At 51.6% G+C, this 56,818-nt stretch carries 55 protein-coding genes and 5 pseudogenes (1 of these 60 cut by a window edge); 38 read left to right on the forward strand and 22 right to left on the reverse strand.

Features of this window, described 5'->3' with window-relative positions; translation table 11 throughout:
- Nucleotides 1-75: 75 nt before the first annotated feature.
- Nucleotides 76-395 (forward strand): annotated as a pseudogene (locus LQK91_RS12995) (cupin domain-containing protein); the annotation flags it as partial.
- 20 nt (nt 396-415) lie between these two features.
- Here LQK91_RS12995 and LQK91_RS13000 read toward each other — a convergent pair.
- Together LQK91_RS13000 and LQK91_RS13005 are read right to left on the reverse strand one after the other, a co-directional pair.
- Nucleotides 416-859, reverse strand: a complete 444-nt coding sequence (locus LQK91_RS13000; RefSeq protein ID WP_008924519.1) for an acetyltransferase — start codon at nt 857-859, stop codon at nt 416-418.
- A gap of 286 nt (nt 860-1,145) precedes the next feature.
- A complete protein-coding gene (locus LQK91_RS13005) occupies nt 1,146-1,586 on the reverse strand; it encodes a GNAT family N-acetyltransferase (protein WP_105099822.1) in 441 nt (146 codons plus the stop codon).
- Nucleotides 1,587-2,412: 826 nt separating this feature from the next.
- Between LQK91_RS13005 and LQK91_RS13010 the strand changes: the two genes are divergently transcribed.
- Complete coding sequence (locus tag LQK91_RS13010) at nt 2,413-3,198, forward strand: transporter substrate-binding domain-containing protein (protein WP_039661687.1); 786 nt, start codon at nt 2,413-2,415, stop codon at nt 3,196-3,198.
- 135 nt (nt 3,199-3,333) lie between these two features.
- On the opposite strand, the pseudogene LQK91_RS13015 reads toward LQK91_RS13010, so the two are convergent.
- Nucleotides 3,334-3,594: pseudogene (locus LQK91_RS13015) on the reverse strand (tyrosine-type recombinase/integrase); the annotation flags it as partial.
- A gap of 355 nt (nt 3,595-3,949) precedes the next feature.
- Here LQK91_RS13015 and LQK91_RS13020 point away from each other — a divergent pair.
- The 4 genes from LQK91_RS13020 (at nt 3,950) to LQK91_RS13035 (ending at nt 5,454) form a co-directional block, all read left to right on the forward strand.
- A complete protein-coding gene (locus LQK91_RS13020; protein ID WP_255694418.1) occupies nt 3,950-4,393 on the forward strand; it encodes an AzlC family ABC transporter permease in 444 nt (147 codons plus the stop codon).
- 29 nt (nt 4,394-4,422) lie between these two features.
- On the forward strand, nt 4,423-4,686 hold the full coding sequence (locus LQK91_RS13025; RefSeq protein ID WP_223296434.1) for an AzlD family protein: 264 nt from the start codon (nt 4,423-4,425) through the stop codon (nt 4,684-4,686).
- 65 nt (nt 4,687-4,751) lie between these two features.
- Nucleotides 4,752-4,931, forward strand: coding sequence for a hypothetical protein (locus LQK91_RS13030; protein ID WP_050540825.1), 180 nt, complete (start codon nt 4,752-4,754; stop codon nt 4,929-4,931).
- 43 nt (nt 4,932-4,974) lie between these two features.
- A complete protein-coding gene (locus LQK91_RS13035) occupies nt 4,975-5,454 on the forward strand; it encodes a LysR substrate-binding domain-containing protein (protein ID WP_231001643.1) in 480 nt (159 codons plus the stop codon).
- Between the two features lie 12 nt (nt 5,455-5,466).
- Here the strand turns inward: LQK91_RS13035 and LQK91_RS13040 are convergent, their stop codons facing one another.
- Entirely contained in the window at nt 5,467-6,156 is a 690-nt protein-coding gene (locus LQK91_RS13040; protein WP_370640815.1) for an alpha/beta fold hydrolase, read from the reverse strand.
- Between the two features lie 176 nt (nt 6,157-6,332).
- Here LQK91_RS13040 and LQK91_RS22005 point away from each other — a divergent pair, with 176 nt between their 5' ends.
- Together LQK91_RS22005 and LQK91_RS22100 are read left to right on the forward strand one after the other, a co-directional pair.
- Nucleotides 6,333-6,464 carry a hypothetical protein gene (locus tag LQK91_RS22005; RefSeq protein ID WP_255694313.1) on the forward strand — a complete coding sequence of 44 codons (132 nt, stop codon included), beginning with the start codon at nt 6,333-6,335 and terminating at the stop codon, nt 6,462-6,464.
- Complete coding sequence (locus LQK91_RS22100) at nt 6,461-7,039, forward strand: hypothetical protein (RefSeq protein ID WP_105099818.1); 579 nt, start codon at nt 6,461-6,463, stop codon at nt 7,037-7,039. The genes LQK91_RS22005 and LQK91_RS22100 overlap by 4 nt, the downstream gene beginning before the upstream one ends.
- Nucleotides 7,040-7,314: 275 nt before the next feature.
- On the opposite strand, the pseudogene LQK91_RS22155 reads toward LQK91_RS22100, so the two are convergent.
- Nucleotides 7,315-7,425 (reverse strand): annotated as a pseudogene (locus tag LQK91_RS22155) (IS110 family transposase); the annotation flags it as partial.
- A gap of 144 nt (nt 7,426-7,569) precedes the next feature.
- Here LQK91_RS22155 and LQK91_RS13045 point away from each other — a divergent pair.
- The gene (locus LQK91_RS13045; protein WP_105099817.1) at nt 7,570-7,809 is read left to right on the forward strand and encodes a type II toxin-antitoxin system Phd/YefM family antitoxin; all 240 of its coding nucleotides are present in this window, start codon (nt 7,570-7,572) and stop codon (nt 7,807-7,809) included.
- Between the two features lie 113 nt (nt 7,810-7,922).
- Here the strand turns inward: LQK91_RS13045 and LQK91_RS13050 are convergent, their stop codons facing one another.
- The 3 genes from LQK91_RS13050 to LQK91_RS22110 form a co-directional block, all read right to left on the reverse strand.
- Nucleotides 7,923-8,555 carry a LysE family translocator gene (locus LQK91_RS13050; protein ID WP_039661632.1) on the reverse strand — a complete coding sequence of 211 codons (633 nt, stop codon included), beginning with the start codon at nt 8,553-8,555 and terminating at the stop codon, nt 7,923-7,925.
- A gap of 656 nt (nt 8,556-9,211) precedes the next feature.
- Entirely contained in the window at nt 9,212-9,496 is a 285-nt protein-coding gene (locus LQK91_RS22105; RefSeq protein WP_105099816.1) for an integrase core domain-containing protein, read from the reverse strand.
- A 219-nt stretch (nt 9,497-9,715) separates the two neighbouring features.
- Nucleotides 9,716-10,009, reverse strand: coding sequence for an IS3 family transposase (locus LQK91_RS22110; protein ID WP_105099815.1), 294 nt, complete (start codon nt 10,007-10,009; stop codon nt 9,716-9,718).
- On the opposite strand from LQK91_RS22110, the gene LQK91_RS13055 reads away from it, so the two are divergent.
- Nucleotides 10,004-10,351, forward strand: a complete 348-nt coding sequence (locus LQK91_RS13055) for a hypothetical protein (RefSeq protein WP_052250691.1) — start codon at nt 10,004-10,006, stop codon at nt 10,349-10,351. The genes LQK91_RS22110 and LQK91_RS13055 overlap by 6 nt on opposite strands.
- A 282-nt stretch (nt 10,352-10,633) precedes the next feature.
- On the opposite strand, the gene dapC is transcribed toward LQK91_RS13055, so the two are convergent.
- Nucleotides 10,634-11,836 carry a succinyldiaminopimelate transaminase gene (gene dapC / locus LQK91_RS13060; protein WP_105099814.1) on the reverse strand — a complete coding sequence of 401 codons (1,203 nt, stop codon included), beginning with the start codon at nt 11,834-11,836 and terminating at the stop codon, nt 10,634-10,636.
- Nucleotides 11,837-12,340: 504 nt separating this feature from the next.
- Here dapC and LQK91_RS13065 point away from each other — a divergent pair.
- A pseudogene (locus tag LQK91_RS13065) lies at nt 12,341-12,966 on the forward strand (transposase); the annotation flags it as partial.
- Between the two features lie 62 nt (nt 12,967-13,028).
- Here the strand turns inward: LQK91_RS13065 and LQK91_RS13070 are convergent.
- Nucleotides 13,029-14,486 carry a YncE family protein gene (locus LQK91_RS13070; RefSeq protein ID WP_105099813.1) on the reverse strand — a complete coding sequence of 486 codons (1,458 nt, stop codon included), beginning with the start codon at nt 14,484-14,486 and terminating at the stop codon, nt 13,029-13,031.
- Nucleotides 14,487-14,535: 49 nt separating this feature from the next.
- The gene (locus tag LQK91_RS13075) at nt 14,536-14,964 is read right to left on the reverse strand and encodes a DUF305 domain-containing protein (RefSeq protein ID WP_105099812.1); all 429 of its coding nucleotides are present in this window, start codon (nt 14,962-14,964) and stop codon (nt 14,536-14,538) included.
- Nucleotides 14,965-15,240: 276 nt separating this feature from the next.
- On the opposite strand from LQK91_RS13075, the gene LQK91_RS13080 reads away from it, so the two are divergent.
- The 11 genes from LQK91_RS13080 to LQK91_RS13130 all read left to right on the forward strand — a co-directional run bounded on the left by LQK91_RS13080 (nt 15,241) and on the right by LQK91_RS13130 (nt 27,767).
- Nucleotides 15,241-15,981 carry a response regulator gene (locus tag LQK91_RS13080; protein WP_105099811.1) on the forward strand — a complete coding sequence of 247 codons (741 nt, stop codon included), beginning with the start codon at nt 15,241-15,243 and terminating at the stop codon, nt 15,979-15,981.
- Nucleotides 15,978-17,294, forward strand: coding sequence for an ATP-binding protein (locus LQK91_RS13085; protein WP_003848117.1), 1,317 nt, complete (start codon nt 15,978-15,980; stop codon nt 17,292-17,294). The genes LQK91_RS13080 and LQK91_RS13085 overlap by 4 nt, the downstream gene beginning before the upstream one ends.
- 162 nt (nt 17,295-17,456) lie before the next feature.
- On the forward strand, nt 17,457-17,714 hold the full coding sequence (bhsA, locus tag LQK91_RS13090; protein ID WP_003848120.1) for a multiple stress resistance protein BhsA: 258 nt from the start codon (nt 17,457-17,459) through the stop codon (nt 17,712-17,714).
- Nucleotides 17,715-18,129: 415 nt separating this feature from the next.
- On the forward strand, nt 18,130-19,380 hold the full coding sequence (locus tag LQK91_RS13095) for an MFS transporter (RefSeq protein WP_003848124.1): 1,251 nt from the start codon (nt 18,130-18,132) through the stop codon (nt 19,378-19,380).
- Nucleotides 19,381-19,918: 538 nt separating this feature from the next.
- Nucleotides 19,919-20,857: an omptin family outer membrane protease gene (locus LQK91_RS13100; RefSeq protein ID WP_003848125.1), complete on the forward strand. Its 939-nt coding sequence runs from the start codon at nt 19,919-19,921 to the stop codon at nt 20,855-20,857.
- 248 nt (nt 20,858-21,105) lie between these two features.
- Nucleotides 21,106-21,669 carry a hypothetical protein gene (locus tag LQK91_RS13105; protein ID WP_105099810.1) on the forward strand — a complete coding sequence of 188 codons (564 nt, stop codon included), beginning with the start codon at nt 21,106-21,108 and terminating at the stop codon, nt 21,667-21,669.
- A gap of 673 nt (nt 21,670-22,342) precedes the next feature.
- The gene (locus LQK91_RS13110) at nt 22,343-22,831 is read left to right on the forward strand and encodes a (2Fe-2S)-binding protein (RefSeq protein ID WP_008924558.1); all 489 of its coding nucleotides are present in this window, start codon (nt 22,343-22,345) and stop codon (nt 22,829-22,831) included.
- On the forward strand, nt 22,828-23,820 hold the full coding sequence (locus LQK91_RS13115) for an FAD binding domain-containing protein (RefSeq protein WP_003848134.1): 993 nt from the start codon (nt 22,828-22,830) through the stop codon (nt 23,818-23,820). The genes LQK91_RS13110 and LQK91_RS13115 overlap by 4 nt, the downstream gene beginning before the upstream one ends.
- The gene (locus LQK91_RS13120) at nt 23,817-26,126 is read left to right on the forward strand and encodes a xanthine dehydrogenase family protein molybdopterin-binding subunit (protein WP_105099809.1); all 2,310 of its coding nucleotides are present in this window, start codon (nt 23,817-23,819) and stop codon (nt 26,124-26,126) included. The genes LQK91_RS13115 and LQK91_RS13120 overlap by 4 nt, the downstream gene beginning before the upstream one ends.
- Nucleotides 26,127-26,220: 94 nt before the next feature.
- Nucleotides 26,221-26,787, forward strand: coding sequence for a nucleotidyltransferase family protein (locus LQK91_RS13125; protein ID WP_105099808.1), 567 nt, complete (start codon nt 26,221-26,223; stop codon nt 26,785-26,787).
- Complete coding sequence (locus tag LQK91_RS13130) at nt 26,784-27,767, forward strand: XdhC family protein (protein WP_105099807.1); 984 nt, start codon at nt 26,784-26,786, stop codon at nt 27,765-27,767. The genes LQK91_RS13125 and LQK91_RS13130 overlap by 4 nt, the downstream gene beginning before the upstream one ends.
- On the opposite strand, the gene LQK91_RS13135 is transcribed toward LQK91_RS13130, so the two are convergent.
- The gene (locus tag LQK91_RS13135; protein ID WP_187513437.1) at nt 27,756-28,850 is read right to left on the reverse strand and encodes an ABC transporter substrate-binding protein; all 1,095 of its coding nucleotides are present in this window, start codon (nt 28,848-28,850) and stop codon (nt 27,756-27,758) included. The two genes, LQK91_RS13130 and LQK91_RS13135, sit on opposite strands and share 12 nt — an antisense overlap.
- Before the next feature lie 34 nt (nt 28,851-28,884).
- The gene (locus LQK91_RS13140) at nt 28,885-31,005 is read right to left on the reverse strand and encodes a TonB-dependent siderophore receptor (RefSeq protein WP_105099805.1); all 2,121 of its coding nucleotides are present in this window, start codon (nt 31,003-31,005) and stop codon (nt 28,885-28,887) included.
- Between the two features lie 471 nt (nt 31,006-31,476).
- Here LQK91_RS13140 and LQK91_RS13145 point away from each other — a divergent pair, with 471 nt between their 5' ends.
- The 4 genes from LQK91_RS13145 (at nt 31,477) to rluF (ending at nt 36,138) form a co-directional block, all read left to right on the forward strand.
- Complete coding sequence (locus tag LQK91_RS13145; RefSeq protein WP_003848148.1) at nt 31,477-32,367, forward strand: MurR/RpiR family transcriptional regulator; 891 nt, start codon at nt 31,477-31,479, stop codon at nt 32,365-32,367.
- 206 nt (nt 32,368-32,573) lie between these two features.
- Nucleotides 32,574-34,547 (forward strand): autotransporter domain-containing esterase, encoded by a 1,974-nt coding sequence (locus tag LQK91_RS13150; RefSeq protein WP_003848149.1) that lies wholly within the window; start codon nt 32,574-32,576, stop codon nt 34,545-34,547.
- 137 nt (nt 34,548-34,684) lie between these two features.
- Nucleotides 34,685-35,155 carry a GNAT family N-acetyltransferase gene (locus LQK91_RS13155; RefSeq protein ID WP_003848151.1) on the forward strand — a complete coding sequence of 157 codons (471 nt, stop codon included), beginning with the start codon at nt 34,685-34,687 and terminating at the stop codon, nt 35,153-35,155.
- A 104-nt stretch (nt 35,156-35,259) separates the two neighbouring features.
- Nucleotides 35,260-36,138, forward strand: coding sequence for a 23S rRNA pseudouridine(2604) synthase RluF (rluF, locus tag LQK91_RS13160; RefSeq protein WP_003848152.1), 879 nt, complete (start codon nt 35,260-35,262; stop codon nt 36,136-36,138).
- 53 nt (nt 36,139-36,191) lie between these two features.
- On the opposite strand, the gene LQK91_RS13165 is transcribed toward rluF, so the two are convergent.
- A complete protein-coding gene (locus LQK91_RS13165; protein ID WP_003848155.1) occupies nt 36,192-37,250 on the reverse strand; it encodes an SDR family oxidoreductase in 1,059 nt (352 codons plus the stop codon).
- Between the two features lie 97 nt (nt 37,251-37,347).
- Between LQK91_RS13165 and LQK91_RS13170 the strand changes: the two genes are divergently transcribed.
- Complete coding sequence (locus LQK91_RS13170) at nt 37,348-38,250, forward strand: LysR family transcriptional regulator (protein WP_008924567.1); 903 nt, start codon at nt 37,348-37,350, stop codon at nt 38,248-38,250.
- Between the two features lie 226 nt (nt 38,251-38,476).
- On the forward strand, nt 38,477-39,148 hold the full coding sequence (locus tag LQK91_RS13175) for a hypothetical protein (protein ID WP_105099804.1): 672 nt from the start codon (nt 38,477-38,479) through the stop codon (nt 39,146-39,148).
- A gap of 81 nt (nt 39,149-39,229) precedes the next feature.
- Here LQK91_RS13175 and LQK91_RS13180 read toward each other — a convergent pair whose 3' ends face one another.
- The gene (locus LQK91_RS13180) at nt 39,230-40,081 is read right to left on the reverse strand and encodes a Vmh family MBL fold metallo-hydrolase (RefSeq protein WP_105099803.1); all 852 of its coding nucleotides are present in this window, start codon (nt 40,079-40,081) and stop codon (nt 39,230-39,232) included.
- Nucleotides 40,082-40,227: 146 nt separating this feature from the next.
- Here LQK91_RS13180 and LQK91_RS13185 point away from each other — a divergent pair, with 146 nt between their 5' ends.
- Together LQK91_RS13185 and LQK91_RS13190 are read left to right on the forward strand one after the other, a co-directional pair.
- Nucleotides 40,228-41,124, forward strand: a complete 897-nt coding sequence (locus LQK91_RS13185) for a LysR family transcriptional regulator (protein ID WP_105099802.1) — start codon at nt 40,228-40,230, stop codon at nt 41,122-41,124.
- Nucleotides 41,125-41,145: 21 nt separating this feature from the next.
- Nucleotides 41,146-41,562 (forward strand): bleomycin resistance protein, encoded by a 417-nt coding sequence (locus LQK91_RS13190; RefSeq protein ID WP_105099801.1) that lies wholly within the window; start codon nt 41,146-41,148, stop codon nt 41,560-41,562.
- Nucleotides 41,563-41,653: 91 nt separating this feature from the next.
- Here LQK91_RS13190 and gabP read toward each other — a convergent pair whose 3' ends face one another.
- Both gabP and gabT read right to left on the reverse strand, forming a co-directional pair.
- Nucleotides 41,654-43,069, reverse strand: coding sequence for a GABA permease (gabP, locus tag LQK91_RS13195; protein ID WP_003848167.1), 1,416 nt, complete (start codon nt 43,067-43,069; stop codon nt 41,654-41,656).
- 76 nt (nt 43,070-43,145) lie between these two features.
- Nucleotides 43,146-44,432, reverse strand: coding sequence for a 4-aminobutyrate--2-oxoglutarate transaminase (gene gabT, locus LQK91_RS13200; protein WP_105099800.1), 1,287 nt, complete (start codon nt 44,430-44,432; stop codon nt 43,146-43,148).
- Between the two features lie 110 nt (nt 44,433-44,542).
- On the opposite strand from gabT, the gene LQK91_RS13205 reads away from it, so the two are divergent.
- On the forward strand, nt 44,543-46,033 hold the full coding sequence (locus LQK91_RS13205) for a PLP-dependent aminotransferase family protein (RefSeq protein ID WP_187513429.1): 1,491 nt from the start codon (nt 44,543-44,545) through the stop codon (nt 46,031-46,033).
- 94 nt (nt 46,034-46,127) lie between these two features.
- Nucleotides 46,128-47,504 (forward strand): glycoside hydrolase family 10 protein, encoded by a 1,377-nt coding sequence (locus LQK91_RS13210; RefSeq protein WP_008924572.1) that lies wholly within the window; start codon nt 46,128-46,130, stop codon nt 47,502-47,504.
- 1,024 nt (nt 47,505-48,528) lie between these two features.
- Here LQK91_RS13210 and LQK91_RS13215 read toward each other — a convergent pair.
- The 4 genes from LQK91_RS13215 to LQK91_RS13230 form a co-directional block, all read right to left on the reverse strand.
- Nucleotides 48,529-48,846, reverse strand: a complete 318-nt coding sequence (locus LQK91_RS13215) for a hypothetical protein (RefSeq protein ID WP_100228827.1) — start codon at nt 48,844-48,846, stop codon at nt 48,529-48,531.
- A 134-nt stretch (nt 48,847-48,980) separates the two neighbouring features.
- Nucleotides 48,981-49,361 (reverse strand): SecDF P1 head subdomain-containing protein, encoded by a 381-nt coding sequence (locus tag LQK91_RS13220; RefSeq protein ID WP_008924575.1) that lies wholly within the window; start codon nt 49,359-49,361, stop codon nt 48,981-48,983.
- Between the two features lie 442 nt (nt 49,362-49,803).
- Nucleotides 49,804-50,097 carry a hypothetical protein gene (locus LQK91_RS13225; RefSeq protein ID WP_110411916.1) on the reverse strand — a complete coding sequence of 98 codons (294 nt, stop codon included), beginning with the start codon at nt 50,095-50,097 and terminating at the stop codon, nt 49,804-49,806.
- 35 nt (nt 50,098-50,132) lie between these two features.
- On the reverse strand, nt 50,133-50,324 hold the full coding sequence (locus LQK91_RS13230; protein WP_105099798.1) for a hypothetical protein: 192 nt from the start codon (nt 50,322-50,324) through the stop codon (nt 50,133-50,135).
- Nucleotides 50,325-51,593: 1,269 nt separating this feature from the next.
- Here LQK91_RS13230 and LQK91_RS13235 point away from each other — a divergent pair.
- From LQK91_RS13235 to LQK91_RS13245, 3 genes are read left to right on the forward strand one after another with little or no spacing between them, the layout of a single operon-like run.
- Nucleotides 51,594-52,379 carry a hypothetical protein gene (locus tag LQK91_RS13235; protein WP_231001626.1) on the forward strand — a complete coding sequence of 262 codons (786 nt, stop codon included), beginning with the start codon at nt 51,594-51,596 and terminating at the stop codon, nt 52,377-52,379.
- A gap of 33 nt (nt 52,380-52,412) precedes the next feature.
- Nucleotides 52,413-53,255, forward strand: coding sequence for a hypothetical protein (locus tag LQK91_RS13240; protein WP_231001627.1), 843 nt, complete (start codon nt 52,413-52,415; stop codon nt 53,253-53,255).
- Nucleotides 53,256-53,284: 29 nt separating this feature from the next.
- Nucleotides 53,285-53,701: a hypothetical protein gene (locus LQK91_RS13245; RefSeq protein ID WP_008924579.1), complete on the forward strand. Its 417-nt coding sequence runs from the start codon at nt 53,285-53,287 to the stop codon at nt 53,699-53,701.
- Between the two features lie 47 nt (nt 53,702-53,748).
- On the opposite strand, the gene LQK91_RS13250 is transcribed toward LQK91_RS13245, so the two are convergent.
- On the reverse strand, nt 53,749-54,093 hold the full coding sequence (locus LQK91_RS13250) for a hypothetical protein (RefSeq protein WP_105099797.1): 345 nt from the start codon (nt 54,091-54,093) through the stop codon (nt 53,749-53,751).
- A 1,211-nt stretch (nt 54,094-55,304) separates the two neighbouring features.
- Here LQK91_RS13250 and LQK91_RS13255 point away from each other — a divergent pair.
- From LQK91_RS13255 to LQK91_RS13265, 3 genes and pseudogenes are all read left to right on the forward strand, one after another.
- Complete coding sequence (locus LQK91_RS13255; protein ID WP_003848181.1) at nt 55,305-55,502, forward strand: hypothetical protein; 198 nt, start codon at nt 55,305-55,307, stop codon at nt 55,500-55,502.
- Nucleotides 55,468-55,719, forward strand: a pseudogene (locus tag LQK91_RS13260) (DUF4113 domain-containing protein); the annotation flags it as partial. The gene LQK91_RS13255 and the pseudogene LQK91_RS13260, both read left to right, overlap by 35 nt.
- A 380-nt stretch (nt 55,720-56,099) precedes the next feature.
- Nucleotides 56,100-56,818: the 5' portion of a nitroreductase family protein gene (locus tag LQK91_RS13265; protein ID WP_008924582.1), read on the forward strand. 22 nt of this gene lie beyond the right edge of the window; only the first 719 of its 741 coding nucleotides appear in the window; it begins with the start codon at nt 56,100-56,102; its stop codon lies off the right edge, out of view.

Below are 56,818 nucleotides of genomic sequence, written 5' to 3' on the forward strand. Positions count from 1 at the left end.
AAAGCGGACGTTAAGGTTGCCAGCTCATACCTTAGCGCCACAGGTGCGTATATGGTTAGTTTCAATTATCAGCATCAGCATCAGCATTGGACGGATGAGCAGTCAGGCATCATCCGCTGGTCTTTGTCTCTTGCGGGGGCATGCCCGGAATTGATCAAAGTTGAAATTCCTGCGATGGGTGAGCTGACGATACCCGCTTCTGCAAATGAGCATCTTTCCGGGCAAACGTTTGGATGCTGAATGGCTACCTTGATTTTCATGTCAATCATCAGACACATCATCTACATGCCGGTGACTGTATAGCCCCTACCTTTGCAAGCGAGTACCGAATGAGCAATCCGGATAATGAGCAGAGCTGCTCTTACATCGTGGCTTTTAGCCAAAAAAATCAATAATAGTTTCTGTGTCACAATTGTTACATCTTATTAGCCATTCTTAAACGCAAAAGGGGGTATGGCCTTCCCTGATTATCCCGCTCGGAACGCCCTGAGACCTGAAACCCCATATGTTGATAAAATCCGACGGCCTGCTGGTTTTGTTCATTTACATCGATGCTTAACTCTGGATGCAGCGCCAGAGCATGTAAGATCAACCGTTTTCCGACGCCAAGTCCGCGAGCAGAGGCAGCTACAAAAAGTGCCTCCAAATGGCCCTCATGCAAAAACATAAATCCAAATAGTTGGTCATCATGATTTGTTGCAACCCATACAGGAGTTTCTGAGAAAAAACCGACAACTTCTTTTTCGATTTCTTGTCTGTCATGAGCTGTCAGAAAGTCGTGGGTAGCATCCACCGAACTCTTCCAGATTTGTATGATTTCTGACGCTTCAGATGGTCGTGACATTCTGATATCCAACATTTTTCAACCTTAACGTGAGCTTTATTTTGAGTAATAACGTACGAAAATAGCTCACTTAAATTTACTAAGGTGAAATAAAATTCACAATAGTAGTTTAATTTCTATGACTTATCATCGTGATGAGAAGTGCTAATACGCTGGTTAGTACGATTCCCTTTATCATCATCAACGACAATGCTCCTAAGCTTTTTCACATCGAACTTCCGCTTCTCGCTCTTAGCGGACCTCACTATGCTGACATATCTGCGCTATGCCTGATGAGGCACTTAAAGAGAGCCGTATAAGGTCAACTACCACGTTGTTTCTCTAATCGAATATAAGCGCCATCTAACGTTGTCATATTACCCCAGCCAAGGTGCAGGTAGAATTTAGCCGCACGGCTGTTTTTATCGGTTTCCAGCCAGGCAACTTCGTGATGTTTGAACAACGCCTGTTCCGCAATCTCTGTAAGTCTGCGACCAATGCCTCTGCCTTCATAATCAGGAAGGACAAAGAGACCAAAAAGAGAGCCTTTTTCCCTTAAAATCATCGAAAAGCCCACTGCTTTATCATTATCTGTCGCAACCCATGCGCAACGACTCTCTTCGATCATATTGCTCACGGTACTTTCGGCTATGCCCATCTCCTGCATCTCTTCACGGCTCAGGTGATTTTCGACAACAGACGTTCTGATAGTAAAAATACTTTCAACATCAGATAATTGAGCTGGTCTTATATTGATATTCATTAGTCTTATTCCACATATAAAATCGATAAATTTTGAGAGTGATATAATCCTGTCCTTTACAGAAGCATAGAACCTTGGGCGAGCTCAATACCGCACGTCATGTCCGCTTCTCGCTCATAGCGGACTTTACATCAAGTTAGTCCGCTTTATGCCAAAAGCGGACGTTGCCTGCATCATGGCATGTTAGTTTTCGGGGAGCAGGTCACTTTCTTTCTTCACTGCTTATGTGCAGTAACGTTTCTGCCGGTTGATTGAGTTCCGTATCGCTCGGGGAACTGTCATCTGCACGTAATAGGCGCATGCCATTTATGCACAAATTGACAGGCGATAAGGCGAGGCATCATTTGCCAGTAGAAGACATGTTACTGGAGAGGGGGATCAGGGTTGTTATGAAAAAGAATGTACAGGGTTCAGGGCCTGCAATAGCTGAGTGCATCCGCGATAGCAGCTCCCTTCGGACGCTCTTACGAATGCCACTTGATGAAACTGAGTTGGTGGTCCGTATTCTTGTGCGCATAACCAGCCTGTTTTCAACCGGGATACAGCCAGTCGTTACCCGGCATTTTTTCTTAGCAGCAATCCTGAATATTCTGCGTCTCGGGGTGCAGCCTGTCCTCCGCGGTGGTATGGGATAACGGCTTGTGTTTCCTGAATGGAGCTCATTTTACTGGTACAGCTGACCCGCCGGCCGGATATACGGCCTGATACTGGAGGTATAAGGCGCAACAGCAGGACTAATCTGCGCAGCATCAGTGCTACGCCGTTCACATGGTGTCTGCAGGATAAATCATTTTCCTGACACAAAAGAAAAGCGAGAGACATTACCATGCATAAGAAAACAGGCCTGCTGACGGCCATCATCATATTTGTGAGCTTTCCGGCAGCCTCCGCCGTCCGTGACGCTCTTCGCATCGGGGCCGACCTGACTAATCCCCCGTTTCAGTACAGGGACAAGAACGGGGAGCCGGGGGGGTTTGAAATTGACGTCACGAAGGCTGTATGTAAATCCGTTAACGTCAGATGCATCTATGTCGTCAATACTTTCGATGCACAAATTCCGGCGCTGCTGGCCAGAAAAGTGGATGTGATACTGCCACTCGGCGTCACCAGGAAAAGACAGGACGCTATCGACTTCAGCCGTTACGTATTTCATTTACCAACCCGTCTGGTAGCCAGAAAGGAAATTCATCTTCTGCCTGAGACGCAAAGCCTTAGGGGAAAAAATATTGCCGTACAGCAGGGCAGCATTCAGGAAGCGTATGCGGATAAATACTGGCGGCCTGCAGGTGTGTTTGTAAAAAACTATCCTGACCTTGAGGCTATATACGAGGACCTTTATGCCGGCCGGGTGGAGGGGGCCCTGGTACCTTCCGTTGCGCTGACATATGGCTTTCTTCGGACGCCCCAGGGCATTGATTTTGAACTGAAAGGGCCGGAAGTGACGGATGCGGATCTGTTCAGCAGGGGATCTGCTTACGGCATCCGTCAGGGTGACAGCAGCACGAAGCGGCTGCTCAATAAGGGTCTCGAAAACATTATCCGCAACGGCACCTATTCCGTCCTGCAGAAACGCTATTTCGACAATCAGGATTTGAGTGTAAAAAATCCATAGAAGCTGCTCCCTGAAAATATGCCGCTGCCGTAAAGCAAAAATAACCTGTGGCCGCGCAGGATAAGTACCTGATACTCCTGTGCGTACAAAGCCATAACTGCTTTGAACTGAACCCGCCCGGCTAATGACCACTTCTCAGATTGTTTTTATGAGCATTGCTACCGCCTCATTGCCCGGCATATGAAACTGCTCCCGGTGCCGGGCCACCAAGTCGAGCGCAAACACCTTTGTATAGACCTCGGTGGACTTCATGCTCTTATGAACCATCAGATTCTGCAGCGCTTTCAGCGGAATGCCCGCAAAGAGCATGTGCAAGGCGTAGCTGTGGCGGAAAGTATGCGGCGTCAGCGGCACGGAAAACGTGACTCCGTCACCAGCGGCTGCGCTGGCGGCCTGTACGGAGTCCTTTAACAGCGACATGAACGATAGCAGATCGCCCGGCCTGGTAACGGATCTGCCTGGCTTTCGCTTTCATGCTGGTCTCCGCGCCCGCCTTTCGCAGGACTATGCGTATATCAAGCGTCGCTGTATGACGACAAAGAACATCTCACCACGCCGGTCACAGTTTGCGTGCCAGCAGTCACACTGTAGGAAAATGCACAGCACATCAGATACCATATGAGCGCATAAAACGATACTCTTCTGAATAAAATGCAGGGATGTCAGGTTATCCTGAATGAGATTTACTTTTGACTAAAACGGAATTCGCTATGCCTAAACGTATCAAGAACAGCCGCTGGTCCGGTCAGCCCTGACGCCCTATATCAAGCATCTTCCCCGTCGTCAGATATTACCTGCCTTATTTTTTATGGCCGATGAGGGCTGGGCGGTCACCTATGCGAAAATGCTAAAAAACGCTGCCACTTTACCGCCTGAGCAGTCGTTTACCATGGCTTATTACCTGGGGGCCAGCTTTCCGTTTTATCCCGTCTGGGTTGGATTTTCAGTCACGGGTTTTCTTGCGGGCCCCGTGCTTGGAAACATTGAGCAGTACGGTTTTGCTATTGCTTTTCCTGCCACCTTTATCGTCCTCCTGCGTAGCATGTGGAAAGGCCTGGACGCAGCCATCCCCTGGCTTATCAGCCTTACGGTGGCCGCAGTCTGTTATCGTCTGGTACCTGGCCATACCTATGTGCTGGCAGGGACGTTCAGCGGCATATTTTCAGCATGGGTACGGGGAGTGAAAGTAAAATGACACTGGCTGCATGCATGACAATTCTGGGTATGGCAGTGGTCACCTATCTGACGCGCATCCTGGGTTATCTTATATTGAGGAACCGTAGCCTGAGTCCCGGCACGCGCAGCGTGCTGGAAAGTGCGCCGGGATGCGTGATGATTTCTGCTATTGCCCCTTATTTTGCTTCCGGAAATCCGGCACAAATCATTGCATTGATCGTTGCGGCAGGCTGTGCCATCAGGCTGTCGATGTTACCAACACTGATTATTTCCGTCGCGACGCTGGGCATTCTTCAGCTAATAATATCCTGAATTTCCTGGCCCTCTCTCTACCGGTTTCAAATGATGAATCTGCGGACTATTCTACGCCGCGGGCGGTGGAAATCAGCGTTGGCGTGACGAAGATCCTGAAGGAAGCGGAGCGACTGATGATGTCTGAAGTGACCTTCGTACAGGCAAAAAGTACGCAGTCATTCTCGGGCCGTATGGCAGATTTGCTGGGCCTGATGCTGCTACCTGATTTGTTGTCTATCGTGACAGGTCAGCCCCGGGTATAAAATTAATATTGAGCACACGCCTGTCGATAAAAAAATTCCTGCCCTGGAAGACGGCGACCTGGATTGTGTAGTCAGCTCTCAACTCCGTCACACGTCTGGAATTGTCAGCGACCCCGTTATCACCGACAGGCTCAACTGTATAATGCGCCAGAACCATCCGCTATCTGATGCACCGCTGACACTGTCTGAGTTTCTTAGCGCCAGTCATCTGCACGTTGCAACGAGTTCTGCGGATGTTCGCTTTGTGGACAATATACTGTCAGGTCAGCGTTTCAGCCGAAAGATTGCCGTCACGACACCGCACTGGCTGACGCTGCCTTTTGTATTAGTGAAAACCGACCTCATCTCGGTAGTGTCAGAAAAGATGGCATCCACACCTCTTTTTTCCGGGCTTCAGAGGATAGAACTACGCTTTGAAGCCCAGCCTGTTAGCTGGAACCTCTACTGGCATAAGCGTGACGAGAACAATGCGGCACACCTGTGGCTGAGGGAGCAGATATACAGGGTTTGCAGGGTAATCTGACTTTTAAGGTAATTACAGGCCATTAAGGCTTATCCAGTTTGAAATCATCTGAGCCAGTTCCCTGGGTTTCTCAAGCGGTATCATGTGCCCGCTGCCTTCAATGATTTCTGCCGGACACCGGAAAAGTTCAGAAAGTTCAGCCGCCTCACTGAGGCTTCTGAGCCTGTCTTCTCCGGCTGCAATAATCAGCACCGGACAGGTCAGTTCCCTGACGGTTATTCCTCCGCGTTTCAGCAGGGACTGGGCTCTGAATACTTCCGGGCCAAGGCGTTTTCCCATTTCGCGAATACGCCCCAGCAGAGCTGTATCATCATGAAATTTCGGATGAAGCGAATGCCTGATAGCGGCAGGACTTATCCCCCTGAACTCACCCGAAAGCACAGCAGCATCCAGCCGTTCTCGTTGCCGGTATGAGTCTTCACGCAGTGAAGTGGCAATAAGGATCAGGCCGGCAACTTTTTCCGGAGCCGTTTCGGCTATAGCGCGGGCAACATATCCTCCCAGCGAGAACCCTGCCAGTACAAAACGCTCAGGAAGCGACGCGACGATCCCGGCAGCCATCCCGGCAATACTTTCTTCCTGACCAAGGCTGACGCGGCAGAACGTCTGACCGGGCGGATAAACGTCGATGAAGTCATCCCACAAAGTTTCATCAAGCATGAACCCGGGGATCAGTACGAGAGGTATCATATCCTGAACCATTCCTCATTATTTATGTCCGGAATGCCATCCTGCTGATGGCATAAGGTTTCGTCAAGGTTGGCAGCCCGGGATACTCAGCATTATTCAGCAACTGAATAAGCGCCTATAAATTATCGATTTGAACTCTCTTTCTGATTCTTACACAGTCGTTTTTTTGATGCTCTGCAGGATAATACATGAACCTTTCTGGCACGCTGAAGCCCATACCTGCTGAGCAGGAGCAACTGGATCCCCGGCAGCGCCTGATTTCCGGATTTTCTGAGATAATGCATATTGTGTGCATCCGCTTGCAGAAAACGATCGCATGATAGCGAGTATTTATGATGACTGCGTGCGTCATGGGAATCCTGACCGTGTACCGATTTATGCCTCAACATCAAAAATGACTCTCCCGGGTGCCGGCGTTGCATTTATAGGGGCGTCTGGCACCAATAAGACATGGTGGCTCAGGCATGCATCCGTCAGGAGTGTCGGTCCTGATAAGGTCAACCAGCTTCGGCAGGCCCGTTTTCTTAAGAGCCCAGGGAATATACGGGCTCTGATGGAACAGCATCGTCAGGTTCTCAGGCCCAGGTTTGAACTTGTTGATGCCATTTTTTCTTCGGTTTTAGGCTGCCAGCAGCACGTATCATGGTCCCGTCCTGAAGGGGAATATTTTGTCAGCCTGCATGTACTTCCCGGCACTGCCAGTCGCATCGTCCAGCTAGCCGCTGTGGCAGGTGTGCGATTTGCCAGACCGGGCTCGTGTTATCCCTATGGGCGTGACGATTACGATGTCCAGCTCCGGCTAGCCCCCTCCTGGCCCGAAAAAGAGACGCTCAGACTCGCACTTACGGTAATTGCCATCTGCATTGCTAAAGCGACTGCAGAGAAGTTTTTATGACACAGGTTGACGACCTCCTTTAAAAATAAAAGTTACTCATAAGAACTTCCTGAATTTCCTTATTCTCGTTATTTGAATCTCAACTGTTTCTATAGTCACTTTTATGAGAGCAAAATTGCCAGTGTCCGCCTTTCGCTATTAGCGGACATTGGCTTGGCGTTAGTTCGGTTTAAACCAGGAATGGACGTTGCTAACATCGGGATGTACTAATCTGTAGGTATCAGGTCACGGACCTATTTCGACATGCGGGGACGACGACGTACCGACGTGCCTCAGCGATTCTCAACCGGCTCCACACCCATAAATGAGTAGCATTTATGGCTGCGTAGCACGACAAGCATATGCATTCCCAACTGAGGACCGACAGACTTAATTGATGTCATAAGAATTTTAAAGATCAGACTTCCTGGCTCCCTCCTTAATCTTTCCGTTGCAAGGGCGTCGTCCTGACAAGAAATCGGGCAAATTTTAAATTGTAGTTACTTGAGTACAGGTTGCATATTGCTCTTTAACTGATGGAAGTTAATAACATGCATTCAATCAATTTTACCGATGCCCGTAAACATTTCGCAGATACGATGAAGCGGGTCAACGACGACGCTGAGCCTGTGCGCATTTTGCGCCGCGAGGCACCTGATGTTGTGATAGTTGATGCGGAAGAGTATGAAGCACTGATAGAAACGGTGTATCTCTTTAGCAACCCGGCGAACGCTGCGCATATTAATGAGTCAATGAAACAGGCGGAGCGCGGCGAGTTTGTTAAAGTGTAATATTAAGTTCACTACAAGTTGCGCCGACGATCTCAATGACTGTCGCGATACGAAGAAGCCCCAAATCGGCAGTAGCCGGACGCTGAACAGAATCGCCACAAACGCATAATTTTTTATTTTTTTGATTCCAGAGCAATTCTCACTGCCAATCCTGCAAGCACAGTACCCATTATCCAGCGTTGCGCTTTAAGCCATGCAGGTCGGCTTGAAAGAAATTTGGCTAAAGTTCCTGCCATCATCACAATAGTAGCATTGACTACCATGCTGATAGAAATCTGTATGCTTCCGAGTTCCAGAGACTGAGTCAGTACACTCCCGTGCTCTGGCTGGATAAATTGTGGCAATAAAGATAAATACATAATGGCAACTTTAGGATTTAATACATTAGTAATGAAACCCATGATAAAGAGTTTCTTTGAGGAATCTATGGGTAGATTTGTAACAGCGAAAGTAGACCTGCCTCCAGGTTTAACTGATTGCCAGGCCAGATATAAAAGATAAGCAACTCCGGAAAAACGAAGTAGATCATATGCATAAGGAATGGCAAACAGAAAAGCTGTTATTCCTAATGCCGCACAGAGTATATATAAAACAAACGCAAAAGCGATACCACCTAAAGATATCAGCCCGGCTTGTCTTCCCTGGCATACAGACCGAGAGATCAGATAAATCATGTTTGGGCCAGGAGTTAACACCATTGCAAGTGCAATCAAACCAAAAGCTATAAAATGAGTATGATCAGGCATGTTTCATCTCCAGGTGTGGAAAATCATTTAACTAAATAGTCATCATTACAGGCTGCTGATACAATAGGATTTATATAATACAGGCACAGCGTTATGCCATGATTAAACATTTAAAAAATAATTTTTTTCACTTATTAACGCTGGCTTTAAGTGATTTTAGAAAAGTGGCTAATGATTGTTTTTATCACGATTAACTATGCAGGTAAAGTACATTTTCATTATAACAGGAGATGTAATACCAACTCCCTGAGAAAGTGATAGTAATTAATTTTGCTAATCATTAGTCCTAGTTAACGAGCAGGATTATTATTCTTCATAAACCTCATTAAAACATAAAATACATATTGAAAACCATCCTGATTGAATGTAAGCATTATTTGTAAAATTATTCTCAAGCGCCCGGTTGTTTTTTTACAAGGGTAAAAGTTCTTAAAAATAAATCCCGTGCTATTTTTTTTGCATTCATTTAATTTTTGTTTATTTTAAATTAAAGTCAGAATTATGCTTTTATAATGAATTTTTCGTGACAGTTAAAAACTAAAGTGGATATCTATAAGAAAGTGAGAAGATTCATTGTTGACCTGCTCCCCGTTGATTTATATACACCGATTTTAGTAACGTCTTCATAAGTGACTCTGACCCCGTATATGATCCATTCATAATCGGGAATAACCGGCTTCATTATGGCTGCATATTCTGGCAACCAGCAGATTTTTGGGCAAATTCGGAGGGGGCATCCAGCCCACTGCAGAATGGGGACGTCTCTTGTTAAAGAGTATGCGCCAGGACTCGATCTTGTGCAGTGCATCCTCCAGAGACATGAGCCAGTTATCATTCAGGCATTCCTGACGCAACCAGCCGTTGAAGGACTCGACTGTAGCGTTGTCCGAGGGTGCTCCCGGGCGTGAAAGTCGATCCTTCTCCCACTTTCGTACACCCATCTGTCCAGCATTTTTCCTGAAATTCAGAATCACTATCGGTTTTTAGCTACTGCGGCAAAGGACGCCTGAGCGTTATGCTGTTCAGCATTTCTGCCACTTCTGTTGAACGCAGATTCTGCCCGACGCAGATCCCAGGCATTCGTCGGTGTAAAGGTCGATAACCTTTAGCAGGCGCAGTCGTCGCCTGTCAAACAGCACGTCCGAGACAAATTCCATGCCTCAGACGTGATTCGAATACAGTCCCTGAGGCTGTGGCTGCCGGCGCTGCGCGGATTTATTGCGCCGTGGACGTTTGAGGCGCAGTAACAGCGCCTGCTCGCTGAAAAGCCGGTAGATCCGTTTGTGGTTATTGCGACAGCCTTCCCGCCTGAGCATCACGTATACCCGGCGATATCCATGGTGAATTCGCGTTTCGGTTATCTCATTCTGATGCAAGACAGCTAGCCACTGACATTCAGACGGCCAAATAGCATACGCTGCGTGAACCCGGTTAACGATTAAAAGCTGATGCATCCTGCGGATATGAATCAGTCAAATTTTGCTGCTGTAGAAGGGCTGTCTGCGGCCAGGGTTACCTGTGCGTTTCAGGCGTCCTCAACGCCTGAGGAGGTCACTTCAGTCTTTCCATCAGTAAGCGAACTCTCTATCAGCGATCACAACGCTCTGCCTGATGTCACTGAGAGAGCCCCGGCAAGAGGTATCAACGCAGAGAAATTAGCAGGTAAGTTTCGTGAGCGCATTAAAAGTGAGGCATATGGCGACAGGACGGACCCCGCCTTTAAGACAAAAATAATCAGTTATTTTTGCGCTGAAAGCGCAGCGCCCAAAAAAGATCGTTTAGCAAAAAAGTCTTAACTGAAAAACATCTTTCCTTACTGCCTGCAATTTTCGTGATTTGGGGCGGGTCAAAGCAACTCTCATCGGATGCGAAGCACGTCATGCATCCTGGACGAAGGGGCTTTTTAGTCAGATTAATGCGACGGCACGCGGTGAAGCGGAGTAAAGCTTGCAGCTGGCATGGATCGCCGTATGCATGAAAACCTGACCAGATAAAATTAAGAATAGCCGGTGTTAACAAAGTCGAAGATGATCTGAGACCACCGGCTGGTTAGCGTTTATCATAAATGCTGTAACCGTTTACCTACGATAGGTAGACAGAAAATCCCTTATTCGTGTGGCCGCCTCCACACACTCTGCAACAGGTGCAACTAATGCCATTCGAATCCAGCCTGCGCCCGGATTGATGCCGTCAACCTCCCGGGAAAGATATGAGCCTGGGATGACTGTAACATTTGTATGACTAAAGAGTTGCCGGCAAAAGTCGGTATCGTCACCAGGGACTTCGGCCCAAAGATAAAAGCCTCCGTCAGGCTTCTTCACCTTAAGAACAGGGGTCAGAATTTCAAGAACCGCATCAAACTTTTCCCGATAAAGAGAACGGTTGTCGCGAACATGTGCCTCATCCCGCCAGGCCGTGGCGCTTGCGAGCTGGCTATGCACCGGCATTGCGCAGCCATGATATGTGCGATAGAGCAAAAATGATTTGAGAATCTCTGCATCACCAGCCACAAATCCAGACCGAAGGCCTGGCAGGTTCGATCGTTTTGAAAGACTGTGGAAAACAACACAGCGCTTAAAATCGATACGGCCCATCTCTGCGCATGCGGTCAGTAAACCCGGAGGGGGCGACAACTCGTCAAAGTACAATTCGCTGTAACATTCATCGGCTGCAATAATAAAATTGTATTTATCCGCAAGGCTAATGAGTGATTTTAGCGTTTCAAGAGGGATAAGTGCACCGGTAGGATTGCCTGGGGAACACAGGAATACAATTTGACAACGTGTCCAGATATCCGCTGAAACAGCCTCAAAGTCAGGAATGAAACCGTTACTCTCAAGGCATGGCAGGTAATGCGGAGCCGCCCCCGCCAGGATCGCAGCACCTTCATATATCTGATAGAAAGGGTTTGGGCTGACCACCAAACCTTCGACATTAGGTTCAACAACTGCCTGGGTAAAGGCAAATAATGCTTCTCGTGTTCCGTTTACCGGTAGAACATGACGACTGGCATCAAGCCATCCCTTTGGGACGCCAAACCTCCTTTCACACCAGTTTATGATTGCCTCGCGCAATTCAGGGATACCCAGAGTTGCGGGATACACCGACATTTTATCGAGACTGGAAATAAGCATTTGTTTGACCATTTCCGGGGCCGAATGTTTAGGCTCTCCGATCGACAGTGATATAGGCGTAAGATTTTTATCAGGTTGAATTCCAGCAAGTAAGGCTCGAAGTTTTTCAAACGGGTAGGGGTGAAGTTGTTTCAGCGCAGGGTTCATATCGGTCAACACTCCAGCATTTCTGAGTTGAGAGAAATATCGTGACGCAAGCCGCAAATCCTTATCAAAGACCACTCTGTATCATGATCGTTCTACTTATCTGATTTGTCTGAATGGGTCTTGATAATTATGAAGTCTCTTCTTTTGCTTGAGCGCGGCACGGTATAAATTTTGCTCAGATCTTATAAACTGAATATAAACAGAATAGATTTAGAGTGCCTTCATGCTTTATAAATTGATATATGTTCTTGTAATATAATAATATATATTTTTTGCAATACTTTTCTATTCAGGCATGTAAACTGAAAATCCGTCCTTAATCGTGGTGTTTTTTCGGCGATTCTCTACTCAACAACCCAAAATCGAGCATTATGCTATTTACATTCTGCAATCAAATATTCTGCTCTGCCTCCAGTATTAGATAGTGTAAGTATCCCGCATAATCGTGCCATTCACATTTAAAGACCTTCCGGCATACTCATTTCGCCAGCGAATGAGATCGCTATGCGTAAAGCCCGTTTTACTGAGCATCAGATCATCACGGTAATGAAGTCGGTTGAAGCCGCACGAACAGTGAAAGACGTCTGCCGGGAGGCCGGGATCTCTGAAGCGACATACTATAACTGGAAGTCTAAATAGGGTGGCATGGAAGCATCTGATATTAAAAGATAAAAGATCCTGAGGACGAGAACCGACGGCTTAAGCAGCTGTTTGCCGACCTCAGTCTTGAAAATCGGGCACAGAAAGACGTTATCGAAAAAAAGCTCTGAAGCCAGCCTTTAAGCGTGAGCGGGTGATGCATCTGATAACGACATTCGGACGGAGTACCCGTCAGGCCTGCAGGACTCTGAACCTGAGCAGAACGGTTTACTACTACCGTCCTGACAGCACGCTGACGATCCCGTTATTTCGCGTTGCAGACGGCGGCTGAAAGATATCCACGATACGGCTTCCCGAAGCTTTTTCAGGTTCTGAAGCGGCAGGGATATCAGTGGAACCATAAGCGGATCCACCGCATTTACTGCCTGCTGAAACTGAATTTTCGTCGTAAAGGCAAAAAGCGACTGCCGGTACGTAGCCCATCGCCGCTGACCACACCTGAAGCGCTGAACCAGAGCTGGTCTGTTGACTGCCGCAACAATAAAAAAGCCAGATCCCCATGGAGACCTGGCTGACAGCAGCAAAGAGAGGATTAACGCACCTGAATCTGCACAGGCTTACCGTGCTGATCGGCGGTGCCTTTTACAATCACCAGATAACGTCGTTCATCTGCATGATGGCTATTCACCACCTGACGAATCGGACCGACGGCATTAACGATCGCTGCACCGGCCGGGTTGGTCATAAATTGTGCCAGTGGCTCCAGCTCACCTTTTCCTTCAGCATCAGACGACAGCGCCAGCAGATAGGCCTGCTTTGGTTCCAGCCCGGTTGCAGACGCCTGCAACACCTGGGTCAACCCCTGATCGAACAGGGTCAGCGTGGTTGCAGGCTGCGCCCCTTGCGCAGCATTTACCTCTTTCAGTGTCAGGTGTGCTGCCTTACCTGCCAGGCCCAACGGCACCAGGTTCTGCTTACCATCGCCCTGCGGCACGGCATTGGGCACATAGACCACCGCCTGCGGTGCCTGACCAATTGGAATGGTCGCGATCACTTTATTGCTCAGGGTATCAATCGCCGTCAGGGCGTCAGCGTTTTCCAGACCGACATAAACACGACTTCCGTAACCCGATGGCCAGACGCCGTGTGGCAGATTGCCTACCGGAATGGTTGCGACCTGATGGAAATCATCGGTACGGTAAACGTTTACTTTGTTCAGGCCACCAATAGTGACGTAAGCAAAGGTGCCTTTAGCGTTATGCACGATATTGACGTGGTTAGTAATCGGACCGCTGTCGATGGTTTTCAGCAGTGTAAACGGTGGGCGCGCATCGAACACCTGCACTTTACCGACATCTTTGAGCGTGAACCAGACCTGCCGGCCATCAGGCGTGGCGGCTATATTGGGACAGAACGGACTGACCTGTTTAATGCTGCCGATAATTTTATGCGCTTTTGCGTCCACCACCACGGTTTCGGGGTTGAAGGAGGAGCAAACGTAACCGTATTGACCGTCCGGTGAGAAAATCTGCATGCCCGGACCGCCAGGCACGGTAATACGCGTTTTCTCTTCCCCGCTGTTGCCATCCAGTACCGCAATATAATTTTCACCGCGTACGGTGACCCAGATTTCTTTGCCATCGGGAGTAAAGAACGCTTCATGCGGTGCTCGACCCACATAAGTCACATGCTTCACTGCGTTGGTCGCGGTATCAATCAGGCTGACAGAGTTGGAACCAATTGAAACAACAGCAAGGGTTTTGCCATCTGGCGAAAAACCTAGTCCATGTACCAGCACCTGGCCTTTATAGAGTGGACTAAGGTTGGCCGGTTGCGCATCACCCAGTTTAATCACCCCGAGCAGGGTATTGCTGGCGGGGTCGGTAACAGAAACGGTGTTGGAGAACTGCTCTGCTGCGTAAACGCGGTCATGATGACTCACGCTGATGTCCGCTGCAGAGGCAGCATAAGGCGCTTGTCCCGCCCAGGCGAACGACGACGCCAGCGCCACTGTTGCCGCAAGGATTGAGCATACAAATGGTCTTGTCATGGTGTATCCCTTTTTACTGTCGGTTGTTTCAAAGGCCACAGGGTGTGGCTTAGTTTCCCTGCGGAGCCGCAGGCGCAGAATCTGGCTGGACTTGATCGGGAGCGGGTGCGGCCGGAGGCAGAGGTTTACCCAGCGCCTGATACATCGCGACGATCTCCTGTTGCTGGGTCACAATGATCTCCTGCGCAATACGCCTGAGCTGCTCGTTTTTGCCGTATCGCAACTCAGCCACGGCCATATCCATGGCGCCCTGATGGTGCGGTGTCATCATGGCAACAAAGTCTTCATCAACATTGCCGGTAGGATCGATAGCCATGCGAGACATCATGGTGTCCATAGCCTGTTCATTTTCTTTCCAGAAGCCTTGCTCCTGGAGAACGGCAGTTGCATTGGCACTGGGGTGATCATGTGCGCCTGCACTCTGGCTCAAAACCAGCAGGCTGTTAGCAATCAGGAAACAGCGAAGAGTAAGGTTCATAGCAAGCCCTTTACCGGATAGCAAAGGCCGGACTGGCCTTTTATTGGCCTATAAAAGCAAAGCCCTGTATCGGTACTGTTTCCCGGAGAAAGAGATTTGTATTTTTATGTAGCAGGATGACGGAATGTTTCTGGCCAAATGCCGCGCCCGTCATGATGGTGACGCAGGATCGATGAGGAAGGGAGATACACTCCGGTACAAAGCCCGCAACGCTAACGATATAACTGCGATAAGCTGACAGCGGTTTGCACACCCTCTGAAAATAAGGATTGCGCTGTGGAACATGTCGATCACATTTTGATCGTGGATGACGATCGTGAAATTCGTAGCCTGATTGCGGAATACCTGAAAAAGAACGGTCTGCGTACGACAGAGGTCGCCGACGGGCGGCAAATGCGTAGCTTTCTCGATAGCATGCCGGTTGATTTGATTGTGCTGGATGTGATGATGCCGGGCGATGACGGCCTTACCCTTTGTCGTGAACTGCGCAGTGGAAAACATAAAGGCACGCCAGTGCTGATGTTAACAGCGCGAAGCGAAGAGACTGACCGCATCATCGGGCTCGAAATGGGCGCCGATGATTATCTGGTCAAACCGTTCGTCCCGCGTGAACTGCTTGCCAGAATAAAAGCCGTCTTACGCCGTACGCGCATGATGCCGCCCAATCTTGTTATTTCAGAAGCGGCGCGAATTGTGGCATTTGGCGAATGGGTGCTGGATACCACGTCGCGTATCCTGGTGGACAAAGAGGGCGTGATGGTGGCACTCAGCGGCGCGGAGTATCGCCTGCTGCGGGTATTTGTTGATCATCCACAACGTGTGCTTAATCGCGATCAGTTGCTGAATCTGACGCAGGGCCGAGACGCCGAGTTATTCGAGCGCTCCATTGATTTGCTTGTCAGCCGTTTGCGTCAACGCTTAAACGATGATGCCCGCGAACGTTTTTATATCAAAACGGTGCGCAGCGAAGGCTATGTGTTTGCGATGCCGGTGGAACTGCGTGAGGCCAACGCGTGAAACGTCTGATGCAATGGTGGCCTAAACGCCTGGCCTCGCGGCTGATGCTGATCCTGCTGCTTGGGTTACTGCTGGCGAATGGATTAACTCTGGGACTGCTGCTGCTGGAGCGGGCGCAAAGTGCCAAAGCCATGATGATGGGCAATCTGGAATATGACGTGGCCACCAGCGTTGCGATTCTCGATCGCCTTCCTGCCAGTGAACGCGCTGCATGGGCAACACGTCTCGATCGCAGTAATCATCATTATCTGATGTACGCTACGCCATTGGGCCAGCCGCCAAAGACAAAACGCCTGCAGGACACGGCCAGCGCATTGACGCGGGCGCTTGGCCCGCGCTATCCCCTGAGCTTCAGCGTTAATCCTGATAACAGTGCTCAGATGATGGCGCATCTGCGTTTACGTGATGGCAGCCCGCTCAGCATTGATCTGGCCCCGCGTAATATGCCGTTTGCCCGCTGGCTGCCGATTGTACTCGTGGCGCAGTTTGTGCTGCTGTTTGGCTCCGCCTGGTTTGCGGTGCGCAGCGCGGTCAGGCCTCTGGCAGATCTGACACGGGCTGCAGAACAGTTGCATCCCGATTCAAATAAAACGGTGCGCCTGTCGGAAGAGGGGCCGGTTGAAGTGCGCAATGCGGCACGGGCTTTTAATGCCATGCAGCAGCGAATGAGTGCCTATCTCAAAGAGCGCATGCAAATTCTTGCGGCGATCTCCCACGATCTGCAAACGCCGATAACACGTATCCGTCTACGTTCAGAAATGATGAGTGAGACAGACGTCAGGAGCAAACTGCTGCAGGATCTTGAGGAGATGACCCGGCTGATTCGCGAAGGCGTGGCCTATGCGCGCACCAGTGAAAGCAGCGATGAAAAACCGTGCCGCATACAGCCGCATGCTTTTATAGACAGCCTGGTCTGCGATTATCAGGACACGGGGCAGCAGGTAACGCTGCAGGGAAAACTTCACGGGTCGTTTAGTACCAGACCGCACGCGCTGCGCAGAACGCTCAGTAATCTGATCGATAATGCGCTGAAGTTCGCGGGCAGCGCAGAAGTGGTGGTGGAACAGGATGCAGGTCAGATCACTATAGCGGTGCTGGATCGCGGACCCGGCATCCCACCGGAAGAGATGTATGCGGTGATGCAGCCTTTTTATCGCATCGAGAACTCGCGTAACCGGGCCACCGGTGGAACCGGGCTGGGTTTAGCCATTGCCCAGCAGCTGGTGGCGTCATTAAGCGGTGAGCTGACACTGACGAACCGCCGACACGGCGGTTTGCGGGTGACGGTGACATTGCCGGATACCCTTCACTGATTTGTATCGCAGTGTGTAATAACGGCAAAGAGCGAAATTCCGGTACACTTTTCACCCCTGGTCGATATGTTACCGATACATTGCGATGGTGTAATTCTCACATCGGGCAGCAACAGTTTAGCGTTTGCTTCCCCTGGCGAATTCCACTTTCTGAGGTGACATATGAAAAACGTAAAAATGATTCTGGCCGCTGTAATTCTGGGCTCTGTTTCTGTATCCAGCTTTGCTGCAATGGAAACCACCATGCCACAAGGTAAGACCCTTATCGGTAGCGTCTCTGACAGCAGCGGCTCAACTACGCTTTCCGAATTAAAAGACAATCTGGCAGCAAAAGCGCAGGCGGCGGGAGCCAGCAGCTACCGTATCGTGGCGGCGGGAGGCAATAACGTCCTGTTTGGCACCGCTGATATTTACAAATAAACATGTTGATGCGCAGTAACGCAATTCAGTGGATATCAGCGCCGCGTTGCGCTTACTGCGCGAATCGTTTAATGCTATCCGCAATATGAGTTTTGAATCCTGCCCAGGCTATTTTTGGCCACCCTGTTTTTCATTTCTTCTCCACATTTAAACGCTTAAAGCCAGCCAACGCGCTCACCGGAACGGCTTCGGTAACGGGTCACCTTCATGACCAGCAGTAATGTCCGCATTTAATTCCCTGCATTACTTTTTTCCTTACATTGCTCTCCGAACAGGAGCCTTTACCCTATAAGCTGGGGAAATAAACAATCAGTTAACATTTGGATTGCGTGTTCTGGAGAATAATCTTATTAATATTAAGGCTTTATGCACACTGCGTTGCGTAGCACTTACAGAAACAAAATAAGGATATTTTATGACGATCAGACCTGCGGCTGAGGAATGTACGGAAACAGGATTATTCCGGACGCTGAAATCTTTTCCGGCGACAGTTCATGCGCTTCTCTTTTTTACGCTGGTTATACGCTTTAGCTATTTCATGGCATGGCCGTTTATCGCCGTCATCATGACGCAGAATTATCATATGTCGCCGATCGCCATTGGTGTGGCAATGACCAGCAGTGCGCTGTTCTCGGTGGTGCTCGGCATGTACGGTGGGCAGATCTCAGACAGGCTGGGACGACGCGTTATTCTGCTGCTGGGCTGCGGGTTTTCAGCGCTGGGGTATAGTCTTCTGGCGCAGGCCGCCGGGATGGGGCTGTTTATTATTGGCCTGATGATTATCGGCGTCTCCTTTGCGTGGGTTGATCCGCCGCTGCGCGCATTGATGAGTGATTTGCTGGTGGATCGTCGTCGTCGTGCGCTTGCCCTGCAAATGCGCTATTACCTTATCAACGTCGCAGCGGTATTCGGCCCGCTGGTCGGAATTGCATTTGGCCTGACATCGCAAAAGGGCACCTTTTTAATAACCGGGCTTACCTATATTCCTTTTTTCGTTTATGTGCTGCTGTTTATCCCCGCAGGAAAACTTGTGAAGGAGCAGGATGGAGACGGGGTAACGGTTAAACTGCATCAGGTTATCGGTATCATCGCGAGGGATAACATTTATATTGCGGGGCTGCTGTGCAGCATTTTATGCAGTGTTGTTTTTATCCATTACGAAGCTATTCTGCCGCAGTATCTCCTGTTACTGAATGGCGACGCCGCCATTAAGCTGATTACCCTGATACTGGTGACAAATGCCTGCACCGTTCTGGTCTTCCAGACGTTCATCATGCGGTTTCTGGCTACCGTTTCCCTGCCGAAGCGCATTCTTCTCGGTGGGTTTATTTTCGCGCTATCTCAGATCTGCTTTTTTAGTACACGCTCAACGGAGATATGGCTTTGGCTTACTGTGACCAGTGTCTTTAGTGTGGGCGAAGCGATTCTGATGCCAAATCTGAACATTTTACTTGATCAGCTGGCACCACCAGAGCATCGCGGTGCATATCTTGGCGCCTCAATGTTGTCGACGCTAGGGATCGCTGTCGGACCCTTGATCGGTGGGATAATGCTGGCGATGACCGGGGCGGGCGTTTTTATCTGTACTGCGTTGCTCAGCCTTTTACTCTGCGCAATCATCTACGCTTACAGAAACCGCATGCTCGCGCGCCTTAAGGATGCCTGATAGAAGACGAGCAGGGCGCCGGGAATACGTGGCTTTCAGAGGCTACTGCAATTTAATAGTCTGCCGTAAGAGAAGCATGGAAACAGGGAATCCTAATTGCGCTTTATATCAAGATTCGCTCTTCAGCAGTGTCCCAACCTGAACGGTCACGCTGAGAATCAAGCCGCCTGGCCGATCATTAATCACTCTTTTGGCGGGAGGTCAGGAGACAGCATTGTGAATGACATCTTTCGGCATGAACGCCTGAGGAACCTGGCTTCCGCAGCTTGGCCATAACCCAGGCCGCCATAAAAGTGGGAATGGCAAAAATAATTAATGTTTCCTGATGACATGCCGATTAAGGAATTTGCCTTAACTGTTCAAACCTGCGATGGACAATGTGAGTTGTTAACAAATCTCCAAATTCACATGCACCATCGCGCAGGATTTCGTTTTTTCGGGGCTTCAGCCCCACAGGTGAGTATAGAAGTGCAGCTGCCATTGAATGAGAAGAATGGCGCTGCTGTACAAGGATTACCTTCAAGGAAATGGGATTAAAATGAAAAAAAGTACCGTTGCAGTGATGATGATGGCGACGCTGTCAGGCGGAGCCTGCGCAGATTCAGATCGGTTTTCACCGAATTTTTCTCCGGAAAGTTTTACTGTCTCGACGTCAGCCGGGATGCTGAGTGGCAAATCTCATGAGTTGGTTTACGACACAGAAACAGGCCGCAAAGTCAGCAAACTGGACTGGAAAATAAAGAATGTGGCTATTCTGAAAGGCGAACTATCCTGGGATGCATACTCATTTCTGACGCTGAATGCGCGAGGCTGGACTTCCCTGGCGTCCGGTTCCGGTCATATGGATGACTATGACTGGCTTGATGACAATCAGTCAGCCTGGACAGACCATTCATCTCATCCCCGCACGGATGTTAATTACGCCAACGAATACGATCTCAATGTTAAGGGCTGGGTGTTGCAAGGCGATAACTACAAGGCCGGGCTGACGGCTGGTTATCAGGAAACCCGCTTCAGCTGGACCGCCTTTGGTGGCTCATACAATTACGATAATGGCGCATCGACGGGTGATTTCCCGAGAGGTGAACGTGGCATTGGGTATAGCCAGCGTTTTTCAATGCCTTACGTTGGTCTTGCGGGACAGTATCGTATTAACGACTTCGAATTTAACGCATTGTTTAAATTCAGTGACTGGGTCCGTGCACACGATAACGACGAGCACTACATGCGCGATCTCACCTTTCGCGAGAAAGCGACTGATTCCCGGTACTACGGCGCATCAGTCGACGCAGGATATTATGTGACACCTGATGCCAAAATTTTTGCCGAATTTACTTACAGCAAATATGAAGAAGGCAAAGGCAGCACAGAAATCATTGACCGATTCTCCGGTGATTCAGCATCAATTGGTGGAGATGCCGCGGGTATCTCGAATAAAAACTACACGATCACCGCGGGTCTGCAATACCGATTCTGATTCGTCTCTGCACGCCATAAAGCGATTAAAAAGCTCTTTCGGGCTTTTTAATCGTCCTGATAATAAGGCCATCAGATAGAGAGTGCCTGCATGGCTTTTATGGCTAAAAATAGCTGGCTGAGTGAAATTTAAACTCACTTGGTCTGCGATTACGTTTAATTGCGCGATAAATAGAATTTTTTATAAATACCTTTAGTTTTTTACTCGCGGCAGGCGTCCAGAATCAGAATATCAGGAAGATAAAATAAATGCATGCCATCACGAAATTTAAGAGAATAGTGTTAATATGCCCTGCTATTATCCTGGTGGGTTGTTCTACGCTTCTTCCCCTCGATTATAAAAATTACGAAGGTAAAGATGCAGCGACCGTAGTGGCCATAAATCCAAAAGGATTTGTGGGCACATTTTATCTTTCTGTCTATGAGAAGAAAGGCAGTTGTTATGACAGAACTGAGCGCTATCAACTTGAGTCAAATTTAATACCCTCTGCGGGTCACGTTATGACTGGCAAGGTAAAACCGGGCAGGCTCATGGCTCTTCAGCAGCTCAACACGATTAAAAGCGATTATGACGAAAAAGGAAAAAAAACTAAGCATCAGGAAACGTATTTACTCTCTCAATGGGTGCCATTTATCCCGCAGCCAGGAAAACACTACTTTATTGATACTGAATATGGTGTCCGGGAAATTTTGTCTGATTATGTCATCACGGTTAATTCAGATCGTGCCAAAATTGCTTCTGATTTTATAAAAAATCCTCAATATAACTGGGACGCCAGAAATCGTTGTCAACATCTCATCGGTGGAAGCTAATCAGAAAAAAGTCTGTGATTCTTTTACGTCAACGAAATGGTGAGTAATCAGCCTGTAGTATTACTATCCAAAAGGATAGAGCATTTCTGCACGCTTAACAGATAATATGGATAACCTTGAGATGACGCTTGTACATTTCGTTTTTCATACTGGTAATGACCCATTTTATCCCACCACAAATACTCTAAGCCACCAGGGGGCCAGAAGAGGAGCCTGATGTGTGTGCCAGGCGTTCAGGCACCTCATTGCCTCACTGAACCGAGCAAATGCCATCTCGTAGCAGACTCAACGTTGCATATTCCGTCAGCGGATTCTGGCTTAAACAGGATTGTCGATTCAGGCAATTCCTGAGTGTTTAACTTTTTGGGAAAGTTAACAAGGCAGTTCCAGAAGTCTTCTGAACGACACATAGCAACAAGTTAGACTTTAAAGCCCATAAAATCATATAGATGAAATCGTTATGTTTTAACTTTTATAACGCTTTGATCTTCTTTTCACCTCAGATAACGCTGTCTTTTATCCTGATCTTCCCCGAATCGCCAAAAAGCTGCTAAACCTAAAAGCAGAGATACGCGTGTAAAGATTAGGGTTATCACCATTTCCCCGATTTCACTCCCGTCATAAAAATACCAATAAAAACCATCTTTTAGCCCACAACAATGGGAAGCAGACAATGTCGGAACAAATATCGCTAACAATGCAGGTCAATGGCCAGTCGCAGCAGATGCAGGTCGATCCGCGAGTCACCCTGCTCGATGCACTGCGCGAGCATCTGAACCTGACCGGCACTAAAAAAGGGTGCGACCAGGGACAATGCGGTGCCTGCACGGTGCTGATTAATGGTCAGCGGGTGCTGAGTTGCCTGACGCTGGCGGTGCAGGCAAACGGCGCTGAAGTCACCAGCATTGAAGGCCTGGCCTCCACCGAAGGTGAATTGCATCCGGTTCAGCGCTGCTTTATGGAAAATGATGCCTTCCAGTGTGGCTACTGCACGCCGGGCCAGATTATGTCCGCTGTCGCCTGTATCAAAGAGGGCCACGCCGGTTCAGATGATGAGATCCGTGAATATATGAGCGGCAATCTCTGCCGTTGCGGGGCTTATCCGCACATCGTCGATGCGATTAAACAGGCCGCTGCTGAGATGGCGAAGGAGTCCGCATGAATGAATTCAGCTGGAAAATCGCGCAGACGCCTCAGGACGCCGCATCCCTTAAACAGCAGTCAGGCAGTCAGTTGCTGGCGGGCGGCACCACGCAGCTCGATCTGATGAAGTGTGGCGTCTTCACGCCACCCCAGTTAATTGGTATCAGCGGATTAAGCGAGCTTAAAAATCTGCAGTTTGACGACGATAAAATTACGGCCGGTGCGCTGGTCACGATGAGTCAGTTGGCCGATCATCACGACTGCGAGCAGAATGCACCGGCAATCTACGGCAGCCTGTGGCAGGCTGCGTCTCCTCAGATTCGTAATATGGCGACGCTGGGCGGCAATTTACGTCAGCGTACCCGTTGCGCCTATTACCGCGATCCGGCGACCTTTACTGCCTGTAACAAACGCAATCCGGGTTCTGGCTGTGCCGCACTGGATGGCGTTAACAGCAATCATGCCATTCTGGGTGCCAGCGACAGTTGCATTGCGGTTTATCCCGGCGATCTGGCGGTCGCACTGGTGGCATTTGACGCCATTGTGGTCCTGCAGAATCAGCAGGGCGAAACCCGCCGCATCGCAATGGATGATTTCTTCCTGCTGCCAGGTGACACGCCTGATCGTGAGCACGATCTGCGTGATGACGAAATTATTGTGGCGATTGAAGTGCCGCAAACCGACTCTCTTCGGCACTCTCACTACCTTAAAGTCCGCGACCGCAGCTCCTATGAGTTTGCTGCAGCCAGTGCCGCCGCAGGCTTTACGCTGGAGAACGGCGTGATGCGTCAGGTGCATATCGCACTGGGCGGCGTGGCGACCAAACCCTGGCGCGTCAGGTCCGTGGAGCAGGCACTGGAAGGCCAGCCGTTTAATGAAGAGACAGTGTTCCGGGCCGCAGAACTGATTACCCAGGAAGCGCAGGCGCTGGCACACAACGCCTATAAAGCAAAACTGGCGCCGCGTGTCATTGCACGCGCGCTGATGGCAGCAGGAGAAATCGCATGAGTGACGTAAACGACCACGCGCCTCAGGATGCAGTGAAGGCGAACTCAGCTGCAGACAACCCGATTGAAGGGCTGGGCGCCGCTCGCACGCGGGGCGACGGCAAAGTGAAAGTCACTGGTGAAGCGCGTTATGCGGTTGAACATCAGCCGGAAAATCCGCTTTATGGCGTGGTGATCCAGTCTACCGTTGCCAGCGGTCGTATCAGCCGCATGTCAACCGACAAGGCGCAGCAGGCGTCGGGTGTGGTGGCGGTTTATACCCATCTGAACAGCCTGAAGATCAACAAACCTACTGCCATTGCAGATGGGGGCGCGGCGCAGTCAACCTACACCCCGATTCAGGACGATGTGATTATTCACAACGGGCAGAATATCGGTCTGGTGGTGGCAGAGACCTTCGAGCAGGCGACCTATGCCGCCTCGCTGGTTGAAATTGAGTATGAAACCTCACCCGCGCTGATTTTTGCAACTGATGAGGGCGTAGAGCCGAAACCGGTCTCGAAGCAGGATATCAACATGGGCGATGCGCAGGCAGCGATGCAGCAGGCTGAGGTGCGTCTGAGTCAGCGCTACACCACGCCGCGCGAATACAATATGCCAATGGAACCGCACGCCTGTGTGGCGCAGTGGCAGGATGGACGCATCACTGTCTGGGAGCCAAGCCAGTGGGTCGCGGGCGCACAGGTGGAGATCGCCGAGTGGCTGGGCATTGAGGTTGAAGACGTGCGCATCATCTCGCCTTATGTCGGCGGCGGATTTGGTTCAAAGCCAGTGCCCTATACCCACGTCGCGCTGGCGAGTGTGGCGTCGCGGGCGCTTAACCGCCCGATCAAGGTGTCGCTGACCCGTCCGCAGACCTTTACGGGTCTCGGCGGACGTGCTGCTACTTCTCAGCAGCTAGAGCTGGGTGCCTCGCTTGACGGCAAAATCCAGGCGATTATCCAGCGCAGCTTCAGTGAAACGTCACTGATCGACGAATTTGCCGAGAACTGCAGCAAAGTTACAGCGCGTATGTATGCGGTGGAGAACGTCTCCACTCAACATCAGATCAGGCCGATCAACACCGTTACACCGGGATGGATGCGCGCGCCAGGCGAAAACCCCAGCGCCTTTGGACTGGAAGTGGCGATGGATGAGATGGCTTATGCCCTGAACATCGATCCGCTGGAACTGCGTCTGCGCAACTGGGCAGACAAAGATTATCAGCTCGATCTGCCGTGGAGTTCACGCCGACTGAAAGAAGCCTATCAGAAAGGGGCTGAAGCCTTTGGCTGGGACCAGCGGATTATGACGCCGCGTTCAATGCGTGAGGGGCGTGAGCTGATTGGCTGGGGTATGGCCTCCGGCACCTATCCGGTCAATAAGCTGCCCGCAGAAGCGAAAATCATCCTGACGCCGCAGGGCAAATTTGTGGTGCAGTGCGGTGGTGCGGATATCGGCACCGGAACCTATACCATTCTGGCGCAGACTGCTGCCGACATTCTGGGCGTGGCCTCCAGTACCATTGAGGTGCAACTGGGAGATACCGAGTTGCCGCGTACAGGCGTAGCGGGCGGTTCGCAGCTGGCCGGCAACGTGACTGCCGCAGTGGACGACACCGCTAAACGCATGCGCGACCAGTTACTGAAGCTGGCAAGCGAGCTGGCTCAGTCGCCGCTGAAAGGGACACCGGCTTCTCAGCTCACCCTGAAAGGCGACGGCGTGCAGCATACTCAGCACAGCAACCTGGCCGTCTCATTCGCGCAGCTGGCGAGCCTGGCACCGTCGGAGAGTCTCACGGTGAAAGGCGGGACCTTCCCGGATGATATGTCAGAAAGTGAGCGCGATAAGATGGTCCGCAACCTCAATGATGGTACCCGTCCTGAAAAATTCTCTGCTCACAGCTGGAGCGCGCATTTTGTTGAAGTGCGGGTTGATGAAGACTTTGGCACGATTCGGGTAAAGCGGATGGTCGCGGCACTCGACAGCGGCCGTCTCTACAACCCTAAACTGGCGCGCAGTCAGTGGATTGGCGGCATGATCATGGGTGTCGGCCAGGCACTGATGGAAGAGGGCATCATCGAACCGCGTAATGGCCGGGTAATCAATAACAACCTGGCGGATTATCTGGTGCCGGTTAACGGCGATATTCCTGACATTACCACCATCAACGTGGGCGAGCCCGATTTCGAGGCGACTACGATGGGCGGTAAACCCGTGGGTGAACTGGGAATCGTCGGCGTGGCAGCAGCGATCAGCAATGCGGTGTTCCATGCTACGGGTAAGCGTGTTCGCGACCTGCCGATTACGCTCGACAAAATTATCTGAGCCTGTTCCTGACCGGCTGACAGCCGGTCGAATTGTCGTTTACGGGCGTGGGCTGGAGCCTGCGCCCGTTTTGCACGCTGAGCGGAGAAAGAGAGTGAGGATAGCGCTGGTCGTACTGGCCGCCGGGCTGAGTCGCCGTTTTCGCCAGCAGGCAGGCGAGCATAAGCTTCTGGCTGATCTGGAAGGCAAACCGGTGTTGCAACATACACTGGAGCATGCCGCTGCCAGCGGGCTTGACCTGTTCGTCGTCACGCGCCCCGACGCATCGGCAATTCACACGCTCTGCACGCAGGCAACTTTAGTGCTGTGTAACAGCGGCGGACTGGGCGAATCGATCGCTGCCGGTGTTCACGCCAGCCGCGACTACGACGGCTGGCTGATTGCGCTGGGTGATATGCCATTTGTCACGGCGGAAAGCTATCGCGCCGTCAGCGCCGCGCTGGGGGATGCGATGATCGTCAGGCCGTGGATTGAGGGCAGGCCAGGCCATCCGGTCGGTTTTCAGCAGCAATGCTATCCCATGCTGAGCGTGTTGCAGGGCGATGCCGGTCCGCAGGCGATGGTGAAGTCACAGGCGGTCAGGCTGCCACTTCAGGATCGCGGTTGCCTGTGCGATATCGATCTCCCCGCTGATCTGCAGTTAATAAAGGAATTTTCATGATAACGCTGGATCAACGCGTGATTAATGCGGCATTGAGTAGTTGCCAGGCAGGTCAGAATGTCTGGCTCTGTACGGTGCTGCGTACCTATGGCTCTTCGCCGCGCGCGCCGGGCACGCTGATGGCAGTCAATGAAGCCGGAGCGTACTGCGGCTCACTGTCGGGCGGCTGCATAGAAGAGGATTTTCTGGCGCAACTGGCGGCGGGTGCTTATCGAGCCAGCAGTCAGCGTGTGCGCTATGGTGAGGGCGGAATTCGGCCTGACGTTAATTTGCCGTGCGGCGGTAGTCTGGAGATCGCCATTGAATATTTGCCGCCTGATGACGCTACGCTGGCATTGCTGACGGCAATGCAACGCGCATTGAGCGGGCAACAGCCGATGGTGAAAATGATACGGCCTGGTGAACGCGCACAATGGGAAGTTATCGCCAGCGATCGTGTGCTGCCTGAGCTGGATGCCAGCGAGGCGCAGATGTTGCTGCCTGTTGGCGCGATACCGGAATTGCTGATCGCGGGCTACTCAACCGTAGCCTATGAGTGCATCCGGCTTGGGCAGATCCTGGGTTTTCATGTGCGGGTCTGTGAGCACCGCCCGGAGATGCTCTCAGAGCTGGAGAGCCACTTCAGCGGCGCGGACAATGTGACGCTGGTGTCACAGCATCCGGCGCGCTGGCTGGAGCTGAACGGGGCGCACGCTGCGGTGGCAATTGTGGCACTGACCCACGATCCGCGCATTGATGACCTGACGATGATGGAAGCGATTGCCACACCCGCGTTCTATATCGGTATTATGGGCTCGGTGAAAAACAGCGAGAAACGGCGCGCGCGACTCCAGCAGATCGCCGGTCTGGATCGGACGGAACTGGACCGCATCCATGCGCCCATTGGTCTGCCCATCGGCAGCAAAACGCCGGCGGAAATTGCGCTTTCGGTGATGGCAGATATCGTTCGGGTAAAAAATCGCGGACTGTCAGCGGCCTGATTCCGGTTTCACTTCGGGTGCCAGTCTGTAGAGGTAGCTGCCCGAATAGGGGATTGGCAGGAAATTACGGAACAGCTGCCGTAGTGTCTGTTCAGGATCGACGTCATGAAACAGCTGCGGGTAGAGCGTGGTCGCAAAGAATTCGGTTGCTACTACGTGCCAGGGACTGAGGTAAAAGTTGTGCCAGATAGCACCGGCATGACCGTCGCGCAGTGCGGTGAGCTGCTTCAGGGCATTCTGCTTACCTGTCAGTGCCAGCAGGCTCTGTCGGGTCTGCGCTGCGGTGACAGCGGGGCCAAGTTTTAACGCACCCACTTCATCTGCGCTGCCAGTGCCGGTAGCAAAGTAGTAATCCGGCTGAGCAGCGATCACACTTTCCTCACTCAGCCGCCCGAACACACCTTTGATCTGCTCACTGGCTATATTTTTGCCACCCGCAAACGTCAGAAGCTCACCCAGATTGCCGTTTACCGAGGTGACACAACATTCACTGCGCCGTCCCAGGTGTAACTGCAACAGCACGGATGGCTTCGGGCCGTGATAACCCGCCAGACGACTCGCAATGCGCTGCATGTGGCTGCGGTAGAAGCGATTAAAGTCAGCCGCACGCTGGGGTTGATTCAGTACTTCGCCCAGTAGCGTGATGCTGCGCTCAGTATTTTTTAGCAAATCAACCCGCAGATCGATCTTCACCACCGGGATATTCGCCGCCGCGAGCATTTTCTCCAGTACCAGGCCGCTTTCACTGCCGCGTGCCAGCTGTGGCAGGATGACCACGTCAGGCTTTAGCGCGATAACCTGTTCGGGATTCATGTCATTAACGCCATCCAGGCCCAGTACCGGAATAGCGTCCATCTGCGGGAACTGGCGGGCAAAAATCTGCCAGGTCTGAGGATCATACTTTTTCAGATCCTGCGGCCAGCCAGCGATATTTTGCAGAGGATTGCCGGGTGTCAGCAGCGCAACGCTGTAGAGCATCCGGCTTTCACCCAGCACAATACGCTGCGGATGGTCAGGAATGGTGACCTGGCGACCGGTAATATCGGTCAGCGTGCGGGCGTGTACGCCCGCGCTGACCAGCATCACGCCGAGCATCAGCAATGCAGAACGAAGTGATTTAAAATTCAACACGGGCCTGTACCATCAGATTGCGGGTTTCGCCTTCACGGACGCGCAGATTGCCGCCGCTTGAGGTGTAATAGTGCTGGTTAAACAGGTTATTAATGTTCAGACGCAGCTCCGTTTTTTCGCCGAACAGGCGGTTTTTCCATGCGACGAAGCTGTCAGCCACTACGTAGTCGGGCAGGGTGAAGCTGTTGTCGGGATCGCCTGCACGACTGCCGACATATCGCGCACCGCCGCCGAGCCGCAGCGAGCCGGGCAGGCCGCTGACCTGCATTTCATGACTCAGGTAAAGCGCACCGGCATGACGCGGGGCATTCTGCAGACGGTTACCGTTGTTATCCGGATTAACCCGGTCACTGATAATTTCTGCCTGATCGTAGCTGTAGTTCGCACTCAAATCCCAGCCAGGCGCAATTTCGCCATTCAGCTCAAACTCAGCACCGGTCGAACGGGCTTTATCAATGGCTCGCGTGCTGCCATTAATATTCAGCGACATCGACCTTTCATCGATACGGTAGAGCGCCACGGTGGCGAGGAGTTTCGGCGACAGCTGCCATTTGCTGCCCACTTCCCAGCTGGTTCCCTGCTCAGGTTTGCCGACGTTACCCTCATCATCCACATCCGTTGAAGGCGTGAAAGATTTGCTGACGCTGGTGTAGAAAGAGAGGTCAGGCGTAAGTTTGTAGATGACTCCCGCCTGCGGCAGAAACTTATTGCCCTCATCGTTCAGGGTTTCAATCTCCGGATTAAAACCGCGCGAGGCACGCTGCTCATAATGCTGATAACGACCACCCAGTACCACAATCCAGTCCTGTGTCAGTGAAATGCTGTCTTTAGCGTAGAGCGACCGGCTATGGATACGGTTCAGGTTATTAGCCGCAGCGGTGTTCTCTGTGCTGGCGTCTGTGACCGACGACAGCATGTCATAGTCGGGATTGAAGTAAATGAACTGGCGATTGACCTTGCCCTGATACTGATGAGCACGATAAGTCTGGTTCATCTCATAGTCGGTGCCCGCCACCAGCGCGTGCTGCATCCCCAGGATTTCCGGGTTGCCCATCAGATCCCAGCTTACATATTTGGTTTTGTGGTTAAACCCGCGATTAGCATCGGCCCGACGTGTCACCACGCCGCTGGTGGCATTCACCGCCGTTACGCGCACTTCATTATTATCATATTGCCGCTGGTTCCAGCCAAGCGTTAACCGGGTGCGCCACTCATCATTAAACTGCCAGTCATAATGGGCATTCAGGGTTCTGTTATGGCCCCAGGCATGGTTAGCTTTATCATCCAGACGATCTTTGTAGCCAATATCAATCGGCTTGCCGTCGATAAACGCGGTGCCACGATCGTAGGGAATATCATAGCGATAGTCCGCATAGCTGATCAGAAAGCTGGCCTGCTCGCCGAACCACTGCAGCGATGGCGCAAGTAGTGTGTGCTCTTCATTGCCAAAGTTGCGCCAGTAATCCTGATTCTGCTTTTCGGCGATTAGCCGGAAGGCAAAACCGTTGCCCAACGGACCGGTGACATCCACCGTGCCAGCACCGCCACCCTCACTGGCATACCGTCCGGTGACGCTGGAGTGCCAGTTATACTGCGGCTTTTTACTGACCACATTGATAACGCCACCCGGATTCTGAATGCCATACAGCAGGGAAGAGGAACCTTTCAGCACCTCAACCCTTTCAGTCGTCGCATCAAAATTGAGACCCTGGCTGCTGCGGATACCATCCCGGTAAATCGACCCATCGGCGTTGCTGCCAAAACCGCGCCGTACAAAGCCATCTTCGGTGCCTGCCAGCGTGTTCGCCTCCGAGACGCCACTGACAAAGCGCATCGCATCTGCCAGTGAGCTGGCCTGAAAATCCTCCAGTTGCTGCTGCGTGACCACGCTGACCGACTGCACCTCATCGAGTCGCGCGGTGGGCATTTTGCTGGCAACGCTGGTCTCGCTGGCGCTGTAATTTCCCTCTGGACTGGCATCCGCGGTCACGGTCATATCCGGTGCGCTGTCGGTTGCTGCACTGACCTGTGGCAGCATCATGCTGCCGAAAATCGCCATGACCAGAGCAGGGTGTCGGGCCGGATATCGTGTGTCTTTGTTTTTCATTTTTTTTCGTGTCTGTTACTGGCAGTTTCTGAAGCTAATACGCCCTGATGGCTGTCGGTCATGCAGGGCTTCCCTGGAGGTGGTCTGCAATATGCAGCGCTTTAAGCAGAGGAGAAGCACATCAGCGTTCAGACATCATGACGTTGCCCGGACGACAACACTTCTCATCTGTAATTGAGAATCATTCAATCATCAGGTAATGTAGTAGTAAACAAAATTTTAAGACTTTTTACTACATTTTTATCGCGTCACTTTTTATAAAAAAACAGTTCAGATATGATTTTATATTGTTGATAATAATGATTATTTATTTGTTATGAGATATGAAAATAGCGTTTAATCCCTGGCTTTTTCAGGTGAAATCTAAAGCGGAATGAGGCTTCCACTACATTTTTGAGGCCTGAAATTGTCACGCCTGGATCAGACCGGGAGTGAGCATTACAGATTTGTAAGGTCAGCAGCAGGAGCAGCATGAAACAGAACAGACCCGTTAAAAACAGAGTGGATGTGGTCGCTGAACGCCTTCGTGCCCGCGAAAAACAGCTTTCTCCGCGTCTGCTGGCCGTAGCGCGCTATATCGATCAACAGCGGGAAACGGTACTGGAGAGCACCGCGCTTGAGATCGCCGTAGCGAATCACACCTCTGATGCCACTGTGATCCGCGCTATTCAGGCTCTGGGTTTTAGCGGTCTGCGCGACCTCAAACAGACGCTTAAGGCCTGGTTTGGTCCCTCGCTGACTTCAGAAGATAAGATGATCACCACCGTCAGTGAGGTGACCAGCGATGTGAACAGCGCCATCGACTTTGTGCTGGATGGTCATCGTTATGCCTGTGAGGTGCTGTCGCAACCGCATAATCGGGTGGCGGTAGCGGATGCCGTCGCGCTGCTGGGCGAAGCGCGGGAAGTCGCTATCTTTGGCATTAATGCCTCGGGGATTCTTGCGGACTACAGCGTGCGGCTGCTAAACCGTATTGGTCTCCCCGCCTTCTCCCTGAATCGCGCCGGTATTGCACTGGCAGAACAAATGCTGGCGCTTCAGCGCGGCGATGTGCTGGTGATGATGGCCCAGCAGTCTGCACACCGCGAAGGCACGGCCGTGGTGCGAGAAGCAAAGCGGCTCGACATCCCGGTTATTCTGCTGACTAATGCCACCGACTCCTTTTTTGCGAGAGAAGCGGATGTGGTGATCAATGTGCCCCGTGGCGGTGAGAAGGGACGCATTCCCCTGCACGGCACGATTATGGTTTGCCTGGAGATGCTAATCCTGTCGGTGGCTTCCACGCTGCCGCAGCGCACGGTGAAAACTATGAAGCGTTTACAGGATCTCAATCGCGGGTTGAAACCCGTCAGCAAAAAGTAGTCATCATTACTGAGCCGAAGCGGTATGCCTTTCAGGTTAACCGGATTTTCCGGCTCATCTTTAAGCCAAATTTTTCGGCTTTGCGACCGCGATCGCGTCTTTTCTGCCGCCCATTTTCTGAGACGACTACGCTTACAGCTTGCTGCGCCAGTGGGTGCGGTTACGACGCTTTTTTTCTCAAAATTTTGATTTGTGCGGAGCTGCTGATGAAACCCCTTCACGCGCAATACCTTTTCTGCTGTGCGACCCTGAGCCTGTTGTCCCCGTTACCTGCTGCGGCATGGAGCGATCTCACCGTGTTTGGCGATAGCCTGAGTGATGGCGGCAACGTAGGCCGCTTTACCTACGATGGCGCGACTCATCCGCTTTATGACGAGATTCTGGCGCAGTCGCTGGGCGATACCCTGCGTCCCTCATCCCTGGGTGGTAACAACTATGCCGAGGGTGGCGCGGTTGCAGTGCCGGCGATCAATCCGCTGTTTAATACTCAGGATCAACTTGATAGCTATCTTGCGGCGCGTGGGGGACGGGCTGACCCGAACGGTCTCTACATTCACTGGATTGGTGGTAATGATCTGGCGGCGGCAGCCCTGGCGCCGCTGGCTGCACAGCAGATCGTGGATAACAGTGCCAGTGCAGCGGCCTCACAGGTCAGCCGGTTGCTGAATGCCGGGGCCGGAACGGTGATTGTGCCGACGGTGCCGAATGTGGGAGCAACGCCTGCTTTGTTGCAGGCGATATTGCAGGTACTTGGCCCGGCTGCGCAACCCGCGACGGCGGCGCTGTTTCAGTCGCTGAGCACCACCACCACGCCTGACCGGGCCGCAAGAGAGCAGGCGATTGAAACCGCGCTAAACGAGGCGGCAGGACAGGTCTCTTCGATTCCACTTATCCGGGATGCTCTTGCGCAACAGCTGATTGCTGCCTGGCAATTACTGAGTCAGGAGGCTGCGACACTGACCGATCGTTACAATCAGGCTGAAGAGCAGGGTCTGCTGACAGCACGCGGGAACATCGCGCGGGTGGATATCAATGGCCTGTTTAATGAGGTGATTGATAATCCGCGTCTGTATGGACTCAGCAATACGGCGGGCATGGCTTGCCCGCCAGGTGTCTCATCAATGGACTGCACCTCCTCGACGCCTGGATTTTCTCAGTCACAGCAATATCTGTTCGCCGACCGGCTGCATCCCAGCCCGGCAGTGCATGCGCTGATCGCCGATTATATTGAGTCGGTGCTGAATGCGCCGCTGCAGGTGGCGGCGCTAGCTCAGGCACCGTCGATGCTGGTGGGCGATGCGCATAACACGCTCGACGGTCATCTGCAGCAGCAGCGTCAGCAGCCCGCCAGCGCTGGCGAGTTTACTGTGTTCGGCGGTTATGCCGGGCAACAGCGAGATTTTCGCGGTGACAGCCTGCCTGATGGCGATGCCACCAGCGCCACTGGCACCGTAGGTGTGGGCTATCAGCTGACCGATCACTGGCAGGCCGGCGCGATGCTTTCCGCCACCTCGCAACGCCAGGATCCTTCGTCGCGCTTTGATTACCGTTTACGCGGCAATCTGGTGGCGCTCTGGAGTCAGTTCAATTATCTCGATGGCGGATGGATTAATGCGGATGCCCATTATGCCGATCTCAACTTTGATGATATTGAGCGTCAGATCAGGCTGGGACCCGCGACACGTACTGAAAAGGGCAGCAGTGATGGCAAAGTGCTGGGAATGCGGGTACAGACCGGCTGGGATTTGCCGCTGGGTCGCTATGTCTCCACCGGCCCGATGGCAAGCTATGCGCTGGATTACACCCAGGTCGATGGGTATAAAGAAGAGGGGAACAGCAGTACTTCTATGCGCTTTGGCGACCAGACACTGCATTCCCAAATCGGCTCCGTCGGCTGGCGTATCGACAGTAAGGATTTGTTAATCAATCCCTGGGCGCAGGTCAGCTATAACCACCAGTTTGGTGATACCGACTCTGCCGTCACCGCCGGACTGAAATCGACACGCACCGCCTTTACCCGCAACAGCGGCTCGCGTGACGATAACTGGATCGATATGGCGGTCGGGGCGAGTGTGCCGATTGGCGCATCGGTCAATGCCTTTGCGGGCGTCTCAGCAGTGGCAGGCAACAGCGACACGCATCAGGTGACATGGAACGTCGGACTTAACGCCCGCTTTTAACTGCTCTGCTTTAAACTCTGTCGTCTGTCATTACGCAAAGAGGTAATGGCTGACGACATCTGAACCTGTCAGGGATTGGAGATCCCCGCATCGCGGTGTGCTAACGTAACGGCTCTGTTCAGGAGCCGGAGGGCATCATGATTGTCAGACAGGCATCGCCCGAAGAGGCGCACACGTTATGGAATATCCGTAATCTGGCTATTCGCCACGGCTGCCAGCACGTTTATCCTCCCGATGTCCTTGCCGCCTGGACGCCGGACCGCATGCCCGCCAGCTTTCCTGCGATGATTCGCGTGAATCCCTTCTTCGTGATTGATGGCCCGGACGGCGTGCCGGTGGCGACAGGATCGCTTGATCTCGCTGCCGCCAGTGTCGAAGCCATTTTTACGCTGCCAGGCTTTGCCGGACAGGGAATGGCGGGCCGGATCATTGACACTATCAAAGCGGAGGCGCTGCAGCGTGGATATCGCCGCTTAACGCTTGAGTCGACGCCAAACGCCGTGAGCTTTTATGAGCAGCATGGTTTCCGGCCGCTGGGAGAAAGTCTTTATCCGTCAAAGCTGGCGGGCTGCGCGTTGCGTTGTATGGAGATGTCGATTGACCTGTAAATGCGGACCACGGCCAGGCGGGCAAAAAGTGGCAAAAGTTTCCCGTACAAAGGCTTCGCAAGCCCCCCACCGGTAAGGTATAGTCCGCGTTTTTTGGAGGAATCATGCTGACTGACTCATCAACTCGTCTCAATAAATACATCAGCGAGAGCGGCATCTGCTCTCGTCGTGACGCCGATCGTTATATCGAGCAGGGCAACGTTTTCATTAACGGCAAACGCGCCTCTGTGGGCGCGCAGGTATTTGCAGGCGATGTGGTGAAAGTGAATGGTCAGCTGATCGAGCCGCGCGACGAAGACGATTTGGTGCTGATTGCCCTGAACAAGCCCGTCGGGATCATCACCACGATGGAAGAAGGCGAGCGCGATAACATCAGCGACTTCGTCAATCACAGCAAGCGCGTCTTCCCGATTGGCCGACTCGATAAAGATTCTCAGGGCCTGATTTTCCTCACCAATCATGGCGATCTGGTCAACAAGATACTGCGGGCCGGTAACAATCACGAAAAAGAGTATGTCGTGACTGTCGACAAGCCGATCACCGATGAATTTATTGCCGGGATGAGCGCAGGCGTGCCGATGCTGGGCACGGTGACCAAAAAATGCAAAGTGAAAAAGGAAGCCCCGTTTGTCTTCCGCATTACCCTGGTTCAGGGGCTGAATCGCCAGATCCGTCGTATGTGTAAGCATTTCGGCTTTGAAGTGACGAAGCTTGAGCGTACCCGCATCATGAACGTCAATCTCAAAGGGTTACCGCTGGGTGAATGGCGCGATCTCACCGACGACGAACTCGTAGAGCTGTTTAAACTGCTGGAGAACTCCTCGTCAGAAGACAAACCGGCGAAGAAAGCCAAAGCCCCGGCGAAAGCTGCCGCCGCGAGTAAGCCACAGAAGCGTGCCGCTAAACCGGCTGAAAAAGCCGATGCGAATGGTGCTTCACGCAAGCGCTTTGTGCAGCCGGGACGTAAGAAGAAAGGGCGCTAAAATCTTCCTGAGGCAGAGAGCGATATTCCCGCTCTCTGCGCTTTACCGTTTTATCACGGAATCATTCGCGATGACCGGAAGTGGGCAAACAGATCGCAGAACATCTCATCCGTTGCACGATAACCGTTAAAACCTGCCCGACGCAGCTTGCTGCCGTCGCCAAACATGTCGTAATTCCAGCCAAAGACAAAATCAGCGAAAGTCCCGTCACTCAGCGCCAGAATATCGGCCTCGACGAGTGTGTTATCTGCAGCGATGTCTCGCCACAGCGTACGATAGTCCCTGAACATCTGGCGGAAAGAGAGTGAAACGGGCGGCGCGATATCCAGCGCAAACCATTCTGCAATGACAGGCCACAGCTCGCTCCAGCGCCAGAGATCGCCGTTGTTAATATTAAACGCCTGATTGCGTGCGTCAGCGTTGCGCGCTGCCCAGATCGTGGCGTCAGCCAGCAATGCCGCATCGGTAAAATCCACCATACTGTTCCAGGTTTCCAGCGAACCCGGGAAGCGTAAAGGCAGCTGAGCTGCACGACAGATTGAAGCATAGATTGCCAGACTCAGCGCCAGATTCATGACGTTGCCTGACCGGTCACTGCCGACCACGCCGGGCCGTGGTGCGCTCCAGTGCCAGGCTTTACCCTGCTGTTGTGCGCTCAGCCAGTTCAACTGAGCGGCGTTGAATTCGGCACCGGGCACGCCGGGATCGCTTTCCCGCGCCGGCGTCTTAAATCGTCCGAGATGGGCGCCATACACTTTGTATCCCTGCATCAGGCTGACATGCTCAAGCGGAGCGATATTTTCAAGGGTTTGCACCAGATTTTGCAGCATGGCGAGATTTGGACCGACCATCGACTCCCAGTCGGCGGCATTCAGCCATGCGCTGTAAAAGATATGGGTCACATCAGTCAGTGAGGCCAGCCGTTCATGGCTCTGCTGCACGTCGCGCAAATCCACCGCGATAACCTCGGTTCCGCTTATCGCCAGGTCTGACTGATGCGTCAGCGCGGTCACCTGCCACTGATCGGCCACCAGCGCCTGGCTGAGTTGCTGGCCGATAATCCCGCTGGCCCCTGCTACCAGCGCAACCTTTTTATCCTGCGTCATTTTCATGATCATTACCCTGTTAAGAGAGAAGCCGCATTCTCACCTGCGCGTTATTCTGATTAAATCCCCTGAACCGGATATCACTTATCAGGAAAATCAATAAATGCAGAACAAACTGACTGCGATTCAGACCTTCGTCCGTGTAGCGGAAGCGGGATCCTTCTCAGCGGCGGCACGGCAAAATGGCATGAAGCAGTCGGCGGTGAGCCAGCAGATCGCTGCACTTGAGGAGGCATTGGGCGTGGTGCTGCTACACCGAACGACGAGAAAAATGGCGCTCACGGAGCAGGGTCAGCACTATCTGCAGCAGGTCAGGCAACTGCTCAGTGCGATGGAGGAACTTGAACAGCAATTACGGCCTGGCACGCAGCCGCTTCACGGCAAACTGCATATTCAGCTGCCGAGCGGCATAGGGCACCGGTTGATGCCGCATCTGATCGCCTTTCAGCAGGCGCATCCTGCGCTGCAGCTGAATATCGCGCTTGAGGATCGTCTTTCAGATCTCATTGCGGAGGGCGTTGATGTGGCGATCCGCCTTAGCGAGTCACCGCCCGCCACGCTGGCGGCTCGTTCGCTGATCACGGTTGAAACCATACTGGTGGCTTCCCCTGAGTGGATAGCGCAAAACGGTATGCCGGAAACGCCCGATGACTTACAGCGGCATCCTCACATACGTTTTAGCGGTATTTCGCCTGATGCGCCGCTGCAGCTGGTGTCCGGGATGACAAGTGTGTCTGTTCCCGTGAAAAGCGTGTTTCGTTCTAACAACAGTGAGGCGTTAATGCAGGCCCTTGAGGCGGGACTGGGGATCGGCGGATTACAGCTGCTGATTGGCGCAGACGCGCTGGCATCCGGCAGGCTGGTACGGGTTTTACCGGACTGGCGACTTCCTGACCGCTATCTTTATGCCGTTTTCCCGGACGCCCGTTTTATCCCTGATAAGGTTCGTAAGCTGGTGGCGGAAGTGAGTGAGTTGATACGTGAAGCAGGCCAGAGCATCAGTTAACAGCATTAAGAAAAGAGAATAAGTTCTGCCCCCAACCTAAGGATAGCCTGTCACCTGAGTGGGATGGTGATAGACATGGACTGATTATTTGTTGAGCCTTCCGGCTACCAGAAGCACCGGGCTCACATCATAGTGACGATCAGTTCAGACTGTTTCAGAACAACGACACTTTTCACCCTGATCAGGGCGTGGCAGGATAAGCGCAATCTATCAAGGAGTGTGCCTGATGTTACTGAAGGGTATGAACGATCCGCTGCTGAAAGCGTATCAGCACCCAAAATCGCGGATGATGATCAGCCGTTTCAGGGGACTGGCGGGAGATCGAAAACTCAGTGACTGGCAGGCATTCTGTATTCTGGTCACCGGCTTCACCAATTACTGGTTTGTACAGGCGGGTCACTTCACCATCAATGTTACTCTGACCAAAACCCGCCAGTTCGATTTCCTCCAGGATTTTCTGCATTTCACCGTCACGCTGGATGGATTGATTGGGGATGAACATTTTCGCACGCCTGACTTTGTGCTGCCGCATTACGATGTGCCGTATGAATTCTGTCGCTGGCGCAATAAGCGTGGCTATGACGCGTTAACTACCTATATCAGTAAACAGGGCGTGAAATCCCATAAAGGCATGTTTGTTACCTCAGAAGGGATATCTCCTGATGAGAAGGTGATGAAATGGGAAGGGGTGGTGAACGTCTATGACAAAACCTTTTTCAGTATCGCTAACTTCAATACAACCCAGGCGTTCCTGATCAAGGACATCAGCCGGGCTATTCAGGAAGGATTACTGAAGCATCTGAGTTTTTACCGCGATCTGTTTCACTATATCTTCCCGACTCCGGCGGAAGCGCGGTTGCAGGCGCGTGATGACAGGCGCTATCTCACAAAGAAATAGCGCCTGGACCTCTCTGCTTTATTCCAGGGCGTTAACCGCTAAACGGCTGCGCACGCTGCGGTTAACTGACCCGTTACAGATTTACCACTTCATTTCGCCAGTATTCACTTTAGCGCTGAGTTCCAGTGATGCCGGCTCAGCCAGTTTCGGCCAGGCCGTATTCATGGCGGCAATCACGCCAGCTGAGGTTTTGTGCTGTGACAATGCCGTTTCAAAACTCTTCAGGTAATTCAGTGTGAAATCCATAGCCTGGGAACCCTCAGGACGTGCCCCGAGGTAGTGACCAGGAATGACATTCGTTGCGTTCAGCGTCTTCATTTCTGTCAGGATATGACGCCATTCTGCACGGCTCTTAACGGTCTGGGTGTCAGCGGTCCAGACATGAATACCGGAAGCAAGGCCCGTACCGCCCAGAATGGTGCGCACAGAAGGGATCCATACGTAGGCAGCGTACTGCTCAGGATGACGCAGTTCCAGCACCTCGCCGTCGACGCTAAAGCGTGTCTGGTGAGTCACTTCAGGAACAAACACTTTATCCGGCGCGCCCTGCTTCATCTGAGGACCCCAGTATTTCAGTTTGGCATCATGCGTCTGCTGGATATGCTTCACGACCGCAGGCGCGGCAACCACTTTCACATCCGGCCAGGCCTTAACAATCGGTTCCAGACCAAAGTAAAAATCAGGATCGCCAGAGGTGATCACCACTTCCTTCAGCTTTTTACCGCTCTTTTTAATCATCTCCACCAGTTTCTCACCGTCCTGGGTGCTGAACTGTGCATCAAAAAGAATCGCTTCGGTTGGCCCGGAAACCAGTGTGGAAGAGACAGGGAAAATGCCTTTCTCCTGCGGATTATAGGTTTCCAGTTGCAGAGTGGCGGCGCTAGCGGAAGCCGAAGCCAGAATTAACATCACAGGTAACAGTGTGGTTTTCATTGTGAATCCTCAGAAGTAAAGGCCCGCTTCAGGCATCTGCATCGGGCGTTGTTCAGTGTCGATGGCGCTATTCTACGCCTCTCGCCATCTGATAGAATTCCCGCAATCAGAGATGCTGAGTTTCATAATCCGAACAGGTGAGCGAGATGGACAGAGTGACGGCAGCCGCTGTTTTCAACCGAATCTGTGAACTGGGTAGCCTGAGTGCCGCCTCACGTGCGCTGGGGATCTCTCGTCCGATGGTCAGCCGATATCTGGAGGAGATGGAAAGGTGGGCGGGAACACGTCTGCTGCATCGCTCTTCGCGTCGGCTGACCCTGACGCCTGCCGGTGAGGCGACCCTGCAAAAGACCCGTCAGCTGGCCCTGCTCTCAGAAGCGATCCAGCAGGAGACCACGCAGGGCGTGCCGGCGGGAACGCTTCGCATCGCCTGCGCCCACTTCACGGCGCTGCATCTTGTCGGGCCGGTGATCCCTGACTTTCTGGCACGCTATCCTGCACTGCGCATTGAGCTGGACATTAATAATCAGCCCGTGAGTCTGATCAGTGAGCGTATCGATCTCGCGATTCGTATTACGGATGCGCCAGAGCCGGGTGCTATCGCGCGCCGCCTCGGGGAATGTCGCTCTGTGCTCTGCGCTTCACCAGAATATCTGCAGAAGCATGGCATACCGCAAACCCCGGATGATCTGACGCGGCATAACTGTCTTTACTACAGCCAGTTCGCCGGACAAAGCTGGCATTTCACGGCGGCGGATGGAGAGAAAATCACGGCTGCTGTTAAGGGGAACTTCAGTGCTGGCATCTCACTACTGTTGTGTGATGCAGCCATTGCACATTGTGGGATAGCAATGGTACCTGAGCAGGAAGCCCGGCGTGCACTGGAAGCGGGTAAGCTGGTGAACTTACTGCCCGATTATGAGCCCCGACGCATTGGCATCTGGGGACTGTATCTGTCGCGCGAGCATCAGTCTGCCGCCCTGCGGCTGATGCTGGATGAACTGCAAAGAAGTATTGGCGGTGAGAATGAACAGCGATCATAACAGACAAAAACGGATGCCTTTATGAGTGATAACAATCTGTACTGGAATCGCATGGTGCCAGAACTCACCGTCACTGACTTCGCCGCTTCGATGCACTTTTACACTGTGGTGCTGGGCTTTGAGGTAAGGATTCAGCGTCAGCAGCCCGACTTCGCATACCTTTGCTATGGAGAAGCACAATTGATGATTGAGCAGTTCCATCCGCCGGGCTGGAACACCGCCGGGCTGCACTGGCCGCTTGGCCGGGGCATTAATTTCCAGATCGAGGTGGACGACATTGACGCTGTATTAACGCGTTTGCAGCAGCATGCCGTGCCACTCTTTCGTGAGATGCGGGATAACCATTATGACACTGGCGAGACGATTGCCTGTCAGAGGGAGTTTTTGGTACAGGATCCGGATGGGTATCTGCTGCGCTTCAGCCAGTATCTGGAATAAGCTTTCAAATTTTATTCTGCATATAAAAGCAGAAATGCCCACCTTTGCTGTGAAAGGTGGGCATCATTTACTGTTAAAGAATTACCAGAAATTATGAGGGGTCGGAAGAACGCTGAGTAAAGTATTTCGTTCGCTGGCGAACCTCTTTTTTACGACGCAGAACCAGGCTGGTGGCGATAATCACCAGCGTTAACCCGCCGGTTGCCAGAAGCTCAGACTGATGTTTCGGATCACACAACATAATAATCAGCACTGTCACAATAAAGAGAATAGTGACCCAGGTCAGGCCCGGGAATAGCCACATGCGGTAGCTCAGGACTTCTCCCGCTTTCTCACGCTTTTTGCGTAACACCAGATGTGACGCGGCAATCACCAGATAGACCAGCAGTGCAATCGCGCCTGATGTCGCCAGCAAAAATTCAAACACGGCGCTGGGCGCCAGATAATTCGCGATGACCGCCAGAAACGCAGCCGCCGTAGAGAGCAGTACGGCAACCCAGGGTGTGCCACTGCGATTGGTGCGTGAAGCAGCGGCAGGCGCATCTTTACGGCGTGACAGCGAGTAAAGCATACGTGAAGAGGTATAGAGTGCGGAGTTGAGACAGCTGCACACCGCCATCAGCACCACCAGATCGACAATCAATCGTGCGTGCGGAATGTTCATCGCCTGTAATGCCGTCTGCCATGAACCCTGTTCAACCAGTCCTGGCGTGTTCCACGGTACCAGCGCCACCACAAAGAAAATGGAGAGCAGGTAGAACAGCGCGATACGCCAGATAACCGAATTGGTTGCCTGGGTGATCTGCTTGCCAGGATTCTTCGACTCGGCAGCCGCTATCGTGACAATTTCTGTGCCCATAAATGAGAACATGGTGGTCAGAATGGCCGCGACAACGGCGCCGATACCATTCGGCATAAAACCATGTGTGTCATAAAGATGCGACAGGCCACTGGTGTTACTGTCCGGCAGCAAACCAAATACTGCCGCACCCGCCACGCCCAGGAACAGGATGATGGCAACGACCTTGATCAGGGCAAACCAGAATTCGAACTCGCCATAATTTTTCACACTGAGCAGGTTGGTGATAGTCAGCAGTAATGTAATGGCGAAAGTGAACTGCCAGATGGCGATATCGGGGAACCAGGCATGCAGAATGGTGCCTGCCGCATTAGCCTCCAGCGGAATCACCAGCACCCAGAACCACCAGTAAAGCCAGCCGATGGTAAAACCGGCCCAGCGTCCGAGAGCTTTATCCGCATAGGTTGAGAACGAGCCGGAGTCGGGCGAGGCAACAGCCATCTCAGCCAGCATTCGCATGATCAATACGACCAGGGCACCCGCCGCTGCGTAAGAGATCAGGACCGCCGGGCCCGCTTCAGAAATTGCGTGGCCGGAGCCAACAAACAGTCCTGCGCCAATCACACCAGCAATTGAGAGCATACGCACGTGGCGCGGTTTCAGGTTTTGGGCGAGCGAATCTTCATTCGCATTCTGAGTCATCGTCATGTAAACGTCTCCAGACGGCGTCCGGCCTGTGAGACCGGACGAACGGGGATAAACTTGCGTTAACGCGCCAGCGAAATCAGGCTGGGACGACGGGATGTCCGGCAGATGCGACACAGTGATTGATTACCGTGGAGAGAATGGTCAGCGCCTGGCTGAACTGGGCATCCGGAATGGTGAGCGGGTAAAGGAAGCGGATGACATTGCCTTTGGCTCCACAGGTCAGCAGCAGCAGGCCCTGTTCCATTGCCATCTTCTGAACGGCCTGCGCGGTGCTGGCCTGATAAAACTCCATGGCTACCATCGAACCCAGCGCACGCACGTCAGCAATATCCGGATGCTTGCGCTGGTGCTCCTGCAGTTCAGCTTCAAGTCGGGCACCGAGTTCAATGGCACGCTGACAGAGCTGCTCCTCTTCAATCACATCCAGAACCGCGTGCGCTGAAGCGATAGCCAGCGGGTTTCCGGCATAGGTTCCGCCCAGCCCACCAGGCGCAGGCGCATCCATGACTTCTGCACGACCTGCGATGGCAGAGAGCGGCATCCCGCCAGCCAGGCTTTTGGCCATCGTGATGATATCGGCCTTCACCGGATAGTGTTCCATGGCAAATAGCTTGCCGGTGCGGGCAAATCCGCTCTGCACTTCATCTGCAATCAGCAGAATGCCGTGACGGTCAGCCAGTTCGCGCAGCTGCACCATAAACTCTGCCGGTGCCGCATGGAAACCACCTTCGCCCTGTACCGGCTCCAGCACGATTGCGGCGACGTCATGCGGTGCAATGTCCTGAGTGAAAATTTCGTCGAGGCTGGTCAGCGCGGCCTCAATGCTGATTCCCTGAACCGCGCTGGGATAGCGTGCATGAAACACCGACGGCGGCATCGGGCCGAAATCGCGTTTATAAGGCGCCACTTTCCCGGTCATCGCCATGGTCATAAAGGTACGGCCATGGAACGCGTTACCAAAGGTGATGATGCCGTGACGGCGGGTAAAGGCACGCGCCACTTTCACCGCATTTTCTACGGCTTCCGCGCCGGTTGTGAAGAAGGCGGTTTTCGCCGGCCCAGCGATTGGCACCCGCTGATTAATGCGCTCGGCCAGTGCGACATAACTTTCATAAGGCGTGATCTGGAAGGCCGTATGAGTAAACTTTGTTAACTGTTCGGCAATCGCCTGTTCAATGCGTGGATGGCGGTGGCCGGTGTTCAGCACTGCGATGCCGCCCGCAAAGTCGATCCAGCTGTTACCGTCCTGATCCCATAAGGTGGCGTTCTCTGCCCGGGCAACGTACCAGTCGCACAGCGTACCGATACCTTTGGGAAGAGCCTGTGCTTTGCGCTGCTGCATCAGGTTATTTTTTTCGCTCATTTATTCCACCTCGTTAATATGCGTGTTTACAATTCCCGACAAACACGTTTATTTATGCCTGAGGCGCGGTGAGTTGCCAGAGCCAATTGTGAGAGGAAAGGTGGAGCCAATTGCGACTGTTGTACGCAGATCATCTATTAGCACGGTTACAGTTTCTAAGAACGGGCTCATTACATCAGCGGCTGCTGAATTGTATGCAGGCCGCGATCATAGAAGAGGTATTCCCGCGCGGAAGCCGCTTGCCGCCAACACGCGATCTGGCGCGGGAACTGGGTGTGTCGCGAAATACCGTTATGCATGTCTATGAGAGCCTGATGGCGCAGGGTTATGTCACGGCGCGAACCGGCAGCGGCACCTGGATTGCCGAGACGCTGCCGGAAAACTGTCTGCAGAGCGATGCGATTGCCGATCTTCATGCTGTGAAAGCGCAACGACCGGCGACGTTGTCAAAGCGGGGTGCCACGCTACTCGGTCATGCAACCGCATCACCGTATCAATGGGGCGCATTTGTTCCTGGCGCACCGGATGTCACTGAATTCCCCCACAAGCTATTCAGTCAGATTCAGGCGCGACTGAACCGCGAACCTGACGTTCACCGTCTGGTTTACAGCAGCGGCGGTGGCTGTCCCGATTTGCGCCATGCGCTGGTGGATTATCTGAGGGTTGCACGATCAGTGCGAGCCGATGCTGATCAGATTCTGATTACGGAAGGCGTTCATCAGGCGGTTGATCTGGTGACGCGGGTGCTCTGCGATCCGGGCGATCGGGTCTGGATGGAGGAGCCGGGCTACTGGGGAACACGGAATCTGTTGCGTATGAATGGCCTGAAAATTCGCGCGATGCCCGTGGACGAGCAGGGCCTGGTGCCGGACAGCGGGCCGCCACCCAAAATGGTGTTTGTGACCCCGTCGCACCAGTATCCACTGGGCGTTCATCTCAGTCTGGCCCGTCGTCAGGCATTGCTCTCTCTGGCACGCCGTCATCAGAGCTGGATTGTTGAAGATGATTACGACAGTGAATTTCGATTTTCGGGACAGCCACACCCTTCACTGCAGGGTCTGGAAGCAGATGCACCGGTTATTTACATGGGTACGTTCAGCAAAACGCTCTATCCCGCGCTGCGTATCGGCTATCTGGTGGTGCCGAAACCGCTGGCGCAGCCATTGCGCATTGCGGCGGCGGAGCTCTATCGCGGTGGGCATCTGTTGATTCAGCGGGCGCTGGCGGAGTTTATCCGGCTGGGTCATTACATGGAGCATATCCGCCGCATGCGGCTGCTTTATCGTCAGCGCCGACAGTTCCTCTGCCGGCTTATCGAGCGCTATCTGGGGCCTGCTTTTTTACCGGCATTCAACCATGAAGCAGGTTTGCATCTGGTGATGCCGCTGCCAGCCGGTGCTGATGACGTGGCGATAGCCGCAGAGGCACTTAAGCGCGGGGTCAAGGTGAGGCCGCTTTCGCAATATTATATGCACCCACAGGAGGAGCGTGGATTGCTGCTGGGCTACGCCTGTGTTAATGAGCGGCAGTGTCAGGATGCGTTTGGCACCCTTAAAGCCTGTCTGGCGTCTGCCGGTATTGAATTCACTCCACAGCGCTAGCGGGTTCAGGGCCTGATTTTAATGGCGGCGATTTTACCGTTGCCGCTGTGCTAACGCATTGACATTTAATCAGACTCACCGAGAATACATCTCTTTGCGTCCCGACCAGACAATACTGGAGTTCATCATCGTCTTTAATCTCTTTTCTGCACAGGCCAGAACCGCTGTTAAGCGAGGCGCCGCGCTCGCTGCGGCGTTGTTGCTGGTCAGTTGCGCATCTGAGCCGCCGAAATCGCTGGTGACGCCTTTTCCGCCCGTAACAAAACAGCCGCTACCTGCAGGCAAGCCAGACCGTCCTGAGGTGCATGAACCGGTACGGGGCGTCTGGTTAGCCACGGTATCGCGTCTTGACTGGCCACCGGTAGCGTCGGTGAATGGCAGCCGTCCGGCGGCAGAGCGTATTCGCCTGCAGCAGCAATCACTGACCGACAAGCTGGATAAGCTGAAAAGCCTGGGGATTAACACGGTCTTTTTCCAGGTCAAGCCCGATGCTACCGCGCTCTGGCCCTCAAAAATCCTGCCCTGGTCCGATATGCTGACCGGCAAAATCGGTGACGATCCTGGCTATGATCCGCTGCAGTTTATGCTGGATGAGGCACATAAGCGCGGTATCAAAGTCCATGCCTGGTTCAACCCTTACCGGGTATCGGTGAACACTAAACCCTCTACCGTGAGCGAACTGAACCGCACACTGTCACTTAATCCGGCCAGTGTTTTTGTATTGCATCGCGACTGGATCCGCACCGCTGGCGATCGCTATGTGCTCGATCCGGGTATTCCTGAGGTGCGTGACTGGATTACCAGCATTGTGGCCGAGGTTGTCGCGCGCTATCCCATCGACGGTGTGCAGTTCGATGACTACTTCTATTCCGAATCTGCGGGTTCGCTGCTCAATGATAATCAGACCTTCAGCCGTTATGGCCAGGGTTTTGCCAGCAAAGCAGACTGGCGGCGTCACAATACGCAGCAGCTGATTGAGCAGGTATCTCGCACCATTAAGCAGCTGAAGCCGGAGGTTGAGTTTGGTGTCAGCCCGGCGGGCGTCTGGCGCAATCTTTCACACGATCCCGCCGGTTCCGATACCCGCGGCGCGGCGGCTTATGACGAAGCCTTTGCGGATACCCGCCGCTGGGTTCAGCAGGGTTTGCTGGATTACATTGCGCCCCAGCTGTACTGGCCATTTTCCCGTCAGGCTGCCCGTTACGACGTGCTGGCAAACTGGTGGGCAGAGGTGGTGAAACCCACTAAAACCCGGCTCTATATTGGTCTGGCGCTCTACAAAGTGGGGGAACCTTCAAAAATTGAGCCTGACTGGACGCTTCAGGGTGGTGTGCCAGAGCTGAAAAAACAGCTCAATCTCAATGAATCGAACCCAAATATCAATGGCACCATTCTGTTCAGAGAGAACTATCTGAATCAGCCACAGACTCAGCAGGCGGTGAGCTATCTTAAAAGCCGCTGGGGAGGCTGAAAAAGGCCACATCAGCATGACCAGTGCGGTTAAGTTTTTCCCTGTGACTGACTGCTATTCCTGCGCTATATAACAGTTTCTATTCCATCTGTTTTCTTTCGATTCCCGGCTATTCCGTATATTCACGTGATAGCTGGCGAATCGCATAAAAAACAGGTAATTGATGAGTTTTTGTATTCCGCAGTATTCCAGGTGTTTCTCTTCACTTACTCTTTTTACGTGTACATAATGATGTACATAATTCCCAACCTCCAAAGAATCTATAGCACTCTCAGATGCTGCCCTGAGTTCAATGCCGGGCAAGGAATATGAAAAAGTTCAGGTGAAAACGGATCGCGACGGATTATCTGTCCGGATATCACGTAAAGGCCGAATGATGATTCAATACCGTTATCGCTGGAATGGGCAGGATGAACGTGTCGATATCGGCACCTATGCCCATCGAATACGTGATCAGTTCGTGGCGGGAAAATAGGTCGTCGAAAACAAGAGTGATTATCAGCAGGCATTGCGATCATTTGAACTGCACCTTTTTCCACAACCATGCTGTGTTCCCCATGAGAATGCGCCAGTCAGTATGTGGTCAGACGTACTGGAACTTAAATGATCTGCGCCGCACTGACTTGTTATGGTGGATACGAGTTACGGTGAGGGTGACTCTCGATGCGGGCGCAATCTTCGTGATAGTGCAGGATGTCGCATGTGCGAAACGTCAGACGGCTGCGGCGTACCGGTACCGGGAATATCTGAACCCGTCTTCAGATAATAAAAAACCCCGCAGGGCGGGATTCATTGTTTATCTTTATCGCGATTATCCTGCTCCTGCTTCCATTCAAGGCCGCACTTTCTGCAGGACCATTTCCGATCCGGCTCTTTTTGGGGGCCCGGATAGTTGCAGAAAGGACATGTTCTCGGTTTGTAGGCTATTTTCATTACTCCTTCTGTTATACAGAGTCTGGTTTTCCAGGGAAGTTCATCTTCTGATAACCCCGAAAATTTAGCCGCGCAGACGTTAAAAAGTGTCTCAGTGAGCAGCCTTTGATGATTTACCTGTTTCGTAATTTCGTCTTTTTCCAATCATCCTAATGTAGAAGTCATAAAGCTCTTTGCGCATGTGCTGCTTCATTTCATCAGGTAATGGCTCCTGCGACTTCTTCCACTCATCCAGTTCTGGCTTACAGGTAACATAGGCCTCATCAACGATTTCTTTTGGCGGAATTTCCGACTTAATGAATGGGATAGTGTGTTCATTCAGGCATTTTACTTCTGGCGTTTCGAACGACCGGTCATCCGCTATTACCATCATGGAAAGTAACATTCCGGATAAGAAAAGCCATCTCACCGTTTTTCTCCTTTGATAGATTGTGCAAGTGCCACCCGGATACTACAGCCCAACACTCGTGTAATACTTACTACACGTCTGAATCTAAGTTAATCCTGTCGCGTTCGTCTATACTTCATTCCCCTACATTTCCACTAATTACGCTTAACCCCATAGTCATAAAGAAGCTGCATCAGAACTATGCGCGGCATCTCTTTACTGGATATTCTGAAAGTATTCCTGAGTACAGAGACAATAGTAGCGCTGGAAAGCAGATTGCCTTTGTAATAAATAGACAACTTCTTACCAATGTTCTGCTTTGTGTTGACAAAGAGTTTTTTTCCACACTCATTTCTTAGTGTGAAATCAACATTTTCAGAATCAACCTCATCATTCGGCACGTAACTTATTGATTTTATACATCCTGGTGAGTATGTTTCCTTTGTACCATTTACTTCAAATATAAAACTACCGGGCCCGGCGACAGAGGCAAAAGGAGAGAGCAGGGCAGCGAGAAAAAGCGCGGATTTAAGCATGCAATATCCCCATTCGTAGCATTAAAAAATCATTATAAAACCATGAAGCTTAATGTGCACCTGCCATGCATTCTGGCTGATATCAGGTAGCAAAAAGTCCGGCTCATCTGTCAGCTGAATCAGTCATAACCGGTCTTATTCCGACCGCGCCCTTGCCTGTTAAAAATGTCCATCATTTCCGCCACCATGAGTGTGACCAGTATCAGGCCTGATGTCGTTTAAATACCTGTCCGTGCCCGCGATTAAAAAGCTGCTGCAGGTCTTACGCTCAGGCCACCACAGGCTCCGAGTTGTGCGATTTTGCCAGCCAGAATTTAACCAGAAAAGGAGTTCGGACGGGGGCAGCAAACGTTTTTCTTTCTTATGAGACTAAGCAGTTTACATTGGTATGAACGATTGGTCCGGTACCATTGAGGACATAATGGTACCGGCAGAGGCTTTATTAAGAAACAAATGCTGATGCATCTATACTTAGTGTGTAAATATCAGCAGGTATGACCTGCTCCCCGTTGATTGAAGACGTCTGCATGGCCTCAGACAAAGATGACCTGTATAAATCAAGAAGATCTTGAGTTCGGGTTGATTTAGCCTTGAGATCTTCCTCATTAAACATAGATAAGTAGCCAAGGCATTTACCTGAAGCACCAACTTTATCAGTGCTTTTTTCTGCACCAATAACAGTCAAAGAAGTAATCATCATTGAAATAAAAGTTAAAGCTGGCGTTAATCTTTTCATTACTTAAAATTCATTTAGATTAATTGGTGCTTCTATCATGCGCGTGGAAGACTTGGCCACTTCTTGTAAGCGAAAACGTAGAGCATGATGAAATGGATACCTGGGAAGGAAAGCAACAGCGCCATCTTCCATCCGAAACCAGCTTTCTGAGCCATGCGGAAGCATGGGATAAACATCAGAAACCAGATGATCAATGATAGAGCTGCGAGAGGGTTTGGTTTTTCCATTGAGCGTTCTCCTTGAGTTACATACTTATGGTATCGACTGCCGGCCTAATCATTCACTGGGAATGAACACCGCTTATTGCTTGCGCAGCAAATCAATCTGAGCAAGCAGGCGCTATAATGTGTGAATGTTTTTGTGAAGCAGGTATTGCTTTTCAACATCCTAGTCAGGGCATGTAGCAAGATCGGCATTGCACAGTTTTATGACAAAGTGAATTGCAGCTATTTCGTCCCGGCGGCAGTTTTCAGCTATTAAACGGAGTTGAGCATCACTAAGTGTTCAATGTGGCGTTTCAGCCCAGGCTTTTTAAAAGTGCCGGTAAATAGTATCAACTGACATGATCATCATTCACAAGAGTCACTCAGGCATGTTATTGATTATCGGCACACTGGCTGCAAACTTTAACTTTTCTTTTGCATATTCACTCTTTCAGCATAATCAAAAAAGCCCAGCGGAGTGGGCTTTGAGTACGGATTCCATACTATTAATCAGTGTCGCTTCTCATAATGATTGCCCGTACGAGCGTTTTTATACGTACCATACTTGTGAGAAGAGCCATGCCCACCAGCGTAATGACCACCGCGTGCAAAGCTGACAGATGGTGCCAGGAGAGCCAGAGTGATTAGAGCCACGATTGTTTTTTTCATTTATGATTTTTAAACCTTGCCATATGGGAAGACCCCATTGGCAATATACGCTTAAGTTTTGGAATAGGAATCCTGATAAAAAAACAGGTCTTTTCGCAGTGACTGGAATTTGTGAATGCTCAAATGATGAGCCGGAATCGATGGTGTAAAGTGTCTGGTTCTGGCAGATAAAACGGAAATGCAGAGCCGAAAAATGCGTATGATAATTAAACGCAGATAGCTGGCTGGTTCAATTAAAGACTTAGTTATAAAAGGAATTATTTGGCATGGATTACGGCTATTGGTTCACTGTAATTGCAATTTTTGTCACTGGGCTTGTAATGGTTATGCAAGCAATCAGTTATTACCGAACTGGTGTCTACACCAAGACTTTCAAAGGCACGTCCAGATGCGAGCTTATCAAGAGGGCTGACCGGCCTCACGCATACTGGTTCAATCTTAGCTTGCATATGCTCGCTGGTGTTGGAGGGGTTTACTTCAGTCTATGGTTTTTGCAATTCGATCCAACAGTGAAGGAGTGGTATGAGGCTCTTATAGAGTCCCTGTCGCACCGAATTTTGATGTTATTTTCTTAAAACCCGACCCGCTCCGGCAGGTTTTTTATGCCCGTAAATTGAGGTTCCTATGGATGTTAAGGCTTACCGTGTAGCCGTGCGGCTGGCGCTGGATGACCAGATTACGCGCAACCTGCTGCAGGTGAGCCGTGATGCGATTGAACTGAACAAGAAGTTCCTCACCATCACCAGGAACATTAAAGCACTGACCAGTGCGGCACGCGAGGCGACATCTGCGCTGCGGGCACTCAATCGCTCCCTCAATAATATGTTCTCTGGTGCGTCACGCGGCGCGCGTGAGTATGCCGGTGCCATCCGCGAGATTGCCTACCAGACACAGCGCATCAACCGGGCCTCCCGTAATGTGCCACGGCTGGCGGGCAGCTACGGTGCAGCCATAACGTTGCCCGTTCGGGCTGCTGCTGGTGCCGCGGCTGCAGGGGGCAGCAGTGGATATGGGAACGATGGCGGAGGACCTGCGCTGCCTCCTCCTGCAGGAAACAGTCGCTGGTGGCATGGCTGGAATAACGGCGTCCCTCCTGGTGGATGGGGTGGCTCTGGCCACGGCGGTGGTAATGGCCGGCCACCAGGTGGAGGCTCATATTCAGCCGGTATGACCAATCTGGCCACCGGCTATCTGGGCTTCAGCATGCTGAAGGGTTTTGTTGACGAGGCTGCCCGGTACCAGACCATGACTGAGAAGTTCAGACAGTTCGGCATGAGTCAGGCGACCACAGAGGAAGCAATGCATTTTGCCGAAACCACGTGGGTCCGTGGCTCATCGGCTACTGACATGCTGAAGTATCTGGTGGAGGCGCAGGGCGTATTCAGCGAATCCGGCATGAAGTCTGTGTAGGAGCAGCTGCGCGCGGCGAAACTGGCTGCCCCCGTGCTGGCGCGTATCACATTCGCCTCACGCGTTCTGGATGAGCACCAGCACGAAGCCACGGTTGCGAAGCAGATGGATATGCTGCGCTTTACTGAGACCGCGGGCGGCCTGAAAAGCCCTGAGCGGATTAACCGACTCATTGACGCTGCCTTCCGCGCAATCCAGTCCTCCGGGGGCAATGTCGATTTCACCCAGTACCGTCAGTTTATGGCCAAAGCCGGCACTGCTGCGTTCGGTCTGAGCAATAAAGCGTTGTTTGCCGAGCTTGAGCCGATTATCGGCGAGCTTAAGGGCAGCTCAGCGGGTGATGCGCTGATGACCGCTTACAACCGGTTAAACGGCATTATCAAATTAACTAATCAGGTCACGCATGACCTCATGAAAATGGGTATATGGGATGCCAGCAAAATTGAGCTCAACGGCCTGGAAGGCATAAAGCGCTTCCGTGGTAACCCGCTTATCAATGCTCAGCTCTTCAGCCAGTCGCCGGTTGAATACTATGAAAACGTTATCCTGCCCATCTATCGCCGTAATCATTGCACAGAAGAACAGAAGCAGCGTGAGAATGCCCTGATATTTGGGCGGACTGGCGGCAAGATGTTTAACCTTATTGACAAACAGCTTGAGACTATCCATCACCGTACCGACGCCTATGGCATCGTACGGGGACTGAATGACGCTTATGGTGTGGTCGGCGGCACCTATAACGGTAAGAAAATCGACTTTCAGAAAAAGTGGGAGAACCTGCAGCTGGTGATGGGCAGGGATGGCGGCATGCTGGACACCTTCACACAGGGGCTGGATAACGATGCTGATTATCTGGTTTTCAATGTATTGTTATAGGCCAGAACTTGACTAAGAAGGAGTAAGACTTGTCACGCGATATCGGTATTTACATAGCTAAAAAAAACTTCCCTCCTACTTCTCTTCTTAGGGATTCAATCATTCATGCAGGGTTTCCCTGCGTACTGGATGATGAATTTGATCCTTTAACGTTCAGCGGCTTCTTACCTTGCCCTGTTAATGGTTCAATTTCAGGTTTCGAGTATTATGTACATGTAGTGGATAATGATGGTGAACTTAATGAGTTAAATGCTACCTTCGTTCCGGATTTAGCAATTGTTTTATCAACAGGCAGATATGAACTTGAGTGGGTCTCTGCCTTAGCGACGGCATCCTGTATTGCAAGTCTTGCAGGAGGGCTTGTAGTTGATTATTTAACTGGTAATCAATACTTTGCTGATGATGCGGTTAAATGGGCTAAAGCTGAAGTATCGAAAATACAATAGTAGACTGTTAGGGTTCAGTCTTTCGTAACCTGCTACCAATGGCACTGTCAGTTCACGCTGTTATCGCTGGAATCTACGCCGAGATTGCTACTGTTTCCACCATTGTTAGCAGAGCCGCTATTCTGGCAACCTACATACCCTCCAATAGCACCTGGAACTCCGCCATAAACAGCCCCTTCAGCAGCCCCGGCACCCGCGCCTGCTACTACCCCTCCAGGGCCGCCAGCGAGGCTCGTGACACCGCCACGGATAGCACCGGCCACAGCACCACCCGTTGCACCGTTAACACCCCCTTTAATCGCGGCGTTGGTGCAGTTTGAGCCTTCGTAACCTGAGTTAGCATTACCGCCAGAGACGATATTACTTTCATTTTCGGTCAGTTCTCTAAGCATGTCATTTATCCTCTTCTTGAAACTAATTTTGTTACTATCACGTTTGAGATAATTACTGCTACAGCAACTATTAATGAAATGGATAAAGAAGGATGTGAAACGTAAAAAGCACTTTTCGAAATGAACTTAACAATTACAGCTGTAATCGCAACGCAAAAAATTAAAGTAAGTATCTTCTCTTGGATAACTGATTTCATAGTCAAGTCCTCATATTCGCGTAAATAGTATTAACAAAAAGATTACATATAAAGAGTAATTAGTTGACAATATGGCGACGTTTTGAAAGAAATGCATACAAAATGTTAACGGTATTTTTTGGAAAGCTTAGTGAAAAATCTTTTACAGCGTTGATTTTTATGGTTATTTATTAAATTTAATTCCAGGCTGGCCCCGTCTTTCTGGAAAGTGTCGCAATATTTTTTGTAATCATGATGACGGGAGATTATCAAATGCGGTTCATATTAACTGAATCTTTCAGGAACTATGAATGTCCGCTCTAAATCAAAAGCGAGCGTTTCCGAAGTGAAGTTTTGTTGCTCTTACAGACTGCAATCATGCGCTTTCAAAAGACTTATGTCATACATGGCTAATTGAAACGATTATACCAAAGCCGATCAACAGCAGGCTGAATGAATACTTTTGGATTCGCTGCAAATGACGGCTTTTCCAAAAAGCGGCCATACAAAACGATTACTCCCGCCGAATCACCTCTAATGATTTTGTAAATGCGCAGAGAAAAAATTTATGGGTAAGGTAAATTGTCCGCTTCTCGCTCTTTGCGGACTAAAGCAGTAGTAAAATTTGCGCAGGAATAAATAACCTGCAAGCCATCTATTTATTCTGCGGGGTGGGTTTTGCGTTGGTAAGCCATCATTGGAGCGGCAATTTAACGGAAGGCATAAAAAAACCCGCGTTACACGGGCGTAAAGTTGTTCAATTGGGGCAAACCATCTATCAGCCCTGGCTGATAACACGGAGGATACACATAACGCCATTATTAGGAAATAGACGTTCAACAATTTATTTCGATTGACTCAGGTTGCAAAGTCAGCTTCGGATATCATGCCTTTAGGATGGCCTCATAACGACCGTCAGATAAAAATTCAGCGCCATCAGACCCTTTACAAATCTGTTGTAAGCTTCGCCTTGATCAAACCTGCCAACTGCAATCACTGTTTATCCATACAGTATTAATCAAAGGGGGAATTATCATGCCACGCGACTACGAAATCATGATGGCTTTCAGGCAGGCGATTAAGCGCGATGCTGAAGGCCGATTCACCATCAGCACACTCGACTTTGTAAAAGAGCCTGGCCAGATGAACTGGCATTACACACTTAACTCTGCGAATAAGTGGATAGAGACACACACGACACCGGCATATGAAAGCGGGCGTGATGCTTGGTGACTTCTTCAGCCAGGGGGTGGCTCAGCTAAGTCTGTTTGACGAATATCAGCCGCAGGCGAATAGCGAAGCTCTGATGCGGGTGATTGATGGGCTCAACCAGAGCGGCAAGGCCAGTCTTTTTTTTGCAGGGCAGGGTATCCAGAAATCCTGGTCAATGAAGCGGGATATGCTTTCACCGGCATATATCACAAGGGTTTCGGACCTGCCGGTGGTGTGATGATTATTTCGCATTTTCACGTGTAGTGGCATGGAGATACGCAATAGTTTATTACTGCCAAAACAGGGTGGCTCAATCTGTTTGTGGCTTTCGCCCTCTGTCATGCCTGGTTCACTGGTCCAATTATCGCGCATCATGAGACAGTCGACGGACCGGGGCGTAAGGGGATCATTTTGCCGGGAAACGTTACTGCCACGATTGAAACGGCAAATGATCCGTAAGGTTTACAATCTAAATCTGGTGACTTCGCCATAGATTTCAAAAGTGTACATAGACATGTACATGATAAAAATCAGTTACAAAAGCCCGCCCAAAAACCCTCGAATTACCAAGCATGTATGCGCTGTGCTGTTATAGTTGCGCTTTATATGGGAGGAACCATGAGCGAACTGATTGATATTTTTACAAGTCATAAAAGTGAACGCAGTTTCACTGAGCAACCTGTCGATGAAGCGGTACTGGATCGTATAATTAGTACCGCTTACCGCGCACCAACATCAGTAAACTCGCAGCAGGTTTCTGTTGTCATTACCCGTGATGCCGGACGTCGTGCCGAGATCGCTGCCATCGCGGGCGGTCAGCCGTGGATCGCCAAAGCACCCGTGTTTATCACCTTTGTGCTGGATATGCATAAATCAGCGGTCGGCATGGCCGCTGTCGATCAGCAGCAGATCGCTCATCAGAGTATTGAGAGTATCGTATCGGGTTCAACCGATATCGGCATTGCGCTGGGGTCAGTGATGGCCGCGGCACGTGCAGAAGGTCTGGGCATTGTGCCGATTGGTGGTATCCGTCGCGATCCGCAGGCAATGATCTCACTGCTCAATCTTCCACCGATGACCTTCCCGGTTGCCGGCGTGGTAATCGGTCACGTTGACCAGCCCGCTCACCAGAAACCACGTCTGCCGCTGGCCACTTTCCGCCACGATGAGACCTACCAGACTCAGGGTCTGGAGCAGCAGATTGCGGCTTATAATGAAGAAATGGTTCAGCACTGGAAAAACATCGGACGTGATGACGGTGAGAGCTGGAGCGAGAGCGTCAGCGGTTATTACAAGAACATCTATTTCCCGGCTGTACTGCCCGCACTGCTGAAGCA

The organism is Pantoea sp. MHSD4 (assembly GCF_021043305.1).
GTDB classification, from domain to species: Bacteria; Pseudomonadota; Gammaproteobacteria; order Enterobacterales; family Enterobacteriaceae; genus Pantoea; species Pantoea eucalypti.

Bases quoted from the DNA above. Each gene is read 5' to 3' on its own strand.
- LQK91_RS13000 (WP_008924519.1), bottom strand. From the start codon at position 859: ATGTTGGATATCAGAATGTCACGACCATCTGAAGCGTCAGAAATCATA.
- LQK91_RS13005 (WP_105099822.1), bottom strand. From the start codon at position 1,586: ATGAATATCAATATAAGACCAGCTCAATTATCTGATGTTGAAAGTATT.
- LQK91_RS13010 (WP_039661687.1), top strand. From the start codon at position 2,413: ATGCATAAGAAAACAGGCCTGCTGACGGCCATCATCATATTTGTGAGC.
- LQK91_RS13025 (WP_223296434.1), top strand. From the start codon at position 4,423: ATGGCAGTGGTCACCTATCTGACGCGCATCCTGGGTTATCTTATATTG.
- LQK91_RS13040 (WP_370640815.1), bottom strand. From the start codon at position 6,156: ATGGTTCAGGATATGATACCTCTCGTACTGATCCCCGGGTTCATGCTT.
- LQK91_RS22005 (WP_255694313.1), top strand. From the start codon at position 6,333: ATGAACCTTTCTGGCACGCTGAAGCCCATACCTGCTGAGCAGGAGCAA.
- LQK91_RS22100 (WP_105099818.1), top strand. From the start codon at position 6,461: ATGATAGCGAGTATTTATGATGACTGCGTGCGTCATGGGAATCCTGAC.
- LQK91_RS13045 (WP_105099817.1), top strand. From the start codon at position 7,570: ATGCATTCAATCAATTTTACCGATGCCCGTAAACATTTCGCAGATACG.
- LQK91_RS13050 (WP_039661632.1), bottom strand. From the start codon at position 8,555: ATGCCTGATCATACTCATTTTATAGCTTTTGGTTTGATTGCACTTGCA.
- LQK91_RS22105 (WP_105099816.1), bottom strand. From the start codon at position 9,496: ATGGGTGTACGAAAGTGGGAGAAGGATCGACTTTCACGCCCGGGAGCA.
- LQK91_RS13055 (WP_052250691.1), top strand. From the start codon at position 10,004: ATGCATCCTGCGGATATGAATCAGTCAAATTTTGCTGCTGTAGAAGGG.
- LQK91_RS22110 (WP_105099815.1), bottom strand. From the start codon at position 10,009: ATGCATCAGCTTTTAATCGTTAACCGGGTTCACGCAGCGTATGCTATT.
- dapC (WP_105099814.1), bottom strand. From the start codon at position 11,836: ATGAACCCTGCGCTGAAACAACTTCACCCCTACCCGTTTGAAAAACTT.
- LQK91_RS13070 (WP_105099813.1), bottom strand. From the start codon at position 14,486: ATGACAAGACCATTTGTATGCTCAATCCTTGCGGCAACAGTGGCGCTG.
- LQK91_RS13075 (WP_105099812.1), bottom strand. From the start codon at position 14,964: ATGAACCTTACTCTTCGCTGTTTCCTGATTGCTAACAGCCTGCTGGTT.
- bhsA (WP_003848120.1), top strand. From the start codon at position 17,457: ATGAAAAACGTAAAAATGATTCTGGCCGCTGTAATTCTGGGCTCTGTT.
- LQK91_RS13095 (WP_003848124.1), top strand. From the start codon at position 18,130: ATGACGATCAGACCTGCGGCTGAGGAATGTACGGAAACAGGATTATTC.
- LQK91_RS13100 (WP_003848125.1), top strand. From the start codon at position 19,919: ATGAAAAAAAGTACCGTTGCAGTGATGATGATGGCGACGCTGTCAGGC.
- LQK91_RS13105 (WP_105099810.1), top strand. From the start codon at position 21,106: ATGCATGCCATCACGAAATTTAAGAGAATAGTGTTAATATGCCCTGCT.
- LQK91_RS13110 (WP_008924558.1), top strand. From the start codon at position 22,343: ATGTCGGAACAAATATCGCTAACAATGCAGGTCAATGGCCAGTCGCAG.
- LQK91_RS13115 (WP_003848134.1), top strand. From the start codon at position 22,828: ATGAATGAATTCAGCTGGAAAATCGCGCAGACGCCTCAGGACGCCGCA.
- LQK91_RS13120 (WP_105099809.1), top strand. From the start codon at position 23,817: ATGAGTGACGTAAACGACCACGCGCCTCAGGATGCAGTGAAGGCGAAC.
- LQK91_RS13130 (WP_105099807.1), top strand. From the start codon at position 26,784: ATGATAACGCTGGATCAACGCGTGATTAATGCGGCATTGAGTAGTTGC.
- LQK91_RS13135 (WP_187513437.1), bottom strand. From the start codon at position 28,850: ATGCTGGTCAGCGCGGGCGTACACGCCCGCACGCTGACCGATATTACC.
- LQK91_RS13140 (WP_105099805.1), bottom strand. From the start codon at position 31,005: ATGAAAAACAAAGACACACGATATCCGGCCCGACACCCTGCTCTGGTC.
- LQK91_RS13145 (WP_003848148.1), top strand. From the start codon at position 31,477: ATGAAACAGAACAGACCCGTTAAAAACAGAGTGGATGTGGTCGCTGAA.
- LQK91_RS13150 (WP_003848149.1), top strand. From the start codon at position 32,574: ATGAAACCCCTTCACGCGCAATACCTTTTCTGCTGTGCGACCCTGAGC.
- LQK91_RS13155 (WP_003848151.1), top strand. From the start codon at position 34,685: ATGATTGTCAGACAGGCATCGCCCGAAGAGGCGCACACGTTATGGAAT.
- rluF (WP_003848152.1), top strand. From the start codon at position 35,260: ATGCTGACTGACTCATCAACTCGTCTCAATAAATACATCAGCGAGAGC.
- LQK91_RS13165 (WP_003848155.1), bottom strand. From the start codon at position 37,250: ATGAAAATGACGCAGGATAAAAAGGTTGCGCTGGTAGCAGGGGCCAGC.
- LQK91_RS13170 (WP_008924567.1), top strand. From the start codon at position 37,348: ATGCAGAACAAACTGACTGCGATTCAGACCTTCGTCCGTGTAGCGGAA.
- LQK91_RS13175 (WP_105099804.1), top strand. From the start codon at position 38,477: ATGTTACTGAAGGGTATGAACGATCCGCTGCTGAAAGCGTATCAGCAC.
- LQK91_RS13180 (WP_105099803.1), bottom strand. From the start codon at position 40,081: ATGAAAACCACACTGTTACCTGTGATGTTAATTCTGGCTTCGGCTTCC.
- LQK91_RS13185 (WP_105099802.1), top strand. From the start codon at position 40,228: ATGGACAGAGTGACGGCAGCCGCTGTTTTCAACCGAATCTGTGAACTG.
- LQK91_RS13190 (WP_105099801.1), top strand. From the start codon at position 41,146: ATGAGTGATAACAATCTGTACTGGAATCGCATGGTGCCAGAACTCACC.
- gabP (WP_003848167.1), bottom strand. From the start codon at position 43,069: ATGACGATGACTCAGAATGCGAATGAAGATTCGCTCGCCCAAAACCTG.
- gabT (WP_105099800.1), bottom strand. From the start codon at position 44,432: ATGAGCGAAAAAAATAACCTGATGCAGCAGCGCAAAGCACAGGCTCTT.
- LQK91_RS13220 (WP_008924575.1), bottom strand. From the start codon at position 49,361: ATGCTTAAATCCGCGCTTTTTCTCGCTGCCCTGCTCTCTCCTTTTGCC.
- LQK91_RS13225 (WP_110411916.1), bottom strand. From the start codon at position 50,097: ATGAAAAGATTAACGCCAGCTTTAACTTTTATTTCAATGATGATTACT.
- LQK91_RS13230 (WP_105099798.1), bottom strand. From the start codon at position 50,324: ATGGAAAAACCAAACCCTCTCGCAGCTCTATCATTGATCATCTGGTTT.
- LQK91_RS13235 (WP_231001626.1), top strand. From the start codon at position 51,594: ATGGATGTTAAGGCTTACCGTGTAGCCGTGCGGCTGGCGCTGGATGAC.
- LQK91_RS13250 (WP_105099797.1), bottom strand. From the start codon at position 54,093: ATGCTTAGAGAACTGACCGAAAATGAAAGTAATATCGTCTCTGGCGGT.
- LQK91_RS13255 (WP_003848181.1), top strand. From the start codon at position 55,305: ATGCCACGCGACTACGAAATCATGATGGCTTTCAGGCAGGCGATTAAG.